Raw genomic sequence first — 55055 nt, forward strand, 5'->3', positions numbered from 1 at the left:
TGTGGGGGGGGGCCGCACCCCCCCACCCCCCCCACCCAAACCCATCCCCCCACACAAAAACGAAATTTCTAACATTCGCCCTCCCCTGGGTGGGTCCCCCCGCTCCCACAAACAGCAAGGTAATCTGCAACGCAATCGCACTCGGAGAACTCCCATGCAACCCGACTTCTGGCTGCAACGTTGGCAGAACGGTCAAATCGGCTTCCATCGCAACGAGGTCATGCCACTGCTGCAGAAGCACTGGCCCGAACTGCAGCTTCCGCCAGGCAGCCGCGTGCTGGTGCCCCTGTGCGGCAAGACCCTGGACATGCACTGGTTGGCCGCGCAAGGCCACCGCGTCTTTGGCGTCGAACTGTCGCCGATGGCGATCGAGCAGTTCTTCGCCGAAGCCGGCATCACTCCGCAGCGCCACAGCAGCCCATACGGCGAGCACTACAGCGCCGGGCTGATCGAAATCATCTGCGGCGATGCCTTCGCGCTGGATGCGGACTTGCTGGGGGATGTCGCCGGTGTCTACGACCGCGCCGCCCTGATCGCCCTGCCGCCGCACCTGCGCCAGCACTACCGCGACACCTTGTACGGGCAGTTGCCGGTTGGTTGCCAAGGTGTGCTGATCACCCTGGAGTACCCGCAGGACGAGAAGCAAGGCCCACCGTTCTCAGTGGAAGAAACCGAGGTGCAGCGCTTGTTCGCCAGCCCGTGGCAAGCGGGCCTGCTGGAGCGTCGCGACATCCTCGATCAGCAGCCGGATTTCCGCGCCGACGGCGTAAGCGCGCTATCCACCGCCGTCTACAGGCTGCAGCGCCTGTAACGCCCGTAGTGCCGACCCATGGTCGGCAGGGGCATTACCGATAGACCTGACAGATGCCGACCATGGGTCGGCACTACAGATCAATGCGCCGCGGTGCCCTTGGCGTCCATCTTGCTCAGCTGGTACAGCTCAAGACCAATACGCTTGATCAGGCCCAGCTGCTTCTCCAGCCACCAGGCATGGTCTTCTTCGGTGTCACGCAGCTGCAGCAGCAGGATGTCGCGGCTGACGTAGTCACCCTGCGCTTCGCACAGCTTCACACCGGCGGCCAGATTGGCGCGCACCTGGTATTCCACCTGCAGATCCTTCTCCAGCATCTCCATCACGGTCACACCCGGCTCAAAGCCGTGCGGACGCATGTCCGGGTTGCCGCCGAGGAACAGGATGCGACGCAGCAGCGCATCGGCGTGTTGTGTCTCTTCTTCCATCTCGTGACCGATACGCTCGTACAGCGCCAGCAGGCCCTGATCCTCATAACGACGGGAATGGATGAAGTACTGGTCGCGCGCAGCCAGTTCGCCGCGCAGCAGCTCCTTCAGGCATTCAATGACTTCGGCTTTACCCTGCATGGGGGTGCTCCTGATGATTCGATGGTGCATAGGGTGCCCCATCTGAAAACCCAATGATCTAATCAGAATCACTTTCAGTTGCGATTCCCTCTCTTTCGGCTTCACAAGCTGTCTACAATCGCGACAGAACCGCTACCGGGGGTAGGCCTGTGCTGCGTTGGCTGCTGCGTTCGCTTTGGGTTGTATTGGGGCTTTTGCTGGTAGTGCTGCTGGTCATCTGGGGGCTGCTGCGCGGCAGCCTGCCGCAGCTGGACGGGGAACTGGCCCTGCCGGGGCTGTCGGCACCGGTCAGCATCCAGCGTGACGCGCTGGGGGTGCTCACCGTCGAGGCCGCCAACGAGACCGACATGGCTCGTGCCCTGGGCTATGTACACGCGCAGGAACGCTTCTTCGAGATGGACCTGATGCGGCGCTCAGCGGCCGGCGAGCTGTCCGAGCTGTTCGGCACCAAGGCCTTGCCACTGGACAAGCGCATGCGCGTGCACCGTCTGCGCGCCCATACCCAGCAGAACCTGGGCGCGGCCCTGGGCGACAAGCGCGGCGTGATCGAAGCCTACCGCGACGGCGTCAATGCCGGCCTTGCCGCCTTGCCGGTACGGCCCTGGCCTTATCTGCTGCTGCGCCAGCAACCGCGACCATGGGAGCTGGAGGACTCGGTGCTGACCGGGCTGGCAATGTATGCCGACCTTCAGGACCCGGCCAATACCCGTGAGCTGGCGATGGCGCGCATCCGCAGCGTGGTGCCGCCGGCGCTGTATGCGCTGCTGGCGCATGACGGCAGCAGCTGGGATGCGCCCTTGTTCGGCGGGCCCCGTGGCGATGCCGCCTTGCCGGACGCCGCTACGTTGGACCTGCGTGTTGCCGGTAGCGCGCCACCTGCGCCGGTCGCCGTAGAGTCTGAGGTCTTAGGAAGCAATAACTTCGCAGTAGCGGGCGCCTTGACCGCAGACGGCCGCGCCATCATCGCCGACGACATGCACCTGGGCCTGCGCTCGCCGAACATCTGGTTCCGCGCACGCCTGCGCTATGCCGATCCGACCGCCCCGGAAGGAAAGGTCGATGTCACCGGCTTTACCCTGCCCGGCCTGCCTGCAGTCATCGTCGGCAGCAATACGCGGGTGGCCTGGGCCTTCACCAACAGCTACATCGACACCGCCGACTACACCCATCTCCCCACGAATACCCCATTGCGCACCTTCAACGAGGCCATCGCCGTCGCCGGTGCCAGTCCGGAAATGCTGCTGGTGCGCGAAAGCGACTGGGGCCCGATCCTGCACGACGAACCCAACGGGCAGCTACTCGCCCTGCGCTGGGTTGGCCAGCAAGCCGGTGCGGTCCGCCTGGATTTTGCCGATATGGCCAAGGCCGCCGATCTGGATTCTGCATTTGCGGTGGCCGATCGCTCCGGCATCCCCGCACAAAATCTGTTGGTCGCCGACCGCAGCGGCCGCATCGCTTGGCGCCTGATCGGCGCGCGCCCCGCGCGTGACCCGAGCTGCCATGCCGACGCAGCGGCTCAGGCCAGCTGCTCGCCGTGGCCGATCCGCACCGATCAGGCACCAGCGCTGATCGACCCACCCGATCACCGCCTGTGGACGGCCAATGGCCGCGTACTTGATGGCGCGGCACTGGCCGAGGCTGGCGATGGCGGTTATGACTTCGGCGCACGCGCAAAGCAGATCCGCGACGGCCTGTTTGCCCACGAAAGCTTCAAGGAAAGTGACCTGCTGGCGATCCAGCTCGACGACCGCGCAGTGCTGATGGAACGCTGGTGGAAACTGCTGCGGCAGACCATCGAACACAGCGATGATCCGGCACTGAAACGACTGGAGGCCGCCAGCCGCCAATGGCAGGGCCGCGCCTCCACCGATTCGGTAAGCTACCGGATGGCGCGCGGTTTCCGCGGCATCCTGATGGACAACATGGAAGGCGCCTTGCTGGCACCAGCCAAGGAGCAACTGGGCGAGCGCTACATCGCACCCAAACTGGCCCAGTTCGAAGGAGTGCTGTGGCCCTTGCTCAACGAACGCCCACCGCACCTGCTGCCACCGCCTCACAAGAGCTGGGATGCGTTGCTGACCGACAGTGCCCGCCAGCTGGAAAACGATCTGGCCAAGCAAGGCCCCGATCTAGCCGATCGCAGTTGGGGCGAGCGCAACACCGCTGCCATCTGCCACCCCGTCTCGGCAGCGTTACCGAGCCTGTTCAAGCGCTGGCTGTGCATGCCGGCCCAGCCCTTGGCCGGCGACGACAACATGCCACGCGTGGTCGGGCCCAAGTTCGGTGCCTCCGAGCGCATGGTGGTGTCGCCCGGCCACGAAGCCGATGGCATCGTGCACATGCCCGGCGGCCAGAGCGGCCATCCGCTGTCACCGTTCTGGGGCGCAGGCCACGACGACTGGGTGGAAGGCCGGCCGACCCCGTTCCTGCCAGGTCAGCCCGCGCACAGTTTGAGCTTGAGCCCGCGCTGAAACTGCGGGAGCGAAGTAAGCCGCGAAGCTGGAATTAGTGGAACCCTCAATGTGTGTGCAATCTGATGGTGTTCCTGCTTCGCGGCTTGCGCCGCTCCCACAAACCGCGGATCTGCCTATCGTCACTGTCGCCCTTACTTCAACCGCACCGTCCACTCCACTTCGAGCTTGGCCTCGGCGTCGAACAGGCGACTGATCTGCACCCAGCTCGCGGCTGGATACTTGCCATCGGCGAAGAAGGTCTTGCGATCGGGAATAGCCTTGATCAAGCCATCCATATCGGTGGTGAACACCGTTTCCTTGACCACCTGACTGCTGTCCGCATCAAACTGCTGCAGGATCTCGGTGAGTTTGCCGTAGCAATCACGTACCGCAGCCTGCATGTCCGCGCCCCTGCACGGCACACCGGAAACATGCAGCGTGTCGCCATCGCGCACCACGCCGGTATAGCCGATATCCGTCTCCCAGCTGCCTAGTTGATGCCGCTCCAACGGCACCTCGTTCGCGGCCGCAACGAATGGACTGCTCAACAACCCCAGCATCAACAACGGCAATACGCGCATCGGAAATCCTTTTGAATTGAGAGGAACAACACCAACGAAGTACGTCTAAAACACACTCAGCCTGCCCTGCCCTTGCCGCGCGCACTCCAGCTCAGCAGCGGTCCGGTCATCGCCGTCGTCACCAAAGCCATGATCACCAACACCGCGAACAGGCGGTCGCCGAGCAAGCCAAGCTCATAACCAAGATTGAGCACGATCAGCTCCATCAAACCTCGGGTGTTCATCAACACACCCAAGCGCAGCGAATCGTGCGCCGGCATGCCCGCACTACGCGCGGCGGCAAAGGTGCCAAGCAGCTTGCCGATGCTCGCCACCGCTATCACCAGCAGACACAGCCACAGATCGCTGACCTGCAAGGCATCGGCACGCAGGCGCAATCCGGTCATCGCGAAGAACAGCGGAAGCAACAGAGTCACCGCCAAGGGTTCGACCTTGTTGATGATCAACTCGCGCAGCTGCACATTGGAATTCGCAGCGACACCGGCGGCAAACGCACCAAACAGTGCGTGGATGCCCAAGGACTCGGTCAACAAGGCACTGGCCAGTGTCAGCAACAGCATGCCCAGCAACCACGCGCCTTCGCGCCCGGCGGCAATCTGTTGCCGTGCGAACCAAGGCCGCACCACACCAAGCATCAGGCCGATGAAAACCGTCACACAGGCCAGACTGAAACCTGCTGCGCCCCAGCCGGCCGCCTGGGTGGCTGCGACGATCAACGCGAGCATGCACCAGGCCGTCGCATCGCCCAGCGCTGCGCAGGCAATCGCGGTCTGCCCCAAGGGACTGTGGGTCATGTCGCGATCGGCAAGAATGCGCAGCAGCACCGGGAATGCAGTGATGCTCAGCGAGATACCGATAAACAGCGCAAACGAAGTGAAGCCTACGCCGGCCGGGCCGTGCGCCGGAAACAACCAGATTGCGAGCAACACGCCACACAGAAATGGCACCGCAATACCGGCGTGACTGACCGCAATGGCAAAGCGTCGCCGCCCTTGCAACCGCCCCAGATCAAGCTCGGCGCCGGCAACCAACAGGAACATCAGCACACCGAGCTGACTGACCAGACCAAGCGGGCCCAGTGAACTGGCCGGAAACAGTGCGGCCTGCAGCTGCGGGAATACACTGCCAAACAGCAGCGGCCCCATCATCAAGCCGGCGGCCATCTCACCAATCACGGCCGGCTGGCCAAACCAGCGCAACATCCGTCCAGCCCCTTTGGCCACCAGCAGCAGTACCAGCAACTGCAGCAGGAACAGACCCAAGGGAGAACTCGAATGCAGTGCCGCCGAGCCGGCCTTGGCCGCCTGGTGCACCGGCGCCGGCACATCCATCCCGGCGTAGCGGGCCAATAGCAGCGCCGCCAGCAGCGGCAGCGCGGCCCAAACCAGGTAGAGCCAGCCCCAATGCACCCGCGAGCCGGGGCGATGCGTTCCTGCGTCCATGATCTTCCCTTGCGTAAGCCGGCGATGATACGGCCCACGGGTGCACCAAGGCAGCTGCAAACGCACGACCCGTACCATTGCGGGCCGTGCGCCGTCACTCAGCCCGCCAAGGCCTGCTCGTGCACACCGGCCACGGCACGGCCGGACGGATCGGCCATGCTGGCGAAGCTGGCATCCCAGGCAATCGCCGCCGGTGACGAGCAGGCAATCGACTTGCCGCCCGGAACCGTTTCCGATGCCGCATGGCTTGGGAAGAACTGCTCGAACACGTGGCGGTAGTAGTACGCCTCCTTGGTCTGCGGCGGGTTGTGCGGGAAGCGCTTGTCGGCGGCGGCCAGCACGCGGTCGCTGACCTGGGCTTCGGCATGCGCTTTCAGACCGTCGATCCAGCCGTAGCCGACGCCGTCGCTGAACTGCTCCTTCTGCCGCCACAGGATTTCCTTGGGCAGATAGCCTTCGAAGGCTTCACGCAACACCGCCTTCTCGATGCGGCCGCTGGCCTTGTCGACCATCTTGTGGCGTGCATCCATCTTCATCGCCACGTCGAGGAACTCGCGGTCCAGGAACGGCACGCGCGGCTCCACGCCCCAGGCCATCATCGACTTGTTCGCGCGCAGGCAGTCGTAGTTGTTCAGTGCATCGAGCTTGCGCACCAGCTCTTCGTGGAATTCCAGTGCGTTCGGCGCCTTGTGGAAGTACAGATAGCCGCCGAAGATCTCGTCGCTGCCTTCGCCGGACAACACCATCTTCACACCCATCGCCTTGATCCGGCGCGCAAGCAGGAACATCGGGGTTGAGGCACGGATGGTGGTGACGTCATAGGTCTCTACGTGGCGGATCACTTCCGGCACCGCGTCCAGGCCTTCTTCGAAGGTGTACTCGAAGCCGTGATGTACCGTGCCCAGCGCGGCAGCAGCCACTTCGGCGGCGGCCAGATCCGGCGAGCCTTTCAGGCCAATCGCAAAGCTGTGCAGACGCGGCCACCAGGCCTCACTCTGGCCACCGTCTTCGATGCGGTTACGTGCATAACGTGCGGCAACTGCAGCGACCAGCGACGAATCCAGACCACCAGAAAGCAACACGCCGTACGGCACGTCGGTCATCAGCTGGCGGTGTACGGCCCGCTCAAAGGCCTCGCGCAGCTCAACCAACGACACGTCCACGCCCTCGACCGCAGCGTAATCGCGCCACGGCCGCTCGTAATACTTGCTCAGCGTATCGGTGCTGCTGTCGTACCAGTGGCCGGGCGGGAACTGTGCGACATCGGCGCAGGTGTCGGACAGCGACTTCATTTCAGAAGCCACGCACAGCCGGCCCTGCTTGTCGTGGCCCCAATACAGCGGCACCACGCCGATCGGGTCGCGGGCGATGATCACGCGCTGCTTGGCGCGGTCCCATAACGCGAAGGCGAAGATACCGTTGAGCCTGTTCAAGTAGGACGCCGGCTCGTCCTCGCGGTACAGGGCGTTGATCACCTCGCAGTCCGAGCCGGTCTGGAAGGCATAGGGCTGGGTCAGTTCCTTCTTCAGCTCCTGGTGGTTGTAGATCTCACCGTTCACTGCCAGCGCCAGCTGACCGTCGTCGGACAGCAGCGGCTGCGAACCACCAGCCGGATCGACGATGGCCAGACGCTCATGCACAAGGATGGCGCCGTCGTCTACGTAGACACCGCTCCAGTCCGGGCCGCGGTGCCGCTGGCGCTGGGATTGTTCAAGCGCCTGCCGACGCAGCGCCTGCAGGTCGTCACCGGATTGCAGGCCAAAAATGCCGAAGATGGAACACATGGGAAAGCTCCTGGGTTGTGTGGGGACAAACATTGGAAGCAACGGCTTGAAGACCTGCAGCCGCTCGGTGTTCCCGCCCCGGCCACAAAAAAACCCGCATCGGCCGATGCGGGTTTTCTGGTGTCCTGAGCGTGTTGCCTGTTCTAGCTCTGGTCGCAGTCCCGCAGTGGCCGCGCACGATTATTCGCGCGCAGATTATTGCGGTTGTTATTGTTGACGGCGGTGGCCAGGAGCGAGGACATGGCGCTGACCGTATCCCGCTTTTAGCGGCTGCGCAACTGTTGCTTTGGCAACCGATTCAGCGGCCGGGCCGGCGCGCTCCGCGATAATCGTCGGCCGCCTTGCCCGGACCTGCTGGATGCCCCGTCCCACGCCCCGCGTGCTGCTGTACGCTCTGCCCCTGTTCACCTTGCTCGGTTGCGCGACTACGCCCAACACCCGCCCGCCCAGCGATACCGAACGCGCTGCGCTGTCCGCAGCCGCTGACGGCCAGTTCGATTCGGCCCTGCAGGTCGCGAAGATGTACCAGGCCTGGAACGATCGACGCGCACTGGATTGGTACGCGCGCGCAGCAGCGACAACGCCACGCACCCACCGCAGCACCGGCGCCGAGGAACAACTGGGCAGGATCCTTGAACGCGGCCGCCTGGACAGCAGCGATGAACCGCAGAAGCCGGAGGATGTTCGCTTCAAGCCATCGCCGCGCAAGGCATTGCGCTGGTACCAGAGTGCCGCTTACCACGGCTCGCCGTATGCCATGTCCGATCTGGCACGTTGGTACGAACGCCAAGGCGACATGGCTGGCGCTCTGCGCTGGCGTCTGCGCTCAGCGGTGTATATGCGTGAGCTGTACAAACTGGACGCATTGCGAAACGCAACCCTCGCCTCAACCGAAGCTGCGCGCCTTGCCTCCGACCAGCCCTCCACCAATGCGACCATCGCCCGCATCCAGCGCCGTGCCGCACGCGGCGATGCTGAGGCCCAGGTCGATCTTGGCGCCTTGCACGAAGCGGGCATCGGCATGCCAACGGATATGCGCGAGGCACTGCGCTGGTATCAGCACGCCGGCGAACAGGGCAATGTCTACGGCCAGTACTTCGCAGGCTTGGCCTTGGGTCGCGGTAGCAAGGGCCTGCAGAAGGACGAAACTGCAGCGGCAGCATGGTTCGCGCGCGCCAAGGCACAGGAGTTCTATCTGGCTGATGAGTCGTATTGGCGTCGGGCCATCGCGCCGCCATTCTTCATCTTCGAATAGATCAATCAGGTCTGTACACACAACATCCGCCGCGACAAGACTGCATCAGCAGATTGATGTCGCGCAGAATGACGCACTGGCACCTGCAGATTTTGACATGACAAACACCCTGGTTATCCGCGAAGAGACGATCGACCGCGCACGCATGCAGCAGATCATCCGTGCGCATCCGCGTGCAGCGGTTTTCGAATCCTGCACGCTGGACGAAGGTGATTTCTCACGACTGGACATGGACGGCTACCAGTTCAAACAGTGCTCGCTGAGCAAGGCAAACTGGCTGGCCGCATCGCTGGAAGAAAGCCAGTGGCAGAAATGTCGTGGCAGCCAATGTGATTTCAGCTCGGCACAGCTCAGCGATTCACGCTTCGATCATTGCGACCTCAACAACAGCTTCTGGCGCCGCGCCACGCTGTCGTCGGTGCAGTTCAAGGACTGCAAGCTGACCGGCGCACACCTGCAGGAAGTAAGCGGTTGGGCATTGGATTTCCGCGACTGCCTGCTGGTCAGCGCCGACCTGCGTGGAATGTCATTCCGCAAGGCAGAACTGGAGGGCATGGATTTTTCCGATGCCGACCTGTCCGGCTGCGACTTCCGCGATGCCGTGTTCACTGGCGGCAGCCTGCGCAACGCGCAGACCCGGCTGACCCGATTCGAAGGCGCCGACCTGCGCAATACAGATATCAGCGGGCTCAACGTGATGGACGCCAAGTATTTCAAGAAAGCGGTGATCTCACAGCGGCAGGCTGCGGCGGCGCTGGCGGCGTTTGGATTGATTGTTGATTGACTCCAGAGCCGTCGGCCAGACGGCTTTGCTGTACTTACAGCGAGAGGCTGTAAGCATGAAATTCGGCATCAAGCACCCAGCCCTCGGATACATACAGCGCCTGTGCGGATTCATTGCTGACAGCCGTGGACAGTGAAAGTCGTATTGCCCCAACCGCACGCCCATAGTCTGCCGCAGCCCCCAACAGCTGGGCGGCAACCCCGGCACGCCGCGCCTCAGGAACTACAAACAGATCGTTGAGGATGAAGCTGCGGGCCGCGGAAACGGACGAAAAACTGGGGTAGAGCTGTGTGAATCCGACTGCAGCACCGCTGTCCTGGAGCGCAAGAAAGATAACCGACTGGTTGTGCTGGAAGCGCTCCAGCAGGAAGGCGCGCGCCAGCGCCAGATCGCTGGGCTTGCCATAAAAGACCCGATAGGCGTCAAAGAGCGCAACCAGCGTCCCTATATCCGCAACGCTGGCTTGCCGTATCTGAAAACTCTGTATCTGACTCATGTCTTCCTTGGACCAAGGTCTGAGTTAAGCCGATGTGGCGGAGCAGCGCCACGCTTGTGCGAGCAACACAGGATTCTTCAGTTCGCATCGATCCTCTGGACCGTGAGCGACTTTCATCCAGCCAAACTTGAAGCGACATCCGACGCAGGCACTATAGCCATAGGCGCTGCTCTGTTGGAAGATTTGGTTCCGACATGCGCTAGCGACGCTGCGCCGGCAGCCACTATCGGCTACGCATCTTCTTGAAGGCTGGCAACATCCACCCGATTCCGCCCGTCACGCTTGCCCCGGTATAGCGCCTGATCGGCGCAGCGCACCAATGCCATCGGGTCTCCCTCAGATACAGGGGTGCACACCGCCACGCCGACACTGATCGTCACCCGCTGACCTGCCGCACCAGTCACCTGCTCCACCGCGCTGCGTAGGCGTTCGCCACGCGCAAGCGCCGCCTGCTCGTCGCAACCCGGCAGGATCAGCACGAACTCCTCGCCGCCGTAGCGTGCGACCAGCTCTTCGGCCCCGGTTACCTGCGCGGCCAGCGTCTGCGCCACGCGTCGCAATTGCAGGTCACCGACATGATGCCCATGGGTATCGTTGAACTGTTTGAAGTGATCCACGTCGATCATCATCACCGCCAACGGCTCCTGCCTTTCCACGCAGCGCTGCCAGGCGCGCGGCAAGGCTTTCTCCATCGCGTGGCGGTTGGCAATCCCGGTGAGCCCGTCGGTGACCGCCAAAGCCGTAAGCCGGGAGTTGGCACTCTGCAGCTCGGCCGTGCGTTCGCTGATCTTCTGTTCCAGCAGGCGGTTCTGTGCGTTGATGGCGCGCGTGCGCAGACGCACCACCAACACAATGAGCAACAAGCCGGCTACAGCAAAAGCAACCCGCACCCACGGTCGCTGATACCAGAACGGCGCGACCTGCAGCCGGTAGCGCATCGTCTCGGTCGCCGCGCCACCCAATACCCGCGCCTGCAACTGGAATACGTACGCCCCAGCCGGCAAGCGCTGGTAGGTCAGCTCGCGTCCGGCCGCCCAGGGCGACCACTCATCGTGGTAGCCGGCCATCCGATAACGGAACTCGACCTCCGGCTCCATGCTCTGCACACCGAAGCGCAAGGCCAAGCCCGCACCGGCTGGCAGCCGTGGCACCGTGTGCGGCGACAACGGCAGCAACACTGGCGGGTGATTCGGGCCTTGCAACTCGACGCGATCAAGCCGCGCCTGCGGTGCTGCTGCGGTGGATTCAACCGCGGCAGGATCCAGCTGCAATACGCTGTCGCGAGTGACCACGCGCAGTTGCCCATCGCCGTGTAGGGCGACCGTCATGAAGCCGGGCACACGACTATCGCTGACCTGCTGTAGTTGGAACGTGCTGGTACCTGGCTTGCGCCACCACAACTGCCGTGCCGTCCAGGCGAAGCTTCCCTTGGCATTGTCCTCGCCTTCCAACTCCATGGGTGCCTGCAGTCCCGCGAGCACGGGCAACTCGGCAGCAACAAACCGTTCACCCTTCAGTCGATGCACATGCTGGCCGGATATCGCGTACAGCACGCCATCACTACGGAACAAACGGGTGCCTTGCCCTGCCGCGACAGGCAGACCCTGCGCCGCCCCAAAACGCTGCTCCGCGAGCAACTGGCCACTATCCGCCGCGAAACGCCAACGCCTCACGCCACCGCCTGCGTCACCAGCCGACAACTCGCCGGCGGCGCCTTCATATAGCCCGTCAGCCGCACGGGTACCGATCTTCCACTGCGCCTGCACCTGCCAGCGCCCGCTGTCTTGGCCAAGCACGATGATTCGACTGTTGGTTACCGCGAACATGCGTTTGGTGTCGAGCGCCGAGGGCAGCAGCTTGCCGACACTGTCACCCAGCACCGAGGGCAGCAGCCGCCGTGGTTGAGTTTGGCGGGGATCGAGCACCGCCAGGCCGTAGCGATCCCCGATAAGGAGTCCAGCGTTTGTCCCTTCCAGCGCGAAGGTCTCCAGATCGCGGCGCGACCACTGCAGTTGCGAGAACATCGGCGTACCCGCCGCAGAGGGCTGCGCGCTCCACACACCCATGCTCGCCACCCATAGGCGGCCGTCATACCAGGTGCTGTCGAAGACGCGTCCGCTCAGCCCATGCAGGCGCCCATAGCGCGTCCACGGCAGCGACCAGCGCAGGCGTGCGATTCCATTTTCGCCGGAGATCCATACCGCACCTTCGCGATCTTCCACCAGATCGTGCATCTCGCCCGCACTGGCAGCGAAACTATCGAGCAGGCGCAAGCCAGGCGAGAAGCGCATGATGGTGCCGTCGAAGCTGCCAACCGCGAAGCCACCGTCGGCCAAGGCAATGCCGGTATAGGGCTGGTGCAGACGAAACGCCGCGTCGGCCTCGGTGTCGAGCTTGCGCAGACGCTTGCCATCACTGAAATGGAAGCCGTCGGCGGCAGCGAACAACAGGCCGCCGCGATACGGCCAGGCAGCGGGGACACGCAGCTTTGCGAGTGCCCCGGTACCTTCAACCAGAGCCATCGCAGCCCTGTCCACGCGGTACAGACCTGCGTCCGGCACCCGGAAGTAGAGGGTGTCGCCCGCCACCAACGGGCGTGTACGCGCGCCGACGGGAAGCTGCAGCCGGCTGGTGCTGCCGTCCTTTTCCAGCACGAACAAGGCCCCGGCGCTGACCGCATGCACGCCACGCGCAGTTTCCCCCAACGAAAAGACTTCGATCGGCCCCTGTACCAAGCCCGCACTGGCCAAGCGTGGCAGCAGATCGACAAACCGATGGCTGCCATCGGGCTGCGGCAGCAGCCGCCCAAACACGCCCGCACCCGCCGCATAGATGCTGCCATCGCGGGCCAGCATGATCGAGTACACCGGCGCTTCGCCCGACGCCTCCAGCAGCTCCCACACGCCGCTACGGAAGATCATCACCCCTTCGCCACTGGCCGCGTAAAGATTACCTGCGCGGTCAACGACCACGCCTGGATAGGTTGGCGACGCCGGCAGCTGGCTCACCCCGAACTGCCGCAGCAACGGCAAGCCATGCATCGTGGTATTGGCGTGCGCGAGCGGCAACACGCACGCCAGCACAAGGGCTATCAGCCCATTAAGGAACCACATTTGAACCCTGTCCATCTCGCCCCCCCGGCAAGATTGTGCACCCGCACCGTAACAGTTCAGTCCAGCAGTTTTTCGATCAGCTTCCGGTACAGGTCAGGCAGCGCTTCCAGGTCGGACACGCGCACATTCTCATCGACCTGGTGGATGCTGGCATTCACCGGCCCCACCTCGATGCATTGCGCGCCCAGGGGCGCGATGAAACGGGCATCGGAGGTCCCACCGCCGGTACTTTCTTCCGGCGCGGCACCGGCGAACTCGGCCAGTACGTCACGGGCAACACTGCGCAGACGGCCTTCCGGGGTATAGAACGGTTCGCCGCTACGGTGCCAATGCAGGTCGTAATCCAGCCCGTGACGGTCCAGCAGCGCGCCGATCTCGGCTTCCAGCTTGTCCGCATTCCAATGCGGGTTGTAGCGCAGGTTGAACATAACCTGCAGCTCGCCGGGGATTACGTTGTTGGCGCCGGTGCCGGCGTTGATATTGGAGATCTGCAGGCTGGTGGACGGGAAGCTTTCGTAGCCGTCGTCCCAATGACGGGCGGTCAGCTCAGCCAAGGCCGGCGCGGCCAGATGGATGGGGTTCTTTGCCTTGTCCGGATAGGCCACGTGGCCCTGCACGCCCTTGATGCGCAGCTTGGCCGAGAGGCTGCCACGACGGCCGACGCGCAGCAGGTCACCAAGCTTGGCCGTGGACGAAGGCTCGCCGGTGATGCACCAGTCGATGCCCTGCCCGCGTTCGACGAATAGTTTGGCAACATGGCGCACGCCATCGATGGCATCGCCTTCCTCGTCACTGGTCAGCAGCACCGCCAGCGTGCCGGGATGGTTGGGGTGCGCGGCAACAAACTGTTCGGCCGCCACCACAAAGGCGGCGACGCTGCCCTTCATGTCGGCAGTGCCACGCCCGTACAGCACGCCGTCGCGCACTTCCGGCTTGAACGGGTCGCTGCTCCAAGCCTCAACCGGACCTGTCGGCACCACGTCGGTGTGGCCAAGCAACACCAGGACCGGCGCACCGCTGCCGTGGGTAGCCCAGAGATTGTCGACCTCGCCCAGTCGCAGGTGCTCGCAGTTGAAGCCGGCGGCGTTGAGGCGGCCTGCGATCAGTTGCTGGCAGCCGGCATCTTCCGGAGTTACCGAGGGGCGGGCGATCAGGTCGCAGGTCAGGGCTAGTACGTCGTTCATGGGGGCCTTATGGATCGGTGGCTTCGCGGCTTGGGCCGCTCCTACATGTGGTGGCGGATCAGGCGATGTTGAAGCGGGCTTTGAAGCCGTTGTCGCTGAAGCCTTGGCTCAGGGCGCCGTCGTCGGTGATCACCAGCGGCCGTTTGATCAGCTGCGGGTACTCGCGCAGCAGCAGCTTCCACTCGGCATCGGACTCGGGCGACTTGCGGCTGTCCGGCAGCTGCCGCCAGGTGGTTGAGGATTTATTGATCATCGCGGCGAAGCCGCCAGCCTTGCCGGCCCATTCGAGCAGGGTTTCCGGGCTGGGCTTGTTGTCGCGGTAGTCGACGAAAGTGTAGGCGACGTTGAAGCGATCCAGCCACTTGGTGGCCTTCTTGCATGTGTCGCAATTTTTTAGTCCGTAGATCGTGGTCATTGCTCAAAGCTCGCGGTGATGTGCTCCCCTCTCCCGCTTGCGGGGCGAACCCGAGTCGCTTGCTAACCAAAGGTTCGCGACTCGGAGAGCGCACTCGCGTCAGCGCGAGGGCCGGGGCACGGAGTGAGGGGCTGGGGGTGAGGGGAAGCTTCTAGCTAGTAATCAAAGCTCCCAACCCGCAGAGCAAGAGCGAAGCTAAAGCTCCCCTCATCCGCCCTGCGGGCACCTTCTCCCGCGCGCGGGAGAAGGGACGGCGCTGCACCTCCGGCTGGATTAGTCAGCCAACCCGCGCAGCAGATCATTGACGCTGGTCTTGCTGCGGGTCTTGGCGTCCACCTGCTTGACGATCACCGCGCAGTACAGCGAATGCGTGCCGTCCTTGGACGGCAGCGAGCCGCTGACCACCACGCTGTACGGCGGTACATAGCCATACGTTACTTCGCCGGTGGCACGGTTGTAGATGCGGGTGCTCTGGCTCAGGAATACGCCCATACCGATCACGCTGTGGTGGCCGACAACCACACCTTCCACCACTTCCGAGCGCGCGCCGATGAAGCAATGGTCTTCGATGATGGTCGGGCTGGCCTGCAGCGGCTCCAACACACCGCCAATACCGGCGCCGCCGGACAGGTGGCAATGCTTGCCGATCTGCGCGCAGGACCCCACCGTGGCCCAGGTATCAACCATGGTGCCCTCGCCGACGTGGCCGCCGATATTGGTGAAGCTCGGCATCAGCACCACGTCCTTGCCGAAGTGCGTACCGCGGCGGGCGATCGCACCCGGCACCACGCGTACGCCGGCCTGGCGGAAGGCGGCTTCGTCGTAGCCTTCAAAACGCGACTCGACCTTGTCCCAGAACGGTGCCGGGGCGCCGTCCATCACCGCCATATCGTTGACACGGAAGTACAGCAACACGGCCTTCTTCAGCCACTCGTTGACCTTCCAGCCACCGTTGCCATCGGGCTCGGCAACACGGAATTCGCCGGACTCCAGGCCGTCGATCACGCGGTTGACCAGCGCACGGGTCGACCCTTCGATCTCGTCCATGGTCAGCATGGTGCGGCGCTCAAATGCGCTTTCAATACCGAACTTCAGCTCGGCCACGCCCGGCGCCGGCGGCTTGCGCAGGCTGCGCGGGCCCACCGACGGCGTCACCGGCTTGGTCGACTTCGGCTTGGTCGACTTCGGCTTGGCAGCGGCAACCTTCTTGACCGGTGCCTTAACCGTCTTCGCAACAGGCTTGGCGGCCGGTTTGGTCGCTGCTGCGGCCTTTTTCTTCGGCGCTACGGCCTTGCTCGGCGCAGCCTTCTTGGCGGTGTTCTTGGTCACGGTGTTCTTGGTTGCGGGCTTGCTTGCCATCAGTGGGGGTCTCCTGGCTTGTTGTCGGGATCCAGGCAGGCCAGCAATGCGTCACGCAAAGCCTGCATGGAGGTTTCGGTAAGGGGGTGATCGTGGCGATCGGTAAGTTGGAACTGATCCTCGGCGCGCTCGCCGAAGGTAGCGATGCGTGCATCCTGCACGCGCAGGCGCTGGTCACGGAGCACGTGCGCCACATCGGCGAGCAGGCCGGGGCGATCCGGCGCCACCAGATTCAAGACGGTCCGGCCTTCATGGCTGGCGTCGAGAAACTCGATGCGCGGGGCGAAGCGGAAGTGTTTGAGCTGGCGTGGCATCACCCGCCGCGAGGGGCGCAGGGCCAGGATATTGCCGGCCAGCGCCTTGCGCAGCACGGATTCCAGACGCGCGGCGTCGCCATCGGCAAAGCTGCCCGCAGGCGTGACTTCGAAGGTATCGAAGATGGTGTCGTCAGGGCCGTCGAGCACGCGTGCGCGGTGAATACCGTAGCCGGCGCGATCCAAGGTCATCACGATGGCAGCGAACATGCCGTCGCGGTCCGGCGAGTGCACAAACACTTCCAACGCATCACTCTCCGGCGTGATCCGCCGCACCTTGACCAAGGTGCCGCCCTTGTGGATTTCCACCAGCGACGCCGCCTGCCATACCAACTGCTCGGGGCGGAAACGCACGAAGCTTTCGTCAGGCATGGCTGCGAACTGGCGGTCGATCACCGCATCCTCATGGCCAAGCAGTCGCATCTGCTCGCGCACGTTATCGCGCGCTTCCTGCACCCGCTCCGCTTCCGGCAAGGGGTGCTCCAAGCCCTCGCGCAGCGCGCGGCGGGTGGCGAAGTACAGGTCGGCCAGCAGCCGGTCCTTCCACGCGTTCCACATCTTGGGGCTGGTGCCGGCGATGTCGGCACAGGTCAGCAGATACAGGTAATCGAGACGATCACGGTCGCCAACCAGACCGGCAAAACGGTGGATCACTTCCGGGTCGGTGATGTCCTGCTTCTGTGCAGTGATCGACATGCGCAGATGCTGTTCGACCAGCCACGCCACCAGCTCGGTGTCGGAGCTGCTCAAGCCATGTGCGCTGCAGAATTCACGCGCATCCACCGCGCCCAGTTCGGAATGATCACCACCACGGCCCTTGGCAATGTCGTGGAACAGGCCGGCCAGCAGCAGCAATTCCGGCTTGCGCAGGCGCGGCCAGACTTCATGCGCGATGGAGAAGCGCTCATCGGCGCGGCCGCTGGCAAACAAGGCCATGTTCCGCAGCACCATCAAGGTGTGCTGGTCCACCGTGTAGACATGGAACAGGTCGAACTGCATGCGCCCGGACACCGCTGCGAATGCAGGAATCCACTGCCCCAGCACGCCAAGGCGTGCCATCCGTGCCAGCGTATCGACCGCGCGTGGCCCACGCAGCAAAGCCATGAACTGCTCGCGGACGGCCTCGTCCACGGCGGTAAAGGCGGGAATTTCGTCCAGCATCTCGGCCAGACCGCGTGCGGTCATCGAGTGCAGGCCGCGCACGTCGGAGGTACGCGCCCAGCAGGCGAACAAGGCAAAAATGCTGCGGATGTCGCCATGCGGCCACAGCGGATCATCGGCAGACAAATAACCGCGGCGCAGCGAGAACCCCTCGCCTACCGGCAGCGGCGTGGCCTCGCCGTCAAACTGCTCTTCAAAGCGTTGCAGCAGGCGATCGCTGATGCGGCGGATCACCGTCGCGCTGCGATAGAAGCCCTGCATCATTTTTTCCACGCCCAGGCTTTCAGCGTCGTCGCCAAAACCCATCCGCGCGGCCAAGGTCTTCTGGTAGTCGAAACGTAGCCGCTCTTCCGGGCGCTGAGCGACCAGATGCAGACCAAAGCGCAGCCGTGCCAGTACCAGGCGCTCGCGCTTCAGTGCCGCCGCCTCGTCCAGACCAAGATGGCCCAGCCCGACCAAGGCATCGATATTGCTGACGCCGAAAGCGCGCAGCGCCATCCAGCCCAGCGTATTGAGATCACGCAGACCGCCCGGGCCGTCCTTGATGTCCGGCTCGAGGTTGTCGGCGGTATCACCAAAACGCTGGTGGCGCGCCAGCAGTTCTTCGCGTTTGGCAAGGAAATATTCGCGCGGCGGCCATACCAGACTCGGCGCGATCGCCCGCGCCAAACCATGCTGGGCGGTTGCATCAGCTACCAGCGGGCGCGCCTCGATCAACGCGGTCAGCACCGTCTGATCGGCTGCAGCGTGTACACACTGCGTTGCCGAGCGCACCGCATGGCTGGCCGGCAAGCCGGCATCCCACAACAAGGCGAACAAGCGTGCCAGTGCGGCTTCGTGGCGCTGCTGCACTTCGGTTTCAGCCAGCACCAGCAGGTCAATGTCCGAGCGCGGGAACAGCTCGCCACGGCCGTAGCCGCCGACCGCGAACAGGGCCAAACCAGCCGCTGCGGGAATGCAGCGCTGCCAGGCTTCAATGATCAGTTGATCGACCGCGCGCGTGCGCAGGCCGGGCAGACGTTCGACATTGTCGGTCTGCTCGAAGCGTTTGCCCAGGCGGGCATCGGTATGGGCAAGTGACTGCCGTGCATCGGCAGCCCATTGCGCGTCACCGGCAGGATCTGCCGGCGTGTCCAGAATCGGGCCCGCCGGCAGTGAGGTCATGCCTGCGCGGATTCCGCCGGCGACAACGTCAACACCTCAACGCCGTCCTCGGTCACCACAATGGTGTGTTCCCACTGCGCCGAGAGCTTGCGGTCCTTGGTCACCACGGTCCAGCCATCCGGCAGCACCTTGGTGTAACGGGTACCTTCATTGATCATCGGCTCGATGGTGAAGGTCATGCCCTGCTTGAGCACCAGACCCTGGCCGGGACGGCCGTAATGCAGCACCTGCGGCTCGTCGTGGTAGACCTTGCCGATACCATGGCCGCAGTACTCACGCACCACGCTGAAACGCTCGCCTTCAGCGAATTCCTGGATTGCATGACCCACATCGCCCAAGGTCGCGCCCGGCTTGACCGCACGGATACCACGCCACATTGCTTCCTTGGTGGTTTCCACCAGGCGCTTGGCCATCACCGACGGCGTGCCAACGTAATACATGCGGCTGGTATCACCGTGCCAGCCATCCTTGATGACGGTCACGTCGATATTGACGATGTCGCCATCCTTGAGCACCTTGGCTTCACTGGGAATGCCGTGGCAGATGACGTTGTTCACCGAGGTGCACACGGTCTTGGGGAATCCGCGGTAGCCCACATTGGCCGGGATGGATCCCTGCACATTGATGATGTGGTCGTTGCAGATGCGATCCAGCTCTTCGGTGGTGACACCGGGCTTGACGTGCGGGGTGATGATGTCGAGCACCTCAGCCGCCAGACGGCCGGCGATGCGCATCTTCTCGATTTCTTCGGGGGTTTTCAGTTGGATTGCCATGCGCCGATTATCCCCCATTTGGGCTATTTCGCTAAGTATTTCACATTAATGAACGCGGAATAGGACACCCACTCTGGACCCGCCCGGGACTTTCCTGACTGGGGACGCCCAGCCAGCGGCCAACATCCATACTCATGCGAATCGCTCAGATCAGGCATCTGACCACACCGGCCGCCGGCAAATCCTGAGCCACCGGGGCAAGCCCGAATTGGTGGCGCAAGTTTCCAATTGACTGAACTTAGCAAGATCCCCCGTTCAGGCGAAACTGCAAGCGTGAACACGTGTCAGCGCCGCGTTGACATGCTTAGCTTTGCGCGCACGCCGACGCCATGCCCCAAGGCATCGCCACTGCCGCCAATCGCCGGGAGAATCAACATGCTCACGCGCACGCTTCTCATCACCGCAACCAGCATTGCGCTGGCGGGAATTGCAGCCCTCACGCAGGCAGCAACCCAGACCGCACAGTTCCAGGTCCGCCTCGTCATCACCGAATCCTGCGACATCCAGACCGTCGCCGCTGGCGACATCGACTTTGGCAGCCTGGCCCGCGCCACCGGCACCCCGCTCGACGCTCAAGGCACACTTGAGGTGAATTGCACCAATGGTACGCCCTACACCATCGGCATGAACCCAGGCGCCAATGCCACCAGCACCACGGCTGCCGCCGACAACCGGCGCATGAGCGACGGCGCCAGCAACTTCGTCGCCTATGGGCTTTACCGCGATGCCGGCCGGCTGAATTTCTGGGGCGAGGTAATCGGCACCGACACCCTCGCCGGCACCGGCAATGCCAGTGCACAGACCATCCCGGTCTATGGCCGCGTGCCCTCCACCGATGCGCCAGCCGGCAGTTACGGCGACACGGTGATTGCCACTATCACCTACTGAGCCCAGGCCCAATGCAACTGCCCGATTTGCATCCACCCCGGATCGGGCCACGCGCCCGAGGCTGGGCGGCGTGGGCCCTGCTGTTGATGGCACCACTGGCCTGCGCCGGCAACCTGCAGGTCGCGCCCATCCTGATTGAGTTCAGCGATGACCAACAGGCGCAGGCACTGTGGCTGGAGAACACCGGCGACACTCCCTTGCACGCGCAGGTGCGGGTACAGCGCTGGACCCAGAGCAACGCAAGCGATGTGCTTGAGCCCTCGCAGCTGCTGCTGGCGCGCCCGGCCATCGTCCAGATCGGCGCCGGCCAGCGGCAGCTGGTGCGCGTGCTGCGCCCCCTGCCGCTGCCAGCGGCAGGCACACAGGAACAGGCCTATCGCCTGCTGGTGGATGAGCTGCCCAGCGCCCATGCCAGGCCCGCACAGGGTTTGAATTTCCTGCTGCGCTACTCCATCCCGACATTCGTGCTCCCCGCTGGCGCGATGCCGCGCGAACTGGGAAACAGGACCGTTGCCGACGCAAGCGGGCTGCGCGCCAACTGGCGGGTGGACGCCGGCTTGTTGACCCTGTCGGTACACAACGCAGGTGCCCAACGCGTGCGCCTCAGCCAGCTGCGCTGGCTACCGGAGGGCGGCCCACCGATCGAACTGACGCCTGGCCTGCTGGGCTATGTCCTGGCCGGCCAACACATGCAGTGGACGCTGCCGCTGGCAACTCCCTTCCCCCTCACCGGCACTTTGCAGGCCAGGCTGAACGATGCCGCCATCCCGCAGCCGCTGCGCCCTGTTGACCTTTGACCTGGCGATGCTCATGGCGAGCAGCTCCTCCATTTCCGCCGCGCCACCACCCCGCCCGGATGCAGCACTCGCCAGTGTTGCCGGGCAGCCGCCGCAGGAACTGTATCTGGAAGTGCGGATCAACCAGAGCAGCCGCACCCAGCTCGCGCGCTTCATTGTGTCCGGACGGCAGCTGTCCGCCAGCGCGGCAACGCTGCAACAACTTGGCCTGCGTATGCCCGCATACATCGCCAACGACCAGCAATCGGTTGACCTTGCACAACTGCCTGACATCAAGATCGACTACGACGCGAGCAATCAACGCCTCGCACTGCAACTGCCGCTGGCGGCACTGAATCGTCCACTCACCCACCTGAGCCTTGCCAACGCCCCCGGCACTCCTGCGGCCAGCGACAACAGCCCCGGGCTATTGCTCAATTACGACCTGCATGCGCAGCAGCAATCGGGCTTCCACAGCGCCGGCGGTTTTACCGAGCTGCGGCTGTTCGGCGCGGGAGCAGGCACCTGGTCCAGCACCCAGAACACACGTCTTGATGATGGTCGCGGTCGTTGGCAGATCCGGAACACGCGCCTGGACAGCCGCTGGCAGCTCGACCTGCCCGGTCCGATGCTCAGCCTGAGCGTAGGCGACACCATAACCGGAGCACTTGCGTGGTCGCGTGCCACCCGCATCGGCGGCCTGCATCTGTCGCGCAACTTTTCCCTGCAGCCGTACCGGGTGACCACACCCTTGGCTTCGTTCACCGGTGATGCCGTCCTGCCGTCCACGGTTGACCTGTATATCAACGGCATCCGCCAGGCCAGCCGCGAGGTGCAGCCCGGGCAGTTCCAGCTGGATACCGCACCCTCGCTCAGTGGCAGCGGCCAGGCACAACTGCTGGTGACCGATATCAATGGCCAACAGCGCATGCTGGAGTTCGCGCTGTACGGCACCCCCAGCCTGCTGCAAACCGGCCTGAGCGACTGGTCGCTGGATATCGGGGTATTGCGCCAGGACTACGGACTGCGCTCCTTCGCTTACGACAGCAGGCCGATGGCCAGCGCCAGCCTGCGCCACGGCCTGTACAAACAACTGACCATCGAAGCGCATGCCGAACTCAGCGCGGACCTGCAGTTGGCCGGCGTCGGCGCGGTGGGCTTGCTTGGAGAGCGTGCCGGGATACTAAGCAGCTCGCTCACCAGCAGCCGCGCCGGTGTGCTGCAGGGCCACCAGCGCACGCTCGGCTATCAATGGAACACACGCGGCTTCAGCGTCTCAGCCAGCACCCAACGGCGCAGTGCTGGCTTCCGCGATGCGGCAGGGTTTCTCGCCAAAGCGTTATTGCCGCGCCGCACCGAGCAGTTCTTTGTGGGCCTGGGCAATGTCCACAGCGGCCAGTTCAGCCTCAGCTATGTGTCCCAGAACTACCCCGGCAATCCGCGTACGCGTCTGGCCGGCTTGGGCTGGTCACGCAATCTGCGCGGCAATGCATGGCTCAGCGCGCAGCTCCAGCACGACCTGGACAACCGCCAGATGGACAGCGCCAACCTGTACTTCTCTCTGCCGCTGGGGCGCCTGACCCAGCTCAGCAGCTCGCTGCGCCACGGCACTGACGGCAACGTGCTCTCGCTGGAAGCAAATCGCAGTTTGCCGGTGGATGCGGGCGGCTGGGGCTGGCGCGCGCAGGCAAACATGGGGGCACGCCGCAGCGTCAGCGCCGAGCTGCGCCACCTTGGCCACGCCGGCCAATCACGCATTGGCATGGATTACAACGCCAACGGCGACACGCTGGCTTATGCCGATGCCAATGGCAGCGCCGTGTGGTTCGGCCAGGGTGTGCACCTACTGCGCCAGGTGGACGACGCGTTCGCCCTGGTCTCCACCAATGGCGTGGCACAGGTTCCGGTGCGCCTGGAGAACCGCTTGATCGGCAGCACCGACGCGCACGGCCAGCTATTGGTTACACCACTGCGTGCCTGGCAGCGCAACCTGATCAGCATCGACACCTTGGACCTGCCGATGGACATGCTGCTGGATGCGCCGCAACGGCAGGTGGTACCTGCATCCGGCAGTGGCGCACGGGTGGATTTCAAGCTGCGCCCCAGCCATCCGATGCGCCTGCAGCTACGCGGCGCGGATGGGCAGTGGCTCGCCATCGGCAGCCAGGTTGCTGTCCAACTTGCGGGTCAGACGGTTGCAACTACCGTCGTTGGGCATGATGGCGAGGTCTATCTGGCGGACCCACCGGGCGGCGCGCAACTGGTCATCACCCCCGAGGAAGCCAGCGCCTGTGTGCTGCCACTACCAACAGCGGCACAGTACGCCGCGCAGGACTACGCCGCACCACTGCGATGCCAACCATGATCAGCGGAACCCAGCGAGGCCAAGGCGTCGGCGCGCGCCTCGTCATGTCGCTGGCATTGGCGTGCGCCCCCCTCGCGGCTCCCGCACAAAGCTGCCAGGTAACCAGTAGCCCGAACATTGATTTCGGCGAAACCCGAGGCACGACCAACACCGATGCAGCAGCCACCCTCATCGTGAGCTGTCAGGGTTTGCCACCGTTTGGCAACCAGATAACTGCATGCATTTTCCCTGGCGACGGCTTTCCCAGCGGCGTGGCGCCACGCCGCATGAGCAACGACGCAGGTGCCTTGATGAACTACGATCTCTATGCAAACCCAGCGCAGACACAACTGATCGGCGCACTTGGCGGCAATCAACCGGTCTATGCGATCTCTGTTCGGGCAAGTGCACTGAGCCCGCAGCAGATCCCGTTCAACATCTACGCCCGCGTCCCGGCCAGCCAGGCATTGCCCGCGGCGTACAGGTACGAAGGCAGTCCAGGGCCTTCCATCCTGCGATACAGCTATGGCCCACCACTGCTGGCCCCGCCTACCGCGGAGAACTGCCGTGATGGCACCTTCCCCTTGCTGGGAGGTGCTGGCCAATCGCAGTTCATTTTTGGCACGGTCAGCGCACAGGTACCCAGCGCCTGTTTGATAAGCATTGCTACTGACATGGATTTTGGCAGCGCCAGTCGACTGGATACACCGCGTGACCAGGCATCACTGATCCGCATGCGCTGTGCCACCGATGTCGAGTGGAGCATGACCCTGAGCAGCGGCAGCAATCCCGTCAATGGCCAACGGCGGATGGCCTCCAATGGCAATTTCCTGCCTTATGAACTGTATCGCGACCCGGCGCTGCTCATCCCCTGGGGGAACACCGAAGCCACCGGTGCCAGTGATATCGGTGAAAACGAGGACGTATCACTCACCGTCTATGGGCGGGTGTTCGCCCGGCCCGCCCCGATTCCGGGCAGTTACAGCGACACGATCACAGTCATACTTACTTATTAAGCCGGCCAGGGCCGCCCACCTGGTGGGCAAATTGCGCCCAGCCCAGCCAAGGGCTATACTTCGCCGGCTTTTTCGGGCTCCTGCCCTTTGAAGCGCGCTGACACCGGGCGTCAACCGGTGAATCCTCACCTGTCGCCCCCATCCGTGCCGGGGTGCCCTGTTCTTCAGGGTTCGGCCACGGAGGCGCCAGGGAAGCCCAACCCCGGAACTGTTTGCGCGCTCCATATAAGAAGCCGCGCATCGCAGCACGACTCCAACAAACCGGTCGCGCGCGGTGTCAGTTCCACCATCAGGAGTTTTGCAATGCCCCAGATCACCATGCGTCAGATGTTGGAAGCCGGCGTCCACTTCGGCCACCAGACCCGTTACTGGAACCCGAAGATGGGCCAGTACATCTTTGGCGCCCGCGGCAAGATCCACATCATCAACCTGGAAAAGACCGTCCCGCTGTTCAACGATGCGATGAACTTCATCTCCTCGGTTGCCCAGAAGCGCGGCACCATCCTGTTCCTGGGCACCAAGCGCAGCGCACGCGAATCCATCAAGGAAGAAGCAGAGCGTTGCGGCATGCCGTTCATGAACCAGCGTTGGCTGGGCGGCACCCTGACCAACTTCGCTACCGTGAAGAAGTCGGTTGCCCGCCTGAAGGAACTGGAAGCCGGTGAAACCGACGGCAGCTTCGACAAGCTGGTCAAGCACGAAGTGCTGGGCCTGCGCCGTGAGCGCGACAAGCTGGAAGCCTCGCTGGGCGGCATCAAGGAAATGAACCGCCTGCCCGACGCCATCTTCGTCATCGATATCGGTCACGAAGACATCGCCATCAAGGAAGCCAAGAAGCTCGGCATCCCGGTGATCGCCGTGGTTGACACCAACTACAACCCGGAGCTGGTCGATTACGCCATCCCGGGCAACGACGACGCCATCCGTGCCGTGCAGCTGTACGCCCGCGCCGCTGCTGACGCCGTGCTGGAAGGCAAGGCTGCTGCTCCGAACGCCGCCACCGTGCGCGAAGAAGAGTTCAGCGAAGCCGCTGCTGGCGAAGAAGCCAAGCCGGCCCGCCGCGCTCCGGCCAAGAAGGCTCCGGCCAAGAAGGGTGACGAGGCCTCGGCCTGATCCCCACCGGCGGGCGCAGCCATCGCGCCCGCCTCCCCTGTGCCGGCACCAATGGCGCCGAGCACTGACAGGGCTGCGTAACAACGGCCGGCCATCATGGCCGGCCTACCCCTTTCTATTGATGAGGTAATTCCATGGAAATCACTGCTTCCCTGGTCAAGGAACTGCGCGAGCGCACTGGCGCCGGCATGATGGAGTGCAAGCGCGCTCTGTCCGAGACCAATGGCGACATCGACGCAGCGGCTGAAGCCCTGCGCAAGTCCGGCGCTGCCAAGGCCGACAAGAAGTCCGACCGCGTCACCGCTGAAGGCCGCGTTGGCGTTGCCAGCGAAGGCGGCAAGGCCGTGCTGGTCGAAGTGAACTCGGAAACCGACTTCGTTGCCAACGACGTCAACTTCAAGGCGTTCGTCGACGCCGTCGCCGCTGCCGCCCTGGCTTCTGGCGCCGCCGACGTTGAAGCCCTGAAGTCGGTCAAGCTGGCCAGCGGCGAAACCGTCGAAGAAACCCGCGCCACCGCGATCCAGAAGCTGGGTGAAAACATCCAGATCCGTCGCCTGGTCAAGATCGACGGCGCCAACACCGTTGGCACCTACGTGCACAGCAACGGCAAGATCGGCGTGCTGGTCGAACTGGCTGGCGGCAACGCCGAGCTGGCTTCGGGCCTGGCAATGCACGTGGCCGCGATGAACCCGCCGCACAACAAGGCTGCCGACGTTCCGGCCGACTTCGTTGCAAAGGAAAAGGAAATCGAGCTGGCCAAGATGAGCGAAAAGGAAAAGGCCAAGCCGGCTGAAATCCTTGAGAAGATCATCAGCGGCAAGATCAACAAGATCATCAGCGAAGTGACCCTGTACGGCCAGAACTACGTTCTGGACGGCGACAAGACCGTTGAGCAGGCCGTCAAGGCCGCTGGCGGCGACGTCGTCGGCTTCCAGCGCCTGGCTGTTGGCGAAGGCATCGAGAAGGTGGTGGAAGACTACGCCGCCGAAGTTGCCAAGGCGATGCAGGTCTAAGCACCCGCTGCCCGCAACATCTGAAAAAGCCGCGGATACCCGCGGCTTTTTCTTTGCCACAAAGTACCCGCGACACCACACTCCCGGCACTGGACTGCAATAGCCCGTCTTTGCTTAAGGCATCCTGTATGCTTGAACCACTGCCGCCTGCTTCCTTGACATGTCCCCCGAGCTCACTGCAGCCCTGTCCCTCTGCCGCAACCTGCCCTCGCCACCGGCCATCGCTGTCCGTTTGATCGAGCTTGCGCAGGATCCGGAAACCGACATCGCCAGCGCCGCTGACGTGATAGCACTGGATATGGGCTTGAGCGCACGCATGATGCGCATCGCCAATTCGCCGCTGTACGCCAGCCGCCGCCGCATTGAAAACCTGGGCCAGGCATTGACCATGCTTGGCCTCAACGCCACCTTGCAGCTGGCCCTGGGCTTCAGCCTGTCGCGCGCCCTGCGCGAGGACGAAGACCACGCCCAACTGCTGCAAGCAGTCTGGCGCCGCAGCATCCTCAGCGCGCTGGCCGCCCGTTATCTGGGCTTGGCACGCAATGTTCGCCGGGTGGAAGAGCTGATGCTGGCTGGCCTGCTGCAGGACATCGGCATCCTTGCCCTGCTGCAGTTGCGCAGCGACAACTACCCAAGCCTGCTTGCCGGCGTCAGCAGCAATGAGGAACTTCTGGTCCACGAACGCACCATCCTCGACTGCAGCCACGCCGACGTCGGCGCCGAACTGTGCGAGCAATGGGGCCTGCCGCCCTATCTGGTCGATGCCATCAGGCACAGCGAGGCACCTGCCGAGCCGGTCGACCTGTTCGGCCGCTGCGTCGCCCTGTCTGGAAGCATTGCCGAGATCTGGCTGAGCAAGGATACCGACCAGGCCCGCGACACCGCCCTGCGCCTGGTACATGCACAGCTGGAAATGGACAGCAGCCAGTTCGAACTGGTGCTGCAGCAGGTCAGCCAGATGCTGCCGGAAATCAGCGCGCTGTTCGACGTGCCGGTGCCATCGCCCGCCCGCATCACCTACCTGCTCGATCACGCCAGCGAATTGATGGCCCTGCGCAACCTGCGTGAACTGCAGGATGCCAGCGCCGCCAAGCGACGCGCCGACGATTTTGAACAACAGACACGCCGGCTGACCGAACAGGCACATCTGGACGCCTTGACCGGGCTGCTGAACCGGCGTCAGCTGGAAGTGGTACTGGCGCAGGAATTCGATCGCGCCGGCCGCGCCGACCGCCCGTTGTCGGTGGCCTTCATCGACCTGGACGATTTCAAGAAGATCAACGACCAGCACGGCCACCTGGTCGGCGACCAGGTATTGCAGGCGTTCGCCAGCCAGCTTCAGGGCCAGCTGCGCGGCAGCGATACCGTGGCCCGCTTCGGCGGCGAAGAGTTCGTGGTGCTGTTCCCGGGCACCAACGAACAGACCGCGCTGGAAGTGATCCGCCGCGTGCTTGGCGCCATCACCCAGGCCCCGATCGTCACCGTGGCCGACACCCCACTGCATGTGACCTTCTCAGCCGGCGTCGCCACCCATGGCGCATACGAGCGCTTCACCGATATGCGCGACCTGCTCAAAGCCGCCGATGACGTGCTGTACCGCTCCAAGAATCTCGGCCGCAACCGGGTAATTGCCCGCGCACCGGACCTCCACCCCACCGCCTGCTGAACCAGATTGCGATTGACCGACGTTTTGTCGCTGCATTGCAACAATAGATGTCACCTGAAACTGCGGCATCCGTTAGAATCCCCCGCGTTTTCCAGCCATCTGAGGTCACCATGTCCAAACTCGCCTACCGTCGCATCCTGTTGAAACTTTCCGGGGAGGCGCTGATGGGGGATGAGGACTACGGCATCGACCCCAAGGTCATCAACCGCCTGGCCCACGAAGTCATCGAAGCGCAGAGCGCCGGCGTTGAAATCGCACTGGTGGTTGGTGGCGGCAACATCTTCCGCGGTGCCGGCCTGGCCGCAGGCGGTATGGACCGCGTCACCGGCGACCACATGGGTATGCTGGCCACCGTCATCAACGCCCTCGCCATGCAGGACGCGCTTGAGAAAGCCGGCGGCAAGGCCCGCGTGATGAGCGCGATCAAGATCAACGACGTATGCGAGGACTACATCCGCCGCCGCGCCATCCGTCATCTGGAAAAGGGCCGCCTGGTGATCTTCGCCGCCGGCACCGGCAACCCGTTCTTCACCACCGATTCGGGCGCTGCACTGCGCGCGATCGAGATCGGCGCCGACCTGCTGCTGAAGGCCACCAAGGTCGACGGCGTGTATGACAAGGACCCGAACAAGCACGCCGATGCGGTCCGCTACGAGAGCCTGAGCTACGACCAGGTCATCAGCCAGGGCCTGGAAGTCATGGACACCGCCGCCTTTGCGCTGGCCCGTGACAGCGACCTGCCGCTGCGCGTTTTCGACATGAGCCAGCCCGGCGAACTGCTGAAAATCCTGCACGGCGAGCACATCGGCACCCTGGTCCACGGCCGCGACGCACACTAACCCACGCTGCCGGCGCGGTGGGCAGGGGTAATCGCCTATAATCGGCCGGTTCTAGAAACATCCAGGATTCGGCCGATGATCAACGATATCAAGCAAGATGCGCAGGCGCGCATGACCAAGAGCATTGACGCTCTGCGCCATACCCTTACCACCATCCGCACCGGCCGCGCTTCGCCGGCCCTGCTGGAAGGCATCAAGGTCAAGGCCTACGGCACCGACACCCCCTTGAATCAGGTGGCCAGCATCAGCGTGTCCGAAGGACGCTCGCTGGTGATCACCCTGTTCGACAAGAACATGATCAAGGAAGTGGAAAAGGCCATTTACGCCTCCGACATCGGCATCACCCCCACCACCATGGGCACCGTGATCCGCCTGAACCTGCCGCCGCTCACCGAAGAGCGCCGCAAGGAACTGGCCAAGTCGGTGAGCAAGGAAGGCGAAGAAACCAAGATCGCCATCCGCAACATCCGCCGTGACGCCAACCAGGAAGTGGCCAAACTGCTCAAGGACAAGGCGATCACCGAGGATGACGACCGTCGCAGCCAGGAAGACATCCAGAAGCTGACCGACAAGGCGATCAAGGACGTCGACGAAGTGGTCAAGCTCAAAGAACAGGAACTGATGGCGGTCTGAGGCGTGTCCTCCGTCCTGCACGACGACACCGCTGCCCCGCCGTTGCCGGGGCACATTGCCATCATCATGGATGGCAATGGCCGTTGGGCGCAGCAACGCCGGCGGCCGCGCATGATCGGCCACCGTGCCGGTGCGCGCGCGGTCAACCGCAGCATCGACTTCTGCCTTGAACGCGGCATCGGCGCGCTGACCCTGTTCGCGTTTTCCAGTGAAAACTGGGGCCGCCCGCAGGAAGAAGTCGATTCGCTGATGAAGCTGTTCCTCGGTGCACTGGACCGCGAAGTGGATGAACTCCACCGCCGTGGCGTGCGCGTGCGCTTCATCGGTGACCGCAGCCGCTTTGCCGGCAGCATCGTCCAGCGCATGGACAAGGCCGAGCAACGCACCATCGGCAATACCGCGATGACTCTGAGCATCGCCGCCAGTTACGGTGGCCGCCAGGATATCGCGCTGGCTGCACGCGCTCTGGCCGAACAGGTCGCCGCTGGCACCTTGTTGCCCGAGCAGATCGACGAGCAAGCCCTGGGCCAGCACGTAGCGCTGGCCGATATGCCACCGCCAGACCTGTTCATCCGCACCGGCGGCGACACCCGCATCAGCAACTTCCTGCTGTGGCAGCTGGCCTATAGCGAGCTGTGGTTCACTGACGTGCTGTGGCCGGATGTCGATGCGGCCGTCCTTCAACTGGCACTGGATGACTATGCAGGGCGCGAGCGCCGCTTTGGTCTGACCAGCGCCCAGATCGCCGCCACTGCGGCAACGAGCGCACATTCATGACCAAAACACGTGTGATTGCAGCGCTGATCATGGCCCCGGTGGCCATCTGCGCAATCCTGTTCCTGCCCAGCCAATGGCTGGCTGCCGCTGCTGCGCTGGTGTTCCTGATCGGCCTGTGGGAGTGGCTCAAGCTCACCGGCGTGGTTGGCCTGCCGCGCACCGTGCTGGTGGTGCTGAACCTGCTGCTGATGGTGCTGCTGGTCTGGGCCTCGGACGGCAGCATGGTGCTGTTCCAACTGGCGGCGCTGGTCGGCGTCGGCTTCTGGCTGTTGGCCTTGCTGTGGCTGCGGTTCTTCGACTTTGGCGCGCACGAAGAAAGCAGCGCGCGCATGCTGAAGCTCGCCGCCAGCAGCCTGGCGATCATTCCGGCCTGGGCCTCACTGGTGTTGATTCATGCCGGAAGCAACGGCCACCTGTGGCTGTTGACCGCACTGTCGCTGGTCTGGGCTGCCGATTCCGGCGCGTATTTCGCTGGCCGCACCTTTGGCAAGCACAAGCTGGCGCCGCGTATCAGCCCCAACAAGACCATTGAAGGCCTGCTTGGCGGACTGGTCGCCGGCCTGGTCACCGCCGGCGTATTCGGCTGGTTTGCCGGCGTGCAGACCTCACAGCTCGGCTGGCTGATGCTGGTCACCGCGGTCGCTGTGCTGGCCTCGGTACTCGGCGATCTGTTTGAAAGCCTGCTCAAGCGCCATGCCGGCGCCAAGGACTCGGGGCATATCATTCCCGGCCACGGCGGCGTATTGGATCGCATTGACGGCGTATTGGCCGCCCTGCCTGTGTTTGCACTGGGCAAGGAAATCTTCGGTTTCTGAGCATGTCCACCTCATCTATACGTCAGGTCGCCATCCTTGGCGCCACCGGCTCCATCGGCACCTCGGCGCTGGATGTGATGGCCCGCCATCCGCAGCAGATGCGCGCCAGCGTGCTGGCCGCTGGCAGCAATGTGGATGCGTTGATTGCACTGTGCCGACAGCACCGTCCGGATCACGCCGCGATTGCCGACCCGGCGCTGTTCACGCGCCTGCGTGATGGCCTGAAAGACGCCGGACTGACGACCGAAGCACATGCCGGCCATCAAGCAATCGATGCCCTGGCCGCCAGCGACTGCTGCGACACCGTCGTGGCCGCCATTGTTGGCGCCGCCGGACTGTCTTCGACGCTTGCCGCCGCCCGCGCCGGCAAGCGCCTGCTGCTGGCCAACAAAGAGTCGCTGGTCCTGGCCGGCGAGCTGCTGACCCGCGAAGCCGCCAACGCTGGCGCCGAGATCATTCCGATCGACAGCGAGCACAACGCCATCTTCCAATGCCTGCGCTCGCGCGATGCGCGGCTGGAAGCAGGTGTCCGCCGCATCATCCTGACCGCCTCCGGCGGCCCGTTCCGCGGCCGCAGCCGCGCCGAGCTGGAAGCGGTGACCGTGGCCCAGGCCGTTGCCCACCCGAAGTGGTCGATGGGTCCGAAGATCTCGGTAGATTCGGCGACGTTGATGAATAAAGGGCTGGAAGTCATCGAGGCCCACCATCTGTTCAACGTGCCCGGCTCGCGCATCGACGTGCTGGTCCACCCGCAGAGCCTGGTGCACTCGCTGGTCGAGTTCATTGACGGCTCAACCCTGGCCCAGCTTGGCCTGCCGGATATGCGCACCACGCTGGCCGTGGGCCTGGGCTGGCCGCAGCGGATCGAATCGGGCGTCGGCGGACTGGACCTGTTGAGCCACGGCCGACTGGATTTCGAGGCGCCGGACATGGACGCCTTCCCCTGCCTGCGCTTGGCCTGGCAGGCGATGGAGGCCGGCGGCAGCGCCCCGGCAATCCTGAACGCCGCCAACGAAGTGGCAGTTTCAGCATTTCTTCAGGAGCGGATAGGCTTCCTGTCGATTCCGGCACTGGTGGAACACACCCTGTCTACCCTGCCTTACGCGGCGGCCGATACACTGGACGTCCTGTTGGCAGCTGATACCCAGGCCCGCCATATCACCGAAACCGCCATTGCCCGCCTGCCGAATGTCTGAGTCCACCTTCCAAATGAGCTGTGCCCATGGCTGATTTCCTGGGGTCTGTGTGGTGGATGATCGTCAGCCTTGGCGTGCTGGTCACCTTTCATGAATTCGGCCACTACTGGGTGGCCCGTCGCTGCGGGGTAAAGGTGTTGCGCTTCTCGGTGGGCTTCGGCAAGCCACTGTGGAGCCGCCGCAACCGCAACGGCACCGAGTTCGTCATCGCCGCGATTCCACTCGGCGGCTACGTGAAGATGCTCGACGAGCGTGAAGTCGATGTCCCCGCCGCTGAACGCGCCGTCGCCTTCAACAACAAGACCGTCTGGCAGCGCATCGCCATTGTCGCCGCCGGCCCTGCCGCCAATCTGATCCTGTGCATCGCCCTGCTGTGGGCGATGTTCGTGATTGGCCGCCAGGATTACTCGCCCACCATTGGTCGCACCAGCGGCATGGCTGCGCAGGCCGGTTTTGTCGCCGGCGACCGCATCCTGGCCGTGGAAGACCGCAGCGTCGACACCTGGGCCGAGGCCAGCATGGCCTTCACCACCGCCGCCATGGACCGCCAGGATGCGCATGTCCGCGTCCGCGACAACCTCGACAACGAACGCACCCGGGTGCTGCCGCTGTCGCAGCTGCCGGCGGGTTTTGATGAACGCCAGGTGCCTGCACAGGCCGGCTTCATCTGGCAGTTCTGGTTGCAACCGGCGCAGATTGACTCGGTTTCAGCCGATTCGGCTGCCACCGGCCTGCTGCAGCCAGGCGACCTGATCCTGGCCGTCGACGGCCAGCGCGTGGACAGTGCCGACCAGGTTACGCCGTTGATCCAGCAGCTGGGTCAGCGCGGCGGCCCGGGCATGGTCGAGGTCGAGCGCAACGGTGAGCGACTGGCGCTGGAGCTGACGCCGGAGGCCGGCCAAGGCCCGGATGGCAAGCCGCGCTGGCTGATCGGGGTCGGTTTTGCCACCAACCAGGCCCCCGCCTACGATGCCCGTCAGCAGTATGGCGTGCTGGCCGCGCTGCCCGCTGCAGTGCGCGAAACCGGCAAATTGGCAGCAGATTCGCTGGGCATGATGCGTCGCATGCTCACCGGCCACGCCTCGGTAAAGAACATTTCCGGGCCGATCACCATCGCCCGCGTTGCCAATGCCTCGGCTGAACGCGGACTGGATTGGTTCCTGTATTTCCTGGCGTTGCTGTCGCTGAGCCTATGCATCATCAACCTGTTGCCCATCCCCATCTTGGACGGCGGGCACCTGCTGTATTACCTTATCGAGTTGGTCAAGGGCAGCCCGCTTAGCGAGCGTGCCATGGCTGCCGGCCAATTCATCGGTCTGGCGCTGTTGGCCGGGCTGATGGGACTGGCGTTCTACAACGACATCCTCAGCCTGGTTCCGCGATGAACTTTTTCCCGTTGTCGTCGTCTTACGCCGGCACTCACGCATTATCGAAATCGACTCCAACCGGACGTGATATGACGCGACTTCCCAATCGCCGCTTGCTGGCCCTCGCACTTGCTGCTGGTCTGGCCCTGCCTGTGCTCGCACAGGCGGCCGAGCCCTTTACCGCCAGCGACATCCGCGTGGACGGCCTGCAGCGCATTTCCTCCGGCACCGTGTTCACCTACCTGCCGGTGGAACGCGGCGACACCGTGGACGACGCCAAGATCGGCGACACCATCCGCGCCCTGTACAAGACCGGCTTCTTCGAAGACGTGCAGCTGGACCGCCAGGGCGACATCTTGGTCGTCACCGTCAAGGAACGCCCGGCGATCAACAAGTTGACCGTCACCGGCAACAAGGACATCAAGAGCGAGCAGCTGCTCAAGGGCCTGAGCGACATCGGCCTGAGCGAAGGCGGCACCTTTGACCGCCTGAGCCTGGACCGGGTGACCCAGGAACTGCGCCGGCAGTACAACGACCGCGGCAAATACAACGTGGAAATCACCCCGACGGTGAGCCCGCTGGACCGTAACCGCGTCGACGTTGCCATTGCCGTCAAGGAAGGCAAGGCAGCCAAGATCCGCCACGTCAACCTGATCGGCACCGAGAAGTTCGAAGCCACCGACATCCTCGACACCTGGGAATCCAAGGAGCACAACTGGGCCTCTTGGTACCGCCGCGATGACCAGTACTCCAAGGAAAAGCTGTCCGGCGATCTGGAGAAGCTCAACTCCTGGTACCTGGACCGTGGCTACGTCGATTTCAGCATCGACTCCACCCAGGTCTCGATCAGCCCGGACAAGCGCGACATGTTCGTCACCGCCGGCGTGACCGAAGGTGAGCAGTACAAGATTTCCGACATCAAGGTCACCGGCGACACCATCCTGCCGCAGGCAGACGTGGAGAAGATGGTCATCCAGAAGAGCGGCGACACGTTCTCGCGCGCCCTGCTGGAGTTCAGTGCCGACGGCATCACCAACAGCCTGTCCAACGTTGGCTATGCCTTCGCCAAGGTCAACCCGATCCCGACCAGCAACCGTGCCGACCGTACCGTGTCGGTGAACATGCAGGTGGTTCCTGGCCCGCGCGTGGCCGTGCGCCGCATCGTGTTCAAGGGCAACGCGCGTACCAGCGACGAGGTCTTGCGTCGTGAAATGCGCCAGTTCGAGAACAGCTGGTACTCGCAGGCTGCGATCGACCGCTCCAAGATCCGTCTGCAGCGCCTGGGCTTCTTTGAATCGGTCGACGTCGAGACCCAGCCGGTGACCGGCAGCAACGACCAGGTCGACGTGGTCTACAACGTCAAGGAAACCACCTCCGGCAGCTTCGTGTTCGGCCTGGGCTATTCGCAGTCCTATGGCATGACCACCTCGGTGCAGCTGTCGCAGAACAACTTCCTCGGCGGCGGCAACCGCGTGTCGGTTGAAGCATCGCGCAGCAGCTACCTGCAGCGTTACGGCTTCAGCTACACCAACCCCTACTTCACCGATGACGGCGTCTCGCTGGGCTATAACCTGTCCTGGCGCGAGCTCGACTACTCCGACTTCAATACCGCCCAGTACAACAGTACCAATGGCGCGGCACAGGTGGTGTTCGGCATTCCGATCACCGAGAACGATGCGTTCTCGCTGATGTTCGGCATCGACAGCAACCAGATCACGACCTACTCCGGCTACACCCCGAAATCGATCATCGATTACATCGATGCGGTCGGCACGCGCACCTTCCACTCCTGGCGTTCGGAGCTGGGCTGGGCACGTGACACCCGTAACGACTACTTCATGCCGACCCGCGGCACCTACCAGCGCCTCGGCCTGGAGACCACGTTGCCGGGTTCGACCGTGGAGTACTACAAGCTCAGCTACCAGTTCTCCAAGTACTGGCCGATCATTCCGTCACTGGTGATCAACACCCGTCTGGAACTGGGCTACGGCGACTCCTACGGCAAGGACAAGGTCCGCGATATCTGCTGGAACGAAACTCCCGGCACTCCGGGCACCCCGGGTACGCCAGCCACCCCGACTACTCCGGCGGTACCGGCCGTTCCCGGCACCCCCGGCACCACCCAGGTGGTGGACTGCGGCAGTAACCCGACCGCCAAACACCGTCAGGTCCGGGCCAGTGGCCTGCCGTTCTTCGAGAACTTCTACGCCGGCGGCACCAACTCGGTGCGCGGCTTCGAAGACAACACCTTGGGCCCGCGCTCGGAAATCATCGGCGGCTATTACAACGGCCAGCCGCTGGGTGGCTCGGTGAAGACGGTGGGCTCGATCGAAGCCTACTTCCCGAAGCTGTTCGACAGCCCGTCAGCGCGTGTCTCGGCGTTCTTCGACTTCGGCAACGTCTACAACGGCACCAGCAACTTCAAGGCCAAGGAACTGCGCGCTTCGGCCGGTGTCGCCCTGTTGTGGCGCGCCCCGGTCGGCCCGATCTCGATCAGCTATGCCTTCCCGTTGAAGAAGGAAGACGGCGACGAAATCGAACGCCTGCAGTTCACCTTTGGTGGTCAGTTCTGACGAACTGACCCGCTCATCCGGGGTGAAGCCCCGGATACCGGTTTTCATGCCATGGCATGAAAACCGGGCGCGCTCTGGTCTACCGGCTTCAACCTGCAAGTCCCCCGCGCCTGTCGGCGCGCCCCCTTTACCAAAGGGGGCTCTCCACCAGAATCAACGCATCAACCTGCCCCGGGACGCGATTCACTCCCGGGGTTTGCTTTTACGGGACCTGCGTCTGCGTTTCACGGAACGGGACCTTCCCGTCAAAGCCATCCCGCTCCCTCGGAACACCTGCACTTTCGGGCGCCCCGCCCACCCCGCTGCCCTTGCCCTGCAAGGGTGATAACGTCCGTTCGCATGACCGCCATCGGCGCACACGGTAAACTTGCTGCGTGAATACTCCTACCTATACCGCTCAGGAACTTGCCGACCGTTTCGGCCTGCAGGTGCACGGTGACCCGTCGGTTGCCATCCATGGCGTTGCCACGTTGGCGCATGCCGGCCCCGGGCAGCTGACCTTCCTGGCCAATCCGCGCTACCGGGCACAGCTTGCCGACAGCAAGGCGTCGATCGTGCTGCTGCGCGCCGACGATGCCGAGGCCGCGCCTGGCACTGCCCTGGTCGCCAAGGATCCGTACACCACCTTCGCCAAAATCGGCGCGCTGTTCGAGACCGTGCCGGTGCGCGAGCCCGGCATTCACCCCAGCGCGGTCATCGACCCCAGCGCGACGGTGGCCGCCAGTGCCCACATCGGCCCGCACGTATGCATCGGCGCACGCAGCGTGATCGGCGAGAGCTGCATCATCGGCGTCGGCAGCATCATCGGTGACGACTGCGTGGTCGAAGCCGGCACGGAACTGCTGGCGCGCGTCACCCTGGTTGCCCGGGTCAAGCTGGGCAAGCGCGTGCGCATCCATCCGGGCGCCGTGCTCGGTGCCGAGGGCTTCGGCCTGGCGATGGACAACGGTCACTGGATCAAGGTCCCGCAGCTGGGCGGCGTGCGCATCGGCGACGATTGCGAGATCGGCGCCAATACCTGCATCGACCGCGGTGCGCTGGAAGACACCACGCTGGACGAAGACGTGCGCGTGGACAACCTGGTGCAGATCGCCCACAACGTACAGATCGGCGCACACAGCGCCATCGCAGGCTCGACCGGCATTGCCGGCAGCGCCAAGATCGGCCGCTACTGCCTGCTCGGCGGCGCCGTCGGCGTGGTTGGCCATCTGGAAATCTGCGACCACGTTGTCATCACCGGCAAGTCGGTGGTGCGCAACTCGATTACCGAACCGGGCGAATACTCGTCAGGTACCCCATTGACCGACAACCGCACGTGGCGCAAAAACGCCGCGCGCTTCAAGCAGCTCGATTCGCTGGCACGGCGCATCCTGGCTGTGAGCAAGGAGAAAGAATGAACGCACCACTGCAGATGCCCATCGACGTCAACACGATCCAGACGTTGATCCCGCACCGCTACCCGTTCCTGCTGGTCGACAAGGTTGTCGACCTGGATGTGGACGCCAAGCGCATCATCGCGCACAAGAACGTCACCATCAACGAACCCTATTTCCAAGGTCATTTCCCGGGCCAGCCGATCATGCCGGGTGTGCTGATCATCGAAGCGCTGGCCCAGGCCGGTGGCGTCTTGACCCAGCTCAGCCTTGGCCGCGACGCGCAGTCCAAGCTGTTCTACCTGGTCAAGGTCGACAACGTGCGCTTCATGAAGCAGGTGGTCCCGGGCGATGTGCTGGAACTGCATGTGCAGGTCAAGCGCATGATCCGCAACATGGCGGTCTACTACGGCGAAGCCAAGGTGGATGGTGAAGTGGTCGCACACGCCGAAGTGCTGTGCGCCGGCACCCGCGAATAATCTGCCTGGAGCACACGATGAGCGATAGCGCCCCCCTGGTTCACCCGACCGCGGTCATCGATCCTTCGGCCAAGCTCGGCCAAGGCGTGCGCGTGGGTGCATTCACCCTGATCGGCGCCGATGTCGAGATCGGCGACGGCACCGAAGTGGGGCCGCATTGCAGCATCCACGGTCCGACCCGGATCGGACGCGACAATCGTTTCATCGGCCACGTTGCGGTCGGCGGCGAGCCGCAGGACAAGAAGTTCGCCGGCGAGCGCACCGAGCTGGTAATTGGCGACCGCAATGTCTTCCGCGAGTTCGTCACCCTCAGCCGCGGCACTGCCGGCGGCGGCGGCGTGACCAGCATCGGCAACGACAACTGGATGCTGGCTTACGTGCATGTCGCCCACGACTGCCACGTTGCCGACCACTGCGTGTTCTCCAACAACACCACGCTGGCCGGCCACGTCTCGGTTGGCAACTGGGTGATCATCAGCGGCTTCGCTGGTGCCCACCAGTTCTGTCGCATCGGCGACCATGCCTTCCTCGGCATGGGTGCACTGGTCACCGGCGACATCCCGCCGTTCACCATGGTCGGCATCGATGGTCATGGCCGTCCGCGCGGCATCAACAGCGAAGGCCTGAAGCGTCGCGGCTTCGACGCCGAGCGCATCAGTGCGATCAAGCGCGCTTACCGCACCATCTACGTGGCCGGTGTGCCGCTGGCCGAAGCCAAGCTGGCGTTGGCCGAGCAGGCGCAGAGCAGCGATGACGTCAAGCAGATGCTGGACTTCATCGAGCACGGCGAGCGTCCGCTGCAGCGATGAGCGCTGTAATCCAGGACTCCGGATTGGCGCTGGTCCGCAAGCCGCGCATCGCGCTGGTTGCCGGTGAGGCGTCGGGCGATCTGCTCGGGGCCGGCCTGATCAACGCACTGCGTGCACGCTACCCCGATGCCGAATTTGCCGGCATCGGCGGCGATGCGATGCGCCACGCAGGTTGCGAAACCTGGTTTGATGCCAGCGAACTGGCGCTGATGGGGCTGGCTGAAATCCTGCGTCATCTGCCACGCCTGCTGAAACTGCGCAAGGAATTCCGCCAGCGCGTGCTCGACTGGAAGCCGGATGTGTTCATCGGCATCGATGCACCGGATTTCAATCTGGGCGTAGAAAAGTGGCTCAAGCGACGTGGCCTGCGCACGGTGCATTACGTCAGCCCCTCGGTATGGGCCTGGCGCGAGAAGCGTGCGGAAAAGATTGGTGCCAGCGCCGACCTGGTGCTGTGCCTGTTCCCGATGGAGCCGCCGATCTATGCCCGCCACGGCATTGATGCACGCTTTGTCGGTCATCCGATGGCCGATGAAATTCCATTGCACAGTGACCGTGCAGCCGCACGACAAGCGCTGGGCATTCCCGAGCAGGCAAAGCTACTCGCGGTACTGCCCGGCAGTCGCCTCGGCGAAGTGAGCCGACTCGGCCCGCCGTTCTTTGCCGCCGCCTGGCAGCTGTGCGAGCAAGACCGCGGCCTGCATATCGTCGTGCCGGCGGCCAATGACAAGTGCAAGGCGATGATCACCGAGCAGATCCGCAGCGCCGCGCTACCCAGCGCGCGACTGCACCTGCTCGATGGCAAGGCACGCGACGCAATGATCGCCGCCGACGTGGTGATGTTGGCATCCGGCACTGCCACACTGGAAACCATGCTGGTCAAACGACCGATGGTGGTCGGCTACCGCGTGGCCGAACTCACCTATCGCATCGTCAAGGCGCTGGGCCTGATCAAGGTCAATCGCTTTGCCCTGCCCAATGTATTGGCCGGCAAGGACCTGGCGCCGGAGCTGATCCAGCACGAATGCACGCCAGACAATCTGGCCGCCGCAGTACGCAACTGGTTTAAGCATCCCGATTGCGTCAGCGGTCTACAGGACGACTACCAGCAGCTGCACCAGCAACTGCGCCAGGATGCCTCGGCACGGGCCGCCGATGCGGTCGCCGGGCTGTTGCAGGTGCCGTCCAAGCAAGGCCAGCCGTGACCGCCAGACGTACTCCCAAGGCAGCGGATGTCTCGCTGTCGTTGTTTGACGATGCCGCCCTGCTTGCGCGGCAGGCCCCGCGCCTGGTCGCTGGCGTCGACGAGGCCGGGCGCGGCCCACTGGCCGGCCCGGTCGCGGTGGCGGCCGTGGTGTTCGATCCCGAGCGCCCACGCATCAATGGCCTGGATGACTCCAAGGCATTGACCGCACTACGCCGCGACCAGCTCTACGAGCGCATCATCGAACGCGCCCTGGCCTACAAGATCGTGATGGTGGACGTGGCCGAGATCGACAGCCTCAACATCTTCCAGGCCACCATGCAGGGCATGCGCTTGGCGGTGGAAGGCGTGGCGCATGTCGCCCAGTTCGCACGCATCGACGGCAACAAGATTCCCAAGGGCCTGCCCTGCCCGGCCGAAGCACTGGTCGGCGGCGATGCCATCGACCGCAGCATCATGGCCGCCTCGATCCTGGCCAAGGTCAGCCGCGACCGCTTCATGCTGGAACTGCACCAGCAGCATCCCGAGTACGGCTTCGACCAGCACAAGGGTTATGGCACACCCTTCCATATGGCCGCGCTGCGCGCACATGGTCCCTGCTCGCAGCACCGGCGCAGCTTCGCCCCGGTCCGTGCGAGCCTGGACGCATCCTGAGCCACGCGCCGCGCCCGTCAGCGCGGCATGATCTTGATCCCAGGGTCGAGGTGGGTTGCGCCAATGCGCACGTCGTACTTGATGTTGCTCTCGCTGCTCACGGCTTTTGCGACGATCAGCACCTCCTGCCGTTTCCCCATGCGCTGCGAACTGAAGTCCTTCTGCCCGGTGCTGCCCGCACTGCGGTAATACGCAGCAGCACCGGGAGATTCGGCAAACGCCAATGCGAAAGGGTCCAATACATTTTCTGCAGTGCGCCAGAGCACCTGCGTACCACTACGCACCGTGCACACATCCGGAGTGATTACCGGCCCATCCGGACCAGACGCCACATCGACGTAGACCAGTTTGACGATACGCGGCGGTAGATTCTCCGTGCATTGCAACACTTCACCCGGAAGCGGTGGTTGGGTAGCGCAGGCAGCAACGCCAGCAACCGTTCCGGCGGAGACGACAAGATAGAGCCAAACTCTATGGTTCATGACGACCACTCCTCGCTGAGGTCCGCCGCCACGGACGGAAAAACCGGCACTTACTCTTTAGGCACGCCGCTGCCGACCACCGCATAACGCTGCAGCGACAGCAAGGCATCGATGCGCTGCTGCGGAATGCCCTGCTTCAATGCGCTTTCGACGCAGTTGTGGGCGCCCGCCTTGTCGCCGAGCAGGGTCAAGGTCTGTGCGCACCACAACGCGACCTCGGCCGCCTGCGTGCCCAGCGCGCGGGCAGCCTGCAGATCCTGCAACGCGCGTGCACGCTCACCCAGATTGGCCCGGTACCAGGACAGCAAGGCCAAGGCATAAGCATCATCGCGACGCACGTCGACATATTGCTGTGCCAGATGCGCGGCGCGCAGATACGGCGCCTGCGCCTGCGCCGCGGTTGCAGGTGCGGCAGCCAGCGCGTCGGCCAGGTTGCCCCAGTGCAGATAGTCCTCCGGTTCCAGCACCGTTGCCTGTTGGAACAACTCCGCAGCGACCGCGTATTCGCCATGGTCGAACTTCATCGAGCCCAGATTGGTCAATGCACCGGCATTGGGCTCGATCGACAAGGACATGTTGAACGCATGCCCGGCCTGCGCCGTATCACCCTGGGCCAGATACAAGCCACCCAGGCTGCCCCATAGCCGACTGTCTTCCGGTTGCAGCACGGTGGCGGTGACAAACGCATCGATCGCCTTGGGCACATCGCCACGCAACCAATGGTGGTAACCCAGCAGTCGGTAGATCTGCGCATCACTGGGCCGCGCCGCGATGGCCTGCTGGAAGGACTGCAGTGCCTGCTCCTCCTTGCCGAGCGCGGCGTAGGTGCGTGCCTGTCCGACCAGACCGTCGGCGCGCAGCGCAGGATCATCGATGACCTGCTGGTACAGCTGCAGCGCCTGTTCGTTCTGGCCACTGACGCGGGCAATTTCCGCCATCGCCAGACTCACCTCGCGCAAGCCGGGGTCCATCGCCTGTGCGCGCGCACAGGCCTGGCGGGCGCGCTCAAACGCACCAGCGTCACTAACTCCCTCCAGCCGCGCGATCTGGGCGCGACAGATGCCGGCCTGGGCCCGCGCGAAGTGCGGATCAATCGCCAGCGCCTGCGCAAACGCCGCCATCGCCCGCTCATTGCCGGCCTCGCCGATTGGCCGTTGCAGCAACGCCAGGCCGCGCAGATAAGCGTCATAGGCGTTGACGTCGGTGGTCGGGCTCAAACGCTGCGCCACACCGGATGTCTTCCCGGGCAGATGACCGAGCAGGGCGTGCACGACCTGATTGGCTATCTCGCCCTGCAGCGCGAACACATCGTTGATCTCGCGGTCATAGGTTTCCGCCCACAGGGTGAAGCCGGTCGTAGTGTCTGACAACCGCGCACTGATACGCACCCGCCCACCTTCCCGGCGCACACTGGCATCCAGCAGTGTCGCCACACCCAAACGGGCGCCGATCCGGCGCACATCGTCACCATCGACATCGCTGCCGGTAGGGACCGCGATCTGGCGCGCGGCCACTTTCAGACCCGGCACATTGGTCAAGGCGTCATGCATCTCGACCGCCAGACCATCGGCGAAATAGCGGTCAGCGGCATCGTCGCTGAGGCTACTGAATGGCATCACCGCAATCGAAGCACCGGCCACAACCGGGGTGCGGTTCCACCACCAGTAACCCGCACCCAACAGCAGCAACAGCGCGCAGCCGATCAGGAATGCGCGTGAGCGCATCCACGCGGGTAACGATAACTTCGGCGCCTCCCGCCACCAGCGCGACAATCGCCGTTCTTGCGGCGACGGCGACTCGGCATGCGGATCAATATCCGCAGCCATGTGCTCGGCCAGTTCAGCGACTGCAACAGGCAGCTCCATCGCAGGCGAAGCGGGAATCGCTTCAACCGCCGATGCGGATGAAGCCGTGGCCTCCGGCGGCAACAACTTGCCAATGAAGCGGTAACCCAGACCGTGTTGGGTCTGGATGTAACGTGGCTCATGCGAGTGGTCGTCCAACACCGAACGTAACTGCGCGATGGCACGGGTCAGCACACCTGGCGTCACATGCCGATGGCCCCAGACAGCATCAAGCAACTGGTCGCGTACCAGCAATTCATCGGCATGCCGAAGCAGCATCAACAGCACCGCGAATGCTTTTGGCTCCAGCGATTGATACTGGCCATCACGGCTGAGCGTATGTGCCACGGCATCCACCACGATGCCGTCGAAACGGTAGCGTTCGACCGGTTGTGCTGTGTCACCTGGGTCTTCGACCGCACCCATCGGCAAGCCCTCATGAATTCCTCAGAAACCAGCGCAATGACTGTCTGAAGGCTCCGCCTGCCATCATGACCAATGCTACGCCCAAGCGGATGCTGGCGCTGCGTTCCCCCCTCCCGGACGCCCCCCACCCGCAGGAGCACCACCATGTACACCATCGACCCCCGCCTTCCACTGCCGCAGGTTCTGGACCAGTACCCAAGCGGCACCCCGCACCGTCGCAGCCATGTGAACGACTACTTGTTGGTTCCGCGTGAAGTCGAACATTTCAATGGCCTGCTGGCCCGTCTTGGCCGCACCCAGCCGCCGCTGCAGACCGACCAGCTGGCCACCGCGGCCCGCAACCTGAACGACGCTGCCCGAGACCACAGCGCTTCGCCCTGTATCGAGCAGCGGATGCGCCACGCCCACCTGCTGGAACAGCTGCTGCAGGAGACCGACTGGGAACCCGCCGCCGAGGTGAGCTGTGAACTGCATATGGTCATCGCCTATCTGCACGCCAGCCACCAGTTGATCCCGGACACGGTTCCCGGCGTTGGGCATCTGGATCAAGCCATCGTGATCGACACGGCCTGGCCGAAACTGGCTGGCGAAGTGGCCAACTTCCTGGACTACCAGCGCCTGCGCCAGCTGGAGGCCGAACGCCAAGGCCGCGGCTACCATGACATCGCCTTCAACCGCAGCAGCTGGCTTGAACTACGTGAGATCGAAGCCCGCCTGCACGAGCACCAGCGTCGGGTACGCGAAGGCAGCTATGCACCTGAACCGCTCAGCTACTTCCGCATCCACTGACAGCGACACCGGCCGGGCTTCAGCCAGAACCACAAGGATCATGCTGGAGCCCGGCGGACGGGGCCTGACGAGCATTGCCGTCAGGCCTGCGCCCGTCCTGATAGTGTGCACATGCGGGCCATTGGCCCGGGCCGGCGCGCGCAGCGGGCATGTCAAGCCTTGCCCCACCCCGCCCCCGTCGCTACCCTGCACCGGCACACTTCTGGCTCCGCATGTCTACTTCTTCCCGCTTCGTCCATCTTCACGTCCACACCGAATTCTCGATGGTGGACTCCACCATCCGCGTACCCGCCAAGCCCGATCAGGCCGACCCCAAGAAGGCCAAGCAGCCCAACCTGCTGAGCCGTTCGGTCGAAATGAAAGCGCCGGCACTGGCCGTCACCGACCTGAACAACATGTTCGCGCTGGTGAAGTTCTACAAGGCCGCCGAAGGCGTGGGCATCAAGCCCATTGCCGGTGCCGACCTGCTGATCACCGAGGACGGCCAGGACCCCTGGCGCATGACCTTGCTGTGCCGCGACCGCGAGGGCTACCTGAGCCTGTCGCGCCTGCTCACCCGTGCGTGGATGGAAGGCCATCGCAACGAGGGTGGCGTCGCCGTGCATCCACAGTGGCTGAAGGACGGCTGCAAGAACCTGTTCGCGCTGGCCGGCCGCCACAGCCTGGCCGGGCGCCTGGCCAATGACGGCCGCCACGATCTGGCTGAGCAGCAGCTCGCCGACTGGCAGCGCGTGTTCGGCGACGGCCTGCATCTGGAGCTGACCCGCACCGGTCGCGATGGCGAGGAAGCCTTCAACCAGTTCGCACTGCAGGCCGCCGGTCAACGCGGCCTGCCGGTGGTAGCGACCAATGATGTGCGCTTCCTGTCGCCGGATGATTTCTACGCGCATGAAGCGCGCGTCTGTATTTCCACCGGTCGCGTGCTCGACGATCCCAAGCGTCCGCGTGAGTACAGCGCCGAGCAGTATCTGAAAACGCCGGAACAGATGTGCGAGCTGTTCGCCGACATCCCCGACGCGATCGACAACACCCTGGCACTGGCAGAACGCTGCAACGTCGAGATGCGGCTGGGCACCTACTTCCTGCCCAACTATCCGGTGCCGGACGACCAGACCCTGGACAGCTGGATCCAGAAGATCTCGCGCGACGGCCTGGAAGAGCGCCTGCAGGTGCATCCAATTGCTGCCGGCATGACCCGCGAGGACTACGACGCGCGGCTGGAGTTCGAGCTCAACACCATCATCAAGATGGGCTTCCCCGGCTACTTCCTGATCGTGGCCGACTTCATCCAGTGGGGTAAGAACCAGGGCATTCCGATTGGCCCGGGCCGTGGTTCCGGTGCCGGCTCGCTGGTGGCCTGGGCGCTGAAGATCACCGATCTGGATCCGCTGCCCTACAACCTGCTGTTCGAGCGCTTCCTCAACCCGGAACGCGTGTCGATGCCCGACTTCGACATCGACTTCTGCATGGATCGCCGCGACGAGGTGATCGACTACGTCGCACGCAAGTACGGCCGCGAGCGCGTCAGCCAGATCATCACCTACGGCACCATGGCCGCCAAGGCGGTGGTGCGTGATACCGGCCGCGTACTTGGTTTCCCGTACGGTCTGGTCGACGGCGTTTCCAAGCTGATCCCCAACATCCTCGGGATTCACCTGAAGGATGCGTTGGGCAAGGGCAAGGAAGGCACAAGTTCGGAAATGGCCTCGGCCGAGCTGATCCAGCGCTACGAGTCCGAAGACGACGTCCGCGACCTGATCGATCTGGCCTTGCAGCTGGAAGACCTGACCCGCAACGCCGGCAAGCATGCCGGCGGCGTGGTGATCGGGCCGGAGCCGCTGAGCGAGTTCTGCCCGCTGTACGCCGAACATGACGATGGCGGCATCGGCAAGAACCCAGTCACCCAGTTCGACAAGAACGACGTTGAAGAAGTCGGCCTGGTGAAGTTCGACTTCCTCGGCCTGCGCACGCTGACCATCATTGATTGGGCGGTGAAGGCGATCAACAAGCGCCACGAGCGCGCCGGCATTCCGCCGGTCGATATCGCCCATATCCCGCTCGACGACGCCCCGACCTACAAGGACATCTTCGCCAACGGCAATACCGGTGCAGTGTTCCAGTTCGAATCCTCGGGCATGCGGCGTCTGCTGAAGGACGCGCGGCCCGACCGGTTCGAAGATCTGATCGCGCTGGTGTCGCTGTACCGCCCCGGCCCGATGGACCTGATTCCTTCCTTCAACGCGCGTAAGCACGGCCAGGAAGAAATCATCTATCCCGATCCGCGTACCGAAGCCATCCTGAAAGACACCTACGGCATCATGGTGTATCAGGAGCAGGTGATGCAGATGGCGCAGATCGTCGGCAATTACTCGCTGGGCGGCGCCGATCTACTACGCCGTGCAATGGGTAAGAAAGTGCCGGCGGAAATGGCCAAGCACCGCGAGATCTTCCGCGAAGGTGCGGCCACCGGCGGCGTCGACGGCCCCAAGGCCGACGAAATCTTCGACTTGATGGAGAAGTTCGCCGGCTACGGTTTCAATAAGTCGCATGCTGCCGCCTATGCACTGGTCAGTTACCAGACCGCCTGGCTCAAGCGTCACTACCCGGCCGAATTCATGGCCGCGACCCTGTCCTCGGACATGGACAACACCGACAAGGTAGTCGGCTTCCTGGCCGAGGTGAAGAACCTTGGCCTGACCGTGCTGCCACCGCGCGTCAACGACTCGGCCTATATGTTCGAGGCGGCCAACGCCGACACCATCCGTTACGGCCTGGGCGCAATCAAGGGCGTCGGCCAAGGCGCCTGCGAAGCGGTAGTCGAACAACGCGAACGCGCTGGCGAGTACGCCTCGCTGCTGGATTTCTGCGCGCGCGTGGAATCGGGCAAGCTCAATCGCCGCACGCTGGAAGCGATGATCAACTGCGGTGCCTTCGACGGCATCGGCAAGAACCGTGCGACGTTGGCCCTGCAGCTGCCGGAGGTGATCAAGGCCACCGAGCAGATGGCGCGCGAGAAAGCCTCCGGGCAGAACTCGCTGTTTGGTGCACCGGACCCGGTCAGCACCGCCAGCCAGCTCGACTTGCCCGAGAGCAAGGAATGGCCGCTGGCACAGCTGCTCAATGGCGAACGCGAGACGCTGGGTTTCTTCCTCAGCGGCCATCCGTTCGACCCTTACGCCGATGACGTCAAGGAACTGGTTGGTACCGACCTCGGCGGCCTCGACAAACTGATTGCTCCCGCCTTCCCCTCCAAGGACGGTGAGAAGCGTGCCTGGCGTCAGGAATCCCCGGTGATTCTTGCCGGCATGGTCATTGGTGTACGCCGCAAGGGCGACAGCCAGGTCTTCGTGACCCTGGAAGACGGCAAGGGCCGGGTCGAATGCAGCGCGTTCTCCGATGGCCTGGCCGAATTCGGCCACCTGATGACCAAGGACCGCATCCTGGTGGTCAAGGGCGGCCTGCGCGAGGACGAGTTCAACGGCGGTTATGCCCTGCGCATGCGCCAATGCTGGGACTACGAGCAACTCTGCGCCGACCACGCGCTGCGTCTGTCGATGCGCGTGGATGGCCGTGGCGGCCCGATCTGGCAACGGATCGACGCCCTGCTCGCCACCGCCCGCCCGGGCCGTACCCCGCTACGACTGGACCTGCTGCTCAACGGCAAGCCCGGCAGCATTGCCGGCATGCTCGATCTGGGCAGCAGCGGCTCGGTGCGGGTCACGCCCAAGCTGCTCGATGCCCTGCGCGAAGACCCGGCCGTGCGCCGGGTCAAGGTCAAGTACAGCCCGCCCTGGGCCAATTAATTGTCCGGACGGACGCGTACGGGTTGATACGGCGCGTTCGGCTACACTTCCCCCCTTTCATTGCTGACGGTTTCCGATGAATCCGAACTACCTCGATTTCGAGCAACCCATCGCCGATCTGGAATCCAAGATCAAGGACCTGCGCAATGCCAGCGCCGGGCCGGCGGTCAATGTCGATGCTGAGGTCAAGGCGCTGGAAGACAAGCTGCGCCTGCGTACTGCCCAGATCTTCCGCAACCTGTCCTCGTGGCAGGTGCTGCAGGTGGCCCGCCACCCGTCGCGCCCCTACCCGCTCGACTACATCCGCATCTTCTGCGATGAGTTCCAGGAACTGGCCGGCGACCGCGCCTTTGCCGACGACAAGGCCATTGTTGGCGGCCTGGCCCGCATCGGCGGCCGCTCGGTGATGCTGATCGGCCACCAGAAGGGCCGCGACACCAAGGAAAAGGTGCGCCGCAACTTCGGCATGCCCAAGCCCGAGGGCTACCGCAAGGCCCTGCGCCTGATGAAGATGGCAGAGCGTTTCGGCCTGCCGGTGCTGACCCTGATCGACACCGCCGGTGCCTGGCCGGGCATCGACGCCGAAGAGCGTGGCCAGTCCGAAGCCATCGCCCGCAACCTGATGGAAATGGCTGAGCTCAAGGTGCCGGTTATCTGCACCGTGATCGGCGAAGGCGGCTCCGGCGGCGCGCTGGCACTGGGCGTGGGCGACCGCACCCTGATGCTGGAATACAGCGTCTACTCAACCATCAGCCCGGAAGGCTGCGCCTCCATCCTGTGGAAGGACGCCGGCAAGGCCAAGGACGCCGCCGAGCAGTTGGGCATGACCGCCCCGCGCCTGAAGAGCCTGGGCCTGATCGACAAGATGATCCGCGAACCGATCGGCGGCGCCCACCGCAATCCCACGCAGATGGGCAAGCGTCTGAAGGCCGTGCTGCTCAATGAGCTGGACGCGCTGGAAAAACTGCCGCTTGATGAGTTGCTGGCACGCCGCTACAAGCGTCTGCGCAGCTACGGTGCCTACGAAGCGGCATAAGCCGCTTCCGCCACAGGGACACACGGATGAGTCCGATCATTCTGCTTTCGCTGATCCTGCAGGTCGCCTGCTGCGTACACGTCGTGCGCACCGGGCGACCGCTGTATTGGATCTTCATCCTGCTGTTCTTCTCCTATCTGGCAGTGCTGATCTACGTGATCGCCGAAGTGCTGCCGGACCTGCGCAACAGCCCGACCGCGCGTCGCGGCCTGCGCCAGGTCCGCGACCAGATCGACCCGCAGCGCGGCAAGCGCCAAGCCGACCAGCGCCTGCGGGTTTCCGACACCGCCGACAACCGCAGACGCCTGGCCCAGGAACACCTGGACCGCGGCGAGTACGCCGAAGCAGCTGCATTGTATGAAGGCGCACTGCGCGGACTGCACAGCGAAGACCCGGACCTGATGCTGGGCCTGGCCAAGGCCCAGTACGGTCTGCAGCAGCCGGCACAGGCGCGCAAGACGCTGGAAGCGCTGATCGCGGCGAACCCCAACTTCCGCTCGCATGACGGCCACCTGCTGTATGCCCGTACCGTTGAGGACAGCGCGGACATTCCTGCCGCCCTGCACGAGTACGAGGCCATGATCGGCGGCTACCCGGGCGAGGAAGCGCGCCTGCGCTATGCCTTGCTGCTCAAACGCGCCGGGCGCGAGGACGATGCGGCGAGGCAACTGCAAAACATCCTCGACCGCGCCGAGACCTCGCCGCGCTATTACCAGCAGGCGCAGCGCGCGTGGATCGATGCCGCACGCAAGGAACTGCGGCAGCTGACGCCGGCAGGCTGAGTCCGGAACCATGGCTTTTGTAGGAGCGGCGTAAGCCGCGAAGCTAGCCCTGCTGAAGCCCTTGGCACCTGTGCCATCTGATGATGTACTTGCTTCGCGGCTTACGCCGCTCCTACAAACGCACCCGACACCTGCGCGCTGGGACCGCATCACCTGCCTTCTCCCCATCCCCGGCGAGGCCAAGCAGCATGATCACCAGCCTGAAAGTACTGTTGATCGCCATCAGCCTGCTCGCCAGCATGTACCTGATCGCCTGCGCCCTGCTCGCCTTCAATGCCCGCAGCATGCTCTACCACCCGACCCCGCGCAGTGCCGATGTACCGCACTGGACGCTGCCGCGCGGCGATGCCGAAATCATCATCTCCAGCAACAAGCAACCCGGCACCCCGCTCGTACTGTATTTCGGCGGCAATGCCGAAGATGTCTCGCAGGCGCTGCCGATGCTGCAGCAGGGCTTCCCCGATGCCGCCATCCACGCGATGCACTACCGCGGTTATGGCGGCAGCAGCGGCTCACCGACCGAAGCCTCGCTTATCAGCGATGCATTGGCGCTATATGACGGCACCAGCAGCCAGGCAAACGAGATCATCGTGATCGGCCGCAGCCTGGGCTCGGGCGTCGCCGTGCAACTCGCCGCTGCCCGGCCAGTTCAGCGGCTGGTCCTGATCACGCCTTACGACAGCATTGGCGGCCTAGCTGCACGGATGTTCCCGGCCTTCCCGGTGCGCCTGCTGCTGCGCGATCACTACGATTCATGGCGTCACGCCACACGGATCAGTGCGCCTACCACGCTGATCATTGCCGGCAGGGATGAGGTGATTCCGAATGCGAGTTCGTTGCGGCTACTGCATGAATTCCGGCCCGGCGTTGCGCAGGCGGTGACCATCGCCGATGCCGATCACAATGATGTGTTTGGCTATCCGCAGTTTGCGGAAGCGTTGCGGGGGCGGTAGCGCTTGAAGCCTACCCCTCCCAAACCCTCCCCTTGGCTACGCCAAAGGGAGGGGGCAAGGCTCAAGCCTTCCCTTGCGCGTAGCGCAGGGGAGGGTTGGGAGGGGTGCCCTTGATCTTTGCAGCCCCAAAATAAACTCAGAACGGCTTGGCCAACACCAGATAAACAATCGCAATGAACAGCACCAACGGCAGCTCATTGAACCAGCGCAAGGTCCCAGACGAGGGCAATGCCTTGCCCTTGATCGTGCCCTTCAACCAGCGCCCGGTGAAGGTGAAATACACCATCAGCAACACCACCAATCCCAGCTTTGCATGCAGCCAGCCGGCAGCGCCCGGCGCCACCATGGTCGGAAACTCCGGCAACACCTTGTAGCCAAGCCACAGCACCAGCCCAAGGATGAAGGCAAAGCCAAACATCACGTGGCCAAACCGGTACAGGCGCTTGCCCATCAACTGCAGTCGTTCCAACACCTGCGGCTGCCCCGCAGCCTCGGCGATATTGACCAGGATCCGCGGCAGGTAGAACACCGACGCCATCCACGCCACCACGAAAACAAGGTGAAAGGTCTTTACCCAAAAGTACGACTGCATGCGCTGGCTCCATCGGCGGCGTAGGATGAGCGCCATTTTCGCCCATCCACACAAGACACGCACATGCAGGACAAGCAGTACGACGCCGACTACTTCCAACGCTGGTACCGCCGCGACGATATCGGCGGCGCAGCGCGCCTGGCCCGCAAGGTGCAGCTGGCCGTGGCTGCGGCCGAGTATTACCTCGAACGCCCGATCCGCAGCGTACTCGACGTTGGCTGCGGCGAAGGCGCCTGGCGTGCACCCTTGCTCAAGCTGCGACCCAAGCTGCAGTACATGGGTTTTGACAGCAGCGAGTACGCGGTGCGCCGCTACGGCCGCACCCGCAACCTGCACCTGGCCGGCTTCGGCGACTTCCAGTGGCTGCGCCCGTGCGCGCCGGTCGACCTGCTGGTGTGCTCGGACGTGATCCATTACGTGCCCAGCCGCGAGCTGCGCAAGGGCCTGCCGGGCCTGGCTGAACTGTGTGGCGGGGTCGCCTTCCTGGAGCTGTTCACCGCCGAGGACGAGTTCCATGGCGACCACGACGGCTTCCAGCAGCGCCCTGCCCGCTGGTACAAGCGCCAGTTGCGTGAGGCGGGCTTCCGTGGCGTCGGCTCGCATTGCTGGCTGGGGCCGTCGTTCAGCGAGGACATCGCCGCGCTGGAAAGGGCCGACTAAAGGCCGATACCCGCTTAACTCGCGCTCTGCGATAGTGCGCTATGCTGCACAGCATCATATGACTGTACATATTGGGACGTCATGCTTTATCAACTGCATGAATTGACCCGCAACCTGCTTGCGCCCTGGGTTCACCAGGCGCAGGCAAATGCGGCGTTCTTCAATAATTCGGGCCACTGGTGGTCGTCGATGCCGGGCGCTGATCGCTTCGCGGCGATGAACGAGCTGTTCCACCGCCTCGGCAAGGATTATGAGAAGCCCGAATGGGGCATCCACGAGCTGGAGCTTGATGGCGAGATCGTGCCGATCGCCCAGCTCACCGAAGTGGAGAAGCCGTTCTGCAAGCTGCTGCGCTTCAAGCGCCACAGCAACGAAACCTCCAAGGTCGAAGCCCTGCTGGCGCAGCCCATCGTGCTGGTGGTGGCGCCGCTGTCCGGCCACCACGCCACCCTGCTGCGCGACACCGTGCGCACCCTGCTGCGCGACCACCGCGTCTATGTGACCGACTGGGTCGACGCGCGCATGGTGCCGGTGGAACAGGGCGAGTTCGGCCTGGACGACTACATCGAATACGTGCAGGAGTTCATCCGCTACCTCGGCGCCGAGAACGTGCATGTGGTCAGCGTCTGCCAGCCGACCGTGCCGGTGCTGGCAGCGGTGTCACTGATGGCCAGCCGTGGCGAAACCACGCCGCGCTCGCTGGTGATGATGGGCGGCCCGATCGATGCGCGCTGCAGCCCGACTGCGGTCAACAATCTGGCCACGCGCAACCCGATGTCGTGGTTCGAGAACAATGTCATCCACACCATTCCGGCGCCGTATCCGGGCCAGGGCCGCCGCGTCTATCCGGGCTTCCTGCAGCACGCCGGTTTCATGTCGATGAATCCCAGCCGCCACCTGATGTCGCACTGGGATTTCTACACCGACCTGGTCAAGGGCGACCTCGACGATGCCAACGCGCATCGCCGCTTCTACGACGAGTACAACGCCGTGCTCGACATGCCGGCGCAGTTCTACCTGGACACCATCCGCGTGGTGTTCCAGGAGTTCCTGCTGCCGCGTGGCGAGTGGTATGTGCGCGGCGAGCACGTCGACCCATCGGCCATCCGCGACACCGCGCTGCTGAGCATCGAAGGCGAGCTGGACGACATCGCCGGCCTGGGCCAGACCGAAGCCGCGCAGGCGCTGTGCACCGGCATCCCGGCCTCGCGCCGCGACCACTTCATCGTTGAAGGCGCCGGCCACTACGGCATCTTCAGCGGCCGCCGCTGGCGCGAAGTGGTGTACCCGAAGATGCGCGATTTCTTCAGCGCCCAAGCCGCACAACCGGCGGCGAAAAAAGCCAAGAAAGCCAGCAGCAACGTAACCCCGCTACGCCGCCGCGCCCAGCGCTGAGCTCCGGCTTAGAGCCCCTCTCCCGCCTGCGGGAGAGGGGTTGGGGTGAGGGCAAACCGAAGACGAAATACCTCGGACAAAGCCCCCAACCAAAGCCAGTGTCTTTCAGCCTTGCTCCGCGGGAGCGAAGAAATAGAAGCAAACAGAAGGCCCCGGTAACCCCGGGGCCTTCCGCATTCAAGAAACCGCCTTCAACCCCACAACCCCAACAACGATCACCGCCAAGCTCAGCAGCCGCGCCGTACTCCGCGACTCACCAAAGAACAGCATGTTCACCAGCACCGCAGCCGCGGTTCCCAAACCAATCCACACGGCATAGGCAATGCTCAGTTGGATATAGCGGAATGACTGGTACAGCAGCACGAACGAAGCACCGAACCCGCCAAAGAACAACACAGCGTTCAACAGACTCTTGCGCCCGCTGTAACGCTTCAGGCCAATCACGCCTACCGTCTCCATCAAGGCAGCGGCAATCACCAGAAACCAGCCCATGTCAGCCTCCCTCCCCGCTTGTATCGGGATCGGCAGCAGCTTTGCCATCGGCCAGCTTCAACGCGATCACGCCCGCCACCAGCACCGCCATGAACCCGCCCTTGGCGACGCTGAAGCTGCCGTCGAACAGGAAGATATCCATCAGCGCCGTGCCCACCGTGCCAACGGCGGCAAACACCGCGTAGACGGTGCCGGTAGGCAATGACTCGCAGGCCTTGGCCAACCAATGGAAGTCCACCACGATCACCAAGATGATCGGGATCCAATGCCACCACGTGGCTGCCACATTGAAGCCATACACCCAGACCAGCTCGAACAGACAGGTCAGTGCCACATAGAACCAACCTTTATTGGCCATGGCTTTCTCCACAAAAAAACCGCCACCAGCATACCGCGAGGTAGTGCCGAGCCATGCTCGGCAGGGGCATTACCGGCAGCGTAACCAACTCCGGTTTTTGTGGGAGCGGCGTAAGCCGCGATGCTGCAACTGGATCAGCCAGCGAAGAGCTTCCCCTCCCCAGCCCTCCCCTTCGCTACGCGAAAGGGAGGGAGCGTAGTGCCGAGCCATGCTCGGCAGAGGCGTTACCGGTAGAGCCTCTGCCGAGCAT

General features: G+C 63.9%; 46 protein-coding genes. 30 read left to right on the forward strand and 16 right to left on the reverse strand.

Annotated elements, in window-relative coordinates; all coding sequences use genetic code 11:
- The first annotated feature begins 154 nt into the window (after positions 1 to 154).
- Positions 155 to 811, forward strand: a complete 657-nt coding sequence (locus ACVOLZ_RS13900) for a thiopurine S-methyltransferase (RefSeq protein WP_481516682.1) — start codon at positions 155 to 157, stop codon at positions 809 to 811.
- An 80-nt stretch (positions 812 to 891) separates the two neighbouring features.
- On the opposite strand, the gene ACVOLZ_RS13905 is transcribed toward ACVOLZ_RS13900, so the two are convergent.
- Positions 892 to 1380: a bacterioferritin gene (locus ACVOLZ_RS13905; protein ID WP_481516683.1), complete on the reverse strand. Its 489-nt coding sequence runs from the start codon at positions 1378 to 1380 to the stop codon at positions 892 to 894.
- Positions 1381 to 1529: 149 nt separating this feature from the next.
- Here ACVOLZ_RS13905 and ACVOLZ_RS13910 point away from each other — a divergent pair, with 149 nt between their 5' ends.
- Positions 1530 to 3851, forward strand: coding sequence for a penicillin acylase family protein (locus ACVOLZ_RS13910; protein WP_481516684.1), 2322 nt, complete (start codon positions 1530 to 1532; stop codon positions 3849 to 3851).
- Between the two features lie 134 nt (positions 3852 to 3985).
- On the opposite strand, the gene ACVOLZ_RS13915 is transcribed toward ACVOLZ_RS13910, so the two are convergent.
- The 3 genes from ACVOLZ_RS13915 to asnB form a co-directional block, all read right to left on the reverse strand.
- Positions 3986 to 4414 carry a RidA family protein gene (locus ACVOLZ_RS13915; RefSeq protein WP_481516685.1) on the reverse strand — a complete coding sequence of 143 codons (429 nt, stop codon included), beginning with the start codon at positions 4412 to 4414 and terminating at the stop codon, positions 3986 to 3988.
- A 56-nt stretch (positions 4415 to 4470) separates the two neighbouring features.
- Positions 4471 to 5856: a cation:proton antiporter gene (locus ACVOLZ_RS13920; RefSeq protein WP_481516686.1), complete on the reverse strand. Its 1386-nt coding sequence runs from the start codon at positions 5854 to 5856 to the stop codon at positions 4471 to 4473.
- A gap of 98 nt (positions 5857 to 5954) precedes the next feature.
- Positions 5955 to 7640: an asparagine synthase B gene (gene asnB, locus ACVOLZ_RS13925; protein ID WP_481516687.1), complete on the reverse strand. Its 1686-nt coding sequence runs from the start codon at positions 7638 to 7640 to the stop codon at positions 5955 to 5957.
- A 358-nt stretch (positions 7641 to 7998) separates the two neighbouring features.
- Between asnB and ACVOLZ_RS13930 the strand changes: the two genes are divergently transcribed.
- Complete coding sequence (locus ACVOLZ_RS13930; protein ID WP_481516688.1) at positions 7999 to 8895, forward strand: tetratricopeptide repeat protein; 897 nt, start codon at positions 7999 to 8001, stop codon at positions 8893 to 8895.
- A gap of 97 nt (positions 8896 to 8992) precedes the next feature.
- Positions 8993 to 9679, forward strand: a complete 687-nt coding sequence (locus tag ACVOLZ_RS13935) for a pentapeptide repeat-containing protein (RefSeq protein ID WP_481516689.1) — start codon at positions 8993 to 8995, stop codon at positions 9677 to 9679.
- Positions 9680 to 9713: 34 nt separating this feature from the next.
- On the opposite strand, the gene ACVOLZ_RS13940 is transcribed toward ACVOLZ_RS13935, so the two are convergent.
- The 7 genes from ACVOLZ_RS13940 to map form a co-directional block, all read right to left on the reverse strand.
- The gene (locus ACVOLZ_RS13940) at positions 9714 to 10175 is read right to left on the reverse strand and encodes an N-acetyltransferase family protein (protein ID WP_481516690.1); all 462 of its coding nucleotides are present in this window, start codon (positions 10173 to 10175) and stop codon (positions 9714 to 9716) included.
- A 230-nt stretch (positions 10176 to 10405) separates the two neighbouring features.
- On the reverse strand, positions 10406 to 13288 hold the full coding sequence (locus tag ACVOLZ_RS13945) for a diguanylate cyclase (protein ID WP_481516691.1): 2883 nt from the start codon (positions 13286 to 13288) through the stop codon (positions 10406 to 10408).
- 56 nt (positions 13289 to 13344) lie between these two features.
- Complete coding sequence (dapE, locus tag ACVOLZ_RS13950; protein ID WP_481516692.1) at positions 13345 to 14472, reverse strand: succinyl-diaminopimelate desuccinylase; 1128 nt, start codon at positions 14470 to 14472, stop codon at positions 13345 to 13347.
- Positions 14473 to 14530: 58 nt separating this feature from the next.
- On the reverse strand, positions 14531 to 14887 hold the full coding sequence (locus ACVOLZ_RS13955; RefSeq protein ID WP_481516693.1) for a Spx/MgsR family RNA polymerase-binding regulatory protein: 357 nt from the start codon (positions 14885 to 14887) through the stop codon (positions 14531 to 14533).
- Between the two features lie 273 nt (positions 14888 to 15160).
- A complete protein-coding gene (gene dapD, locus ACVOLZ_RS13960; protein WP_481516694.1) occupies positions 15161 to 16246 on the reverse strand; it encodes a 2,3,4,5-tetrahydropyridine-2,6-dicarboxylate N-succinyltransferase in 1086 nt (361 codons plus the stop codon).
- On the reverse strand, positions 16246 to 18861 hold the full coding sequence (locus tag ACVOLZ_RS13965) for a [protein-PII] uridylyltransferase (protein ID WP_481516719.1): 2616 nt from the start codon (positions 18859 to 18861) through the stop codon (positions 16246 to 16248). The genes dapD and ACVOLZ_RS13965 overlap by 1 nt, the downstream gene beginning before the upstream one ends.
- A gap of 20 nt (positions 18862 to 18881) precedes the next feature.
- On the reverse strand, positions 18882 to 19658 hold the full coding sequence (gene map, locus ACVOLZ_RS13970) for a type I methionyl aminopeptidase (RefSeq protein ID WP_481516695.1): 777 nt from the start codon (positions 19656 to 19658) through the stop codon (positions 18882 to 18884).
- Between the two features lie 375 nt (positions 19659 to 20033).
- On the opposite strand from map, the gene ACVOLZ_RS13975 reads away from it, so the two are divergent.
- The 19 genes from ACVOLZ_RS13975 (at position 20034) to ACVOLZ_RS14065 (ending at position 41193) form a co-directional block, all read left to right on the forward strand.
- Entirely contained in the window at positions 20034 to 20546 is a 513-nt protein-coding gene (locus ACVOLZ_RS13975; protein WP_481516696.1) for a Csu type fimbrial protein, read from the forward strand.
- 11 nt (positions 20547 to 20557) lie between these two features.
- Positions 20558 to 21343, forward strand: a complete 786-nt coding sequence (locus ACVOLZ_RS13980) for a fimbrial biogenesis chaperone (protein WP_481516697.1) — start codon at positions 20558 to 20560, stop codon at positions 21341 to 21343.
- A gap of 13 nt (positions 21344 to 21356) precedes the next feature.
- Positions 21357 to 23687, forward strand: coding sequence for a fimbria/pilus outer membrane usher protein (locus ACVOLZ_RS13985; protein ID WP_481516698.1), 2331 nt, complete (start codon positions 21357 to 21359; stop codon positions 23685 to 23687).
- A gap of 44 nt (positions 23688 to 23731) precedes the next feature.
- Positions 23732 to 24682, forward strand: a complete 951-nt coding sequence (locus tag ACVOLZ_RS13990) for a Csu type fimbrial protein (protein ID WP_481516720.1) — start codon at positions 23732 to 23734, stop codon at positions 24680 to 24682.
- A 303-nt stretch (positions 24683 to 24985) separates the two neighbouring features.
- Positions 24986 to 25795, forward strand: coding sequence for a 30S ribosomal protein S2 (rpsB, locus tag ACVOLZ_RS13995; protein WP_282267380.1), 810 nt, complete (start codon positions 24986 to 24988; stop codon positions 25793 to 25795).
- A 134-nt stretch (positions 25796 to 25929) separates the two neighbouring features.
- Positions 25930 to 26808 (forward strand): translation elongation factor Ts, encoded by an 879-nt coding sequence (tsf, locus tag ACVOLZ_RS14000; RefSeq protein WP_481512703.1) that lies wholly within the window; start codon positions 25930 to 25932, stop codon positions 26806 to 26808.
- Between the two features lie 160 nt (positions 26809 to 26968).
- Positions 26969 to 28474 carry an HDOD domain-containing protein gene (locus ACVOLZ_RS14005; protein WP_481516699.1) on the forward strand — a complete coding sequence of 502 codons (1506 nt, stop codon included), beginning with the start codon at positions 26969 to 26971 and terminating at the stop codon, positions 28472 to 28474.
- A 110-nt stretch (positions 28475 to 28584) separates the two neighbouring features.
- A complete protein-coding gene (gene pyrH, locus ACVOLZ_RS14010) occupies positions 28585 to 29313 on the forward strand; it encodes a UMP kinase (RefSeq protein WP_481512701.1) in 729 nt (242 codons plus the stop codon).
- Positions 29314 to 29388: 75 nt separating this feature from the next.
- Positions 29389 to 29946: a ribosome recycling factor gene (gene frr, locus ACVOLZ_RS14015; RefSeq protein ID WP_481512700.1), complete on the forward strand. Its 558-nt coding sequence runs from the start codon at positions 29389 to 29391 to the stop codon at positions 29944 to 29946.
- Between the two features lie 15 nt (positions 29947 to 29961).
- Positions 29962 to 30723: a polyprenyl diphosphate synthase gene (gene uppS, locus ACVOLZ_RS14020; RefSeq protein ID WP_481516721.1), complete on the forward strand. Its 762-nt coding sequence runs from the start codon at positions 29962 to 29964 to the stop codon at positions 30721 to 30723.
- On the forward strand, positions 30720 to 31538 hold the full coding sequence (locus ACVOLZ_RS14025) for a phosphatidate cytidylyltransferase (RefSeq protein WP_481516700.1): 819 nt from the start codon (positions 30720 to 30722) through the stop codon (positions 31536 to 31538). The genes uppS and ACVOLZ_RS14025 overlap by 4 nt, the downstream gene beginning before the upstream one ends.
- A gap of 2 nt (positions 31539 to 31540) precedes the next feature.
- Positions 31541 to 32734: a 1-deoxy-D-xylulose-5-phosphate reductoisomerase gene (locus ACVOLZ_RS14030; RefSeq protein ID WP_481516701.1), complete on the forward strand. Its 1194-nt coding sequence runs from the start codon at positions 31541 to 31543 to the stop codon at positions 32732 to 32734.
- A gap of 26 nt (positions 32735 to 32760) precedes the next feature.
- Positions 32761 to 34119, forward strand: coding sequence for an RIP metalloprotease RseP (rseP, locus tag ACVOLZ_RS14035; protein WP_481516702.1), 1359 nt, complete (start codon positions 32761 to 32763; stop codon positions 34117 to 34119).
- A gap of 71 nt (positions 34120 to 34190) precedes the next feature.
- Positions 34191 to 36674 carry an outer membrane protein assembly factor BamA gene (gene bamA, locus ACVOLZ_RS14040; RefSeq protein ID WP_481516703.1) on the forward strand — a complete coding sequence of 828 codons (2484 nt, stop codon included), beginning with the start codon at positions 34191 to 34193 and terminating at the stop codon, positions 36672 to 36674.
- 374 nt (positions 36675 to 37048) lie between these two features.
- Positions 37049 to 38071 carry a UDP-3-O-(3-hydroxymyristoyl)glucosamine N-acyltransferase gene (gene lpxD / locus ACVOLZ_RS14045; protein ID WP_296253442.1) on the forward strand — a complete coding sequence of 341 codons (1023 nt, stop codon included), beginning with the start codon at positions 37049 to 37051 and terminating at the stop codon, positions 38069 to 38071.
- A complete protein-coding gene (fabZ, locus tag ACVOLZ_RS14050; RefSeq protein ID WP_481516704.1) occupies positions 38068 to 38526 on the forward strand; it encodes a 3-hydroxyacyl-ACP dehydratase FabZ in 459 nt (152 codons plus the stop codon). The genes lpxD and fabZ overlap by 4 nt, the downstream gene beginning before the upstream one ends.
- Before the next feature lie 17 nt (positions 38527 to 38543).
- On the forward strand, positions 38544 to 39335 hold the full coding sequence (gene lpxA / locus ACVOLZ_RS14055; RefSeq protein WP_481516705.1) for an acyl-ACP--UDP-N-acetylglucosamine O-acyltransferase: 792 nt from the start codon (positions 38544 to 38546) through the stop codon (positions 39333 to 39335).
- Positions 39332 to 40540 carry a lipid-A-disaccharide synthase gene (gene lpxB / locus ACVOLZ_RS14060; RefSeq protein WP_481516706.1) on the forward strand — a complete coding sequence of 403 codons (1209 nt, stop codon included), beginning with the start codon at positions 39332 to 39334 and terminating at the stop codon, positions 40538 to 40540. Before lpxA ends, lpxB begins: the two co-directional genes overlap by 4 nt.
- Positions 40541 to 40575: 35 nt before the next feature.
- Entirely contained in the window at positions 40576 to 41193 is a 618-nt protein-coding gene (locus ACVOLZ_RS14065) for a ribonuclease HII (RefSeq protein WP_481516722.1), read from the forward strand.
- A 17-nt stretch (positions 41194 to 41210) separates the two neighbouring features.
- Here the strand turns inward: ACVOLZ_RS14065 and ACVOLZ_RS14070 are convergent, their stop codons facing one another.
- The gene (locus tag ACVOLZ_RS14070; RefSeq protein WP_481516707.1) at positions 41211 to 41675 is read right to left on the reverse strand and encodes a hypothetical protein; all 465 of its coding nucleotides are present in this window, start codon (positions 41673 to 41675) and stop codon (positions 41211 to 41213) included.
- A 50-nt stretch (positions 41676 to 41725) separates the two neighbouring features.
- On the reverse strand, positions 41726 to 43945 hold the full coding sequence (locus ACVOLZ_RS14075; RefSeq protein WP_481516708.1) for a winged helix-turn-helix domain-containing tetratricopeptide repeat protein: 2220 nt from the start codon (positions 43943 to 43945) through the stop codon (positions 41726 to 41728).
- Positions 43946 to 44089: 144 nt separating this feature from the next.
- On the opposite strand from ACVOLZ_RS14075, the gene ACVOLZ_RS14080 reads away from it, so the two are divergent.
- The 5 genes from ACVOLZ_RS14080 (at position 44090) to ACVOLZ_RS14100 (ending at position 51308) form a co-directional block, all read left to right on the forward strand.
- Positions 44090 to 44734, forward strand: coding sequence for a hypothetical protein (locus tag ACVOLZ_RS14080; RefSeq protein WP_481516709.1), 645 nt, complete (start codon positions 44090 to 44092; stop codon positions 44732 to 44734).
- Between the two features lie 212 nt (positions 44735 to 44946).
- Positions 44947 to 48537 carry a DNA polymerase III subunit alpha gene (gene dnaE / locus ACVOLZ_RS14085; RefSeq protein ID WP_481516710.1) on the forward strand — a complete coding sequence of 1197 codons (3591 nt, stop codon included), beginning with the start codon at positions 44947 to 44949 and terminating at the stop codon, positions 48535 to 48537.
- Positions 48538 to 48613: 76 nt separating this feature from the next.
- Positions 48614 to 49573 (forward strand): acetyl-CoA carboxylase carboxyltransferase subunit alpha, encoded by a 960-nt coding sequence (locus tag ACVOLZ_RS14090; RefSeq protein WP_481516711.1) that lies wholly within the window; start codon positions 48614 to 48616, stop codon positions 49571 to 49573.
- 26 nt (positions 49574 to 49599) lie between these two features.
- Positions 49600 to 50355, forward strand: a complete 756-nt coding sequence (locus tag ACVOLZ_RS14095) for a tetratricopeptide repeat protein (protein ID WP_481516712.1) — start codon at positions 49600 to 49602, stop codon at positions 50353 to 50355.
- A gap of 188 nt (positions 50356 to 50543) precedes the next feature.
- Entirely contained in the window at positions 50544 to 51308 is a 765-nt protein-coding gene (locus tag ACVOLZ_RS14100) for an alpha/beta hydrolase (protein WP_481516713.1), read from the forward strand.
- Positions 51309 to 51444: 136 nt separating this feature from the next.
- Here the strand turns inward: ACVOLZ_RS14100 and ACVOLZ_RS14105 are convergent, their stop codons facing one another.
- On the reverse strand, positions 51445 to 51900 hold the full coding sequence (locus ACVOLZ_RS14105) for a CopD family protein (protein ID WP_481516714.1): 456 nt from the start codon (positions 51898 to 51900) through the stop codon (positions 51445 to 51447).
- Positions 51901 to 51963: 63 nt separating this feature from the next.
- Here ACVOLZ_RS14105 and ACVOLZ_RS14110 point away from each other — a divergent pair, with 63 nt between their 5' ends.
- Together ACVOLZ_RS14110 and ACVOLZ_RS14115 are read left to right on the forward strand one after the other, a co-directional pair.
- Positions 51964 to 52560 (forward strand): class I SAM-dependent DNA methyltransferase, encoded by a 597-nt coding sequence (locus ACVOLZ_RS14110; protein WP_481516715.1) that lies wholly within the window; start codon positions 51964 to 51966, stop codon positions 52558 to 52560.
- Between the two features lie 81 nt (positions 52561 to 52641).
- Positions 52642 to 53955 (forward strand): polyhydroxyalkanoate depolymerase, encoded by a 1314-nt coding sequence (locus tag ACVOLZ_RS14115; protein ID WP_481516716.1) that lies wholly within the window; start codon positions 52642 to 52644, stop codon positions 53953 to 53955.
- A gap of 177 nt (positions 53956 to 54132) precedes the next feature.
- On the opposite strand, the gene ACVOLZ_RS14120 is transcribed toward ACVOLZ_RS14115, so the two are convergent.
- Both ACVOLZ_RS14120 and ACVOLZ_RS14125 read right to left on the reverse strand, forming a co-directional pair.
- A complete protein-coding gene (locus tag ACVOLZ_RS14120; RefSeq protein ID WP_481516717.1) occupies positions 54133 to 54447 on the reverse strand; it encodes a DMT family transporter in 315 nt (104 codons plus the stop codon).
- A gap of 1 nt (position 54448) precedes the next feature.
- On the reverse strand, positions 54449 to 54805 hold the full coding sequence (locus ACVOLZ_RS14125) for a DMT family transporter (RefSeq protein ID WP_481516718.1): 357 nt from the start codon (positions 54803 to 54805) through the stop codon (positions 54449 to 54451).
- Between the last annotated feature and the right edge of the window lie 250 nt (positions 54806 to 55055).

Source organism: Stenotrophomonas sp. STEN020 (assembly GCF_056760195.1).

Coding starts and splice junctions, on each gene's coding strand:
- ACVOLZ_RS13900 (WP_481516682.1), top strand. CDS start 155: ATGCAACCCGACTTCTGGCTGCAACGTTGGCAGAACGGTCAAATCGGC.
- ACVOLZ_RS13905 (WP_481516683.1), bottom strand. CDS start 1,380: ATGCAGGGTAAAGCCGAAGTCATTGAATGCCTGAAGGAGCTGCTGCGC.
- ACVOLZ_RS13915 (WP_481516685.1), bottom strand. CDS start 4,414: ATGCGCGTATTGCCGTTGTTGATGCTGGGGTTGTTGAGCAGTCCATTC.
- ACVOLZ_RS13920 (WP_481516686.1), bottom strand. CDS start 5,856: ATGGACGCAGGAACGCATCGCCCCGGCTCGCGGGTGCATTGGGGCTGG.
- asnB (WP_481516687.1), bottom strand. CDS start 7,640: ATGTGTTCCATCTTCGGCATTTTTGGCCTGCAATCCGGTGACGACCTG.
- ACVOLZ_RS13930 (WP_481516688.1), top strand. CDS start 7,999: ATGCCCCGTCCCACGCCCCGCGTGCTGCTGTACGCTCTGCCCCTGTTC.
- ACVOLZ_RS13935 (WP_481516689.1), top strand. CDS start 8,993: ATGACAAACACCCTGGTTATCCGCGAAGAGACGATCGACCGCGCACGC.
- ACVOLZ_RS13940 (WP_481516690.1), bottom strand. CDS start 10,175: ATGAGTCAGATACAGAGTTTTCAGATACGGCAAGCCAGCGTTGCGGAT.
- ACVOLZ_RS13945 (WP_481516691.1), bottom strand. CDS start 13,288: ATGTGGTTCCTTAATGGGCTGATAGCCCTTGTGCTGGCGTGCGTGTTG.
- dapE (WP_481516692.1), bottom strand. CDS start 14,472: ATGAACGACGTACTAGCCCTGACCTGCGACCTGATCGCCCGCCCCTCG.
- ACVOLZ_RS13955 (WP_481516693.1), bottom strand. CDS start 14,887: ATGACCACGATCTACGGACTAAAAAATTGCGACACATGCAAGAAGGCC.
- dapD (WP_481516694.1), bottom strand. CDS start 16,246: ATGGCAAGCAAGCCCGCAACCAAGAACACCGTGACCAAGAACACCGCC.
- map (WP_481516695.1), bottom strand. CDS start 19,658: ATGGCAATCCAACTGAAAACCCCCGAAGAAATCGAGAAGATGCGCATC.
- ACVOLZ_RS13975 (WP_481516696.1), top strand. CDS start 20,034: ATGCTCACGCGCACGCTTCTCATCACCGCAACCAGCATTGCGCTGGCG.
- ACVOLZ_RS13980 (WP_481516697.1), top strand. CDS start 20,558: ATGCAACTGCCCGATTTGCATCCACCCCGGATCGGGCCACGCGCCCGA.
- ACVOLZ_RS13985 (WP_481516698.1), top strand. CDS start 21,357: ATGGCGAGCAGCTCCTCCATTTCCGCCGCGCCACCACCCCGCCCGGAT.
- ACVOLZ_RS13990 (WP_481516720.1), top strand. CDS start 23,732: ATGTCGCTGGCATTGGCGTGCGCCCCCCTCGCGGCTCCCGCACAAAGC.
- rpsB (WP_282267380.1), top strand. CDS start 24,986: ATGCCCCAGATCACCATGCGTCAGATGTTGGAAGCCGGCGTCCACTTC.
- tsf (WP_481512703.1), top strand. CDS start 25,930: ATGGAAATCACTGCTTCCCTGGTCAAGGAACTGCGCGAGCGCACTGGC.
- ACVOLZ_RS14005 (WP_481516699.1), top strand. CDS start 26,969: ATGTCCCCCGAGCTCACTGCAGCCCTGTCCCTCTGCCGCAACCTGCCC.
- pyrH (WP_481512701.1), top strand. CDS start 28,585: ATGTCCAAACTCGCCTACCGTCGCATCCTGTTGAAACTTTCCGGGGAG.
- frr (WP_481512700.1), top strand. CDS start 29,389: ATGATCAACGATATCAAGCAAGATGCGCAGGCGCGCATGACCAAGAGC.
- ACVOLZ_RS14025 (WP_481516700.1), top strand. CDS start 30,720: ATGACCAAAACACGTGTGATTGCAGCGCTGATCATGGCCCCGGTGGCC.
- ACVOLZ_RS14030 (WP_481516701.1), top strand. CDS start 31,541: ATGTCCACCTCATCTATACGTCAGGTCGCCATCCTTGGCGCCACCGGC.
- rseP (WP_481516702.1), top strand. CDS start 32,761: ATGGCTGATTTCCTGGGGTCTGTGTGGTGGATGATCGTCAGCCTTGGC.
- bamA (WP_481516703.1), top strand. CDS start 34,191: ATGACGCGACTTCCCAATCGCCGCTTGCTGGCCCTCGCACTTGCTGCT.
- fabZ (WP_481516704.1), top strand. CDS start 38,068: ATGAACGCACCACTGCAGATGCCCATCGACGTCAACACGATCCAGACG.
- lpxA (WP_481516705.1), top strand. CDS start 38,544: ATGAGCGATAGCGCCCCCCTGGTTCACCCGACCGCGGTCATCGATCCT.
- lpxB (WP_481516706.1), top strand. CDS start 39,332: ATGAGCGCTGTAATCCAGGACTCCGGATTGGCGCTGGTCCGCAAGCCG.
- ACVOLZ_RS14070 (WP_481516707.1), bottom strand. CDS start 41,675: ATGAACCATAGAGTTTGGCTCTATCTTGTCGTCTCCGCCGGAACGGTT.
- ACVOLZ_RS14075 (WP_481516708.1), bottom strand. CDS start 43,945: ATGGGTGCGGTCGAAGACCCAGGTGACACAGCACAACCGGTCGAACGC.
- ACVOLZ_RS14080 (WP_481516709.1), top strand. CDS start 44,090: ATGTACACCATCGACCCCCGCCTTCCACTGCCGCAGGTTCTGGACCAG.
- dnaE (WP_481516710.1), top strand. CDS start 44,947: ATGTCTACTTCTTCCCGCTTCGTCCATCTTCACGTCCACACCGAATTC.
- ACVOLZ_RS14090 (WP_481516711.1), top strand. CDS start 48,614: ATGAATCCGAACTACCTCGATTTCGAGCAACCCATCGCCGATCTGGAA.
- ACVOLZ_RS14095 (WP_481516712.1), top strand. CDS start 49,600: ATGAGTCCGATCATTCTGCTTTCGCTGATCCTGCAGGTCGCCTGCTGC.
- ACVOLZ_RS14100 (WP_481516713.1), top strand. CDS start 50,544: ATGATCACCAGCCTGAAAGTACTGTTGATCGCCATCAGCCTGCTCGCC.
- ACVOLZ_RS14105 (WP_481516714.1), bottom strand. CDS start 51,900: ATGCAGTCGTACTTTTGGGTAAAGACCTTTCACCTTGTTTTCGTGGTG.
- ACVOLZ_RS14110 (WP_481516715.1), top strand. CDS start 51,964: ATGCAGGACAAGCAGTACGACGCCGACTACTTCCAACGCTGGTACCGC.
- ACVOLZ_RS14115 (WP_481516716.1), top strand. CDS start 52,642: ATGCTTTATCAACTGCATGAATTGACCCGCAACCTGCTTGCGCCCTGG.
- ACVOLZ_RS14120 (WP_481516717.1), bottom strand. CDS start 54,447: ATGGGCTGGTTTCTGGTGATTGCCGCTGCCTTGATGGAGACGGTAGGC.
- ACVOLZ_RS14125 (WP_481516718.1), bottom strand. CDS start 54,805: ATGGCCAATAAAGGTTGGTTCTATGTGGCACTGACCTGTCTGTTCGAG.